General features: G+C 69.6%; 38 protein-coding genes and 1 rRNA gene. 14 read left to right on the plus strand and 25 right to left on the minus strand.

Annotated elements, in window-relative coordinates; genetic code table 11:
• A 16S ribosomal RNA gene (locus QSK35_RS40825) occupies positions 1 to 97 on the minus strand; the annotation flags it as partial.
• 566 nt (positions 98 to 663) lie between these two features.
• Positions 664 to 1,938, minus strand: a complete 1,275-nt coding sequence (gene tyrS / locus QSK35_RS40830; RefSeq protein ID WP_285753519.1) for a tyrosine--tRNA ligase — start codon at positions 1,936 to 1,938, stop codon at positions 664 to 666.
• Positions 1,939 to 2,029: 91 nt separating this feature from the next.
• Between tyrS and QSK35_RS40835 the strand changes: the two genes are divergently transcribed.
• On the plus strand, positions 2,030 to 2,491 hold the full coding sequence (locus tag QSK35_RS40835) for a hypothetical protein (protein ID WP_285753521.1): 462 nt from the start codon (positions 2,030 to 2,032) through the stop codon (positions 2,489 to 2,491).
• Here the strand turns inward: QSK35_RS40835 and QSK35_RS40840 are convergent.
• From QSK35_RS40840 to argC, 10 genes are all read right to left on the minus strand, one after another.
• On the minus strand, positions 2,451 to 5,609 hold the full coding sequence (locus QSK35_RS40840; protein WP_285753523.1) for an AfsR/SARP family transcriptional regulator: 3,159 nt from the start codon (positions 5,607 to 5,609) through the stop codon (positions 2,451 to 2,453). The two genes, QSK35_RS40835 and QSK35_RS40840, sit on opposite strands and share 41 nt — an antisense overlap.
• Positions 5,610 to 5,677: 68 nt before the next feature.
• Positions 5,678 to 6,502 (minus strand): hypothetical protein, encoded by an 825-nt coding sequence (locus QSK35_RS40845; protein ID WP_285753525.1) that lies wholly within the window; start codon positions 6,500 to 6,502, stop codon positions 5,678 to 5,680.
• Between the two features lie 14 nt (positions 6,503 to 6,516).
• The gene (locus tag QSK35_RS40850) at positions 6,517 to 7,719 is read right to left on the minus strand and encodes a calcium-binding protein (protein ID WP_285753527.1); all 1,203 of its coding nucleotides are present in this window, start codon (positions 7,717 to 7,719) and stop codon (positions 6,517 to 6,519) included.
• Between the two features lie 76 nt (positions 7,720 to 7,795).
• Positions 7,796 to 8,398, minus strand: a complete 603-nt coding sequence (locus QSK35_RS40855; protein ID WP_285753529.1) for a DNA-3-methyladenine glycosylase — start codon at positions 8,396 to 8,398, stop codon at positions 7,796 to 7,798.
• Complete coding sequence (gene argH / locus QSK35_RS40860; protein ID WP_285753530.1) at positions 8,388 to 9,779, minus strand: argininosuccinate lyase; 1,392 nt, start codon at positions 9,777 to 9,779, stop codon at positions 8,388 to 8,390. Before argH ends, QSK35_RS40855 begins: the two co-directional genes overlap by 11 nt.
• On the minus strand, positions 9,776 to 10,276 hold the full coding sequence (locus QSK35_RS40865) for an arginine repressor (protein WP_285753532.1): 501 nt from the start codon (positions 10,274 to 10,276) through the stop codon (positions 9,776 to 9,778). The genes argH and QSK35_RS40865 overlap by 4 nt, the downstream gene beginning before the upstream one ends.
• Positions 10,273 to 11,202, minus strand: a complete 930-nt coding sequence (gene argF / locus QSK35_RS40870) for an ornithine carbamoyltransferase (RefSeq protein ID WP_285753533.1) — start codon at positions 11,200 to 11,202, stop codon at positions 10,273 to 10,275. Before argF ends, QSK35_RS40865 begins: the two co-directional genes overlap by 4 nt.
• The gene (locus QSK35_RS40875) at positions 11,199 to 12,332 is read right to left on the minus strand and encodes an acetylornithine transaminase (protein WP_285753581.1); all 1,134 of its coding nucleotides are present in this window, start codon (positions 12,330 to 12,332) and stop codon (positions 11,199 to 11,201) included. The genes argF and QSK35_RS40875 overlap by 4 nt, the downstream gene beginning before the upstream one ends.
• Before the next feature lie 17 nt (positions 12,333 to 12,349).
• The gene (argB, locus tag QSK35_RS40880; RefSeq protein ID WP_285753534.1) at positions 12,350 to 13,222 is read right to left on the minus strand and encodes an acetylglutamate kinase; all 873 of its coding nucleotides are present in this window, start codon (positions 13,220 to 13,222) and stop codon (positions 12,350 to 12,352) included.
• On the minus strand, positions 13,219 to 14,232 hold the full coding sequence (gene argC, locus QSK35_RS40885) for an N-acetyl-gamma-glutamyl-phosphate reductase (protein WP_285753536.1): 1,014 nt from the start codon (positions 14,230 to 14,232) through the stop codon (positions 13,219 to 13,221). The genes argB and argC overlap by 4 nt, the downstream gene beginning before the upstream one ends.
• 237 nt (positions 14,233 to 14,469) lie before the next feature.
• Here argC and QSK35_RS40890 point away from each other — a divergent pair, with 237 nt between their 5' ends.
• Positions 14,470 to 15,972 (plus strand): sensor histidine kinase, encoded by a 1,503-nt coding sequence (locus QSK35_RS40890; RefSeq protein WP_285753538.1) that lies wholly within the window; start codon positions 14,470 to 14,472, stop codon positions 15,970 to 15,972.
• A gap of 10 nt (positions 15,973 to 15,982) precedes the next feature.
• Positions 15,983 to 16,627, plus strand: coding sequence for a response regulator (locus QSK35_RS40895; protein ID WP_285753540.1), 645 nt, complete (start codon positions 15,983 to 15,985; stop codon positions 16,625 to 16,627).
• Here QSK35_RS40895 and sthA read toward each other — a convergent pair.
• Positions 16,624 to 18,036 (minus strand): Si-specific NAD(P)(+) transhydrogenase, encoded by a 1,413-nt coding sequence (sthA, locus tag QSK35_RS40900; RefSeq protein ID WP_285753542.1) that lies wholly within the window; start codon positions 18,034 to 18,036, stop codon positions 16,624 to 16,626. The two genes, QSK35_RS40895 and sthA, sit on opposite strands and share 4 nt — an antisense overlap.
• Positions 18,037 to 18,119: 83 nt before the next feature.
• On the opposite strand from sthA, the gene QSK35_RS40905 reads away from it, so the two are divergent.
• Positions 18,120 to 19,163, plus strand: a complete 1,044-nt coding sequence (locus QSK35_RS40905) for a 2-oxoglutarate and iron-dependent oxygenase domain-containing protein (RefSeq protein ID WP_285753544.1) — start codon at positions 18,120 to 18,122, stop codon at positions 19,161 to 19,163.
• A gap of 4 nt (positions 19,164 to 19,167) precedes the next feature.
• Here QSK35_RS40905 and QSK35_RS40910 read toward each other — a convergent pair whose 3' ends face one another.
• Positions 19,168 to 20,547, minus strand: a complete 1,380-nt coding sequence (locus tag QSK35_RS40910; RefSeq protein WP_285753546.1) for a glycoside hydrolase family 28 protein — start codon at positions 20,545 to 20,547, stop codon at positions 19,168 to 19,170.
• Positions 20,548 to 20,605: 58 nt separating this feature from the next.
• Here QSK35_RS40910 and QSK35_RS40915 point away from each other — a divergent pair, with 58 nt between their 5' ends.
• Positions 20,606 to 21,292 carry a DNA alkylation repair protein gene (locus QSK35_RS40915; RefSeq protein ID WP_285753548.1) on the plus strand — a complete coding sequence of 229 codons (687 nt, stop codon included), beginning with the start codon at positions 20,606 to 20,608 and terminating at the stop codon, positions 21,290 to 21,292.
• A 16-nt stretch (positions 21,293 to 21,308) separates the two neighbouring features.
• The gene (gene cpt, locus QSK35_RS40920; RefSeq protein WP_285753550.1) at positions 21,309 to 21,836 is read left to right on the plus strand and encodes a chloramphenicol phosphotransferase CPT; all 528 of its coding nucleotides are present in this window, start codon (positions 21,309 to 21,311) and stop codon (positions 21,834 to 21,836) included.
• Here the strand turns inward: cpt and QSK35_RS40925 are convergent.
• The 3 genes from QSK35_RS40925 to pheS all read right to left on the minus strand — a co-directional run bounded on the left by QSK35_RS40925 (position 21,812) and on the right by pheS (position 26,265).
• Complete coding sequence (locus QSK35_RS40925; RefSeq protein WP_285753551.1) at positions 21,812 to 22,315, minus strand: hypothetical protein; 504 nt, start codon at positions 22,313 to 22,315, stop codon at positions 21,812 to 21,814. The two genes, cpt and QSK35_RS40925, sit on opposite strands and share 25 nt — an antisense overlap.
• 385 nt (positions 22,316 to 22,700) lie before the next feature.
• Positions 22,701 to 25,178 carry a phenylalanine--tRNA ligase subunit beta gene (pheT, locus tag QSK35_RS40930; protein WP_285753552.1) on the minus strand — a complete coding sequence of 826 codons (2,478 nt, stop codon included), beginning with the start codon at positions 25,176 to 25,178 and terminating at the stop codon, positions 22,701 to 22,703.
• A gap of 4 nt (positions 25,179 to 25,182) precedes the next feature.
• Positions 25,183 to 26,265, minus strand: coding sequence for a phenylalanine--tRNA ligase subunit alpha (pheS, locus tag QSK35_RS40935; protein WP_285753553.1), 1,083 nt, complete (start codon positions 26,263 to 26,265; stop codon positions 25,183 to 25,185).
• A 135-nt stretch (positions 26,266 to 26,400) separates the two neighbouring features.
• Between pheS and QSK35_RS40940 the strand changes: the two genes are divergently transcribed.
• From QSK35_RS40940 to QSK35_RS40950, 3 genes are all read left to right on the plus strand, one after another.
• Positions 26,401 to 28,134: an HSP90 family protein gene (locus tag QSK35_RS40940; protein ID WP_285753555.1), complete on the plus strand. Its 1,734-nt coding sequence runs from the start codon at positions 26,401 to 26,403 to the stop codon at positions 28,132 to 28,134.
• Between the two features lies 1 nt (position 28,135).
• On the plus strand, positions 28,136 to 30,832 hold the full coding sequence (locus QSK35_RS40945) for a tetratricopeptide repeat protein (protein WP_285753557.1): 2,697 nt from the start codon (positions 28,136 to 28,138) through the stop codon (positions 30,830 to 30,832).
• 116 nt (positions 30,833 to 30,948) lie between these two features.
• The gene (locus QSK35_RS40950; protein WP_285753559.1) at positions 30,949 to 32,691 is read left to right on the plus strand and encodes a carboxypeptidase regulatory-like domain-containing protein; all 1,743 of its coding nucleotides are present in this window, start codon (positions 30,949 to 30,951) and stop codon (positions 32,689 to 32,691) included.
• Here the strand turns inward: QSK35_RS40950 and QSK35_RS40955 are convergent.
• From QSK35_RS40955 to infC, 4 genes are all read right to left on the minus strand, one after another.
• Complete coding sequence (locus tag QSK35_RS40955; RefSeq protein ID WP_285753583.1) at positions 32,688 to 33,530, minus strand: TrmH family RNA methyltransferase; 843 nt, start codon at positions 33,528 to 33,530, stop codon at positions 32,688 to 32,690. The two genes, QSK35_RS40950 and QSK35_RS40955, sit on opposite strands and share 4 nt — an antisense overlap.
• Complete coding sequence (gene rplT, locus QSK35_RS40960) at positions 33,527 to 33,916, minus strand: 50S ribosomal protein L20 (protein WP_285753561.1); 390 nt, start codon at positions 33,914 to 33,916, stop codon at positions 33,527 to 33,529. Before rplT ends, QSK35_RS40955 begins: the two co-directional genes overlap by 4 nt.
• A gap of 63 nt (positions 33,917 to 33,979) precedes the next feature.
• Positions 33,980 to 34,174, minus strand: coding sequence for a 50S ribosomal protein L35 (gene rpmI / locus QSK35_RS40965; protein ID WP_109640906.1), 195 nt, complete (start codon positions 34,172 to 34,174; stop codon positions 33,980 to 33,982).
• A gap of 49 nt (positions 34,175 to 34,223) precedes the next feature.
• Positions 34,224 to 34,838, minus strand: coding sequence for a translation initiation factor IF-3 (gene infC, locus QSK35_RS40970; protein ID WP_285753566.1), 615 nt, complete (start codon positions 34,836 to 34,838; stop codon positions 34,224 to 34,226).
• Positions 34,839 to 35,104: 266 nt separating this feature from the next.
• Between infC and QSK35_RS40975 the strand changes: the two genes are divergently transcribed.
• A complete protein-coding gene (locus QSK35_RS40975) occupies positions 35,105 to 35,455 on the plus strand; it encodes a DUF1844 domain-containing protein (protein WP_285753568.1) in 351 nt (116 codons plus the stop codon).
• Here the strand turns inward: QSK35_RS40975 and QSK35_RS40980 are convergent.
• From QSK35_RS40980 to QSK35_RS40995, 4 genes are all read right to left on the minus strand, one after another.
• Positions 35,449 to 35,742 carry a hypothetical protein gene (locus QSK35_RS40980; protein WP_285753570.1) on the minus strand — a complete coding sequence of 98 codons (294 nt, stop codon included), beginning with the start codon at positions 35,740 to 35,742 and terminating at the stop codon, positions 35,449 to 35,451. The two genes, QSK35_RS40975 and QSK35_RS40980, sit on opposite strands and share 7 nt — an antisense overlap.
• 317 nt (positions 35,743 to 36,059) lie before the next feature.
• Entirely contained in the window at positions 36,060 to 36,446 is a 387-nt protein-coding gene (locus QSK35_RS40985) for a RidA family protein (protein ID WP_285753571.1), read from the minus strand.
• 15 nt (positions 36,447 to 36,461) lie between these two features.
• Positions 36,462 to 37,208, minus strand: a complete 747-nt coding sequence (locus QSK35_RS40990; protein WP_285753573.1) for an IclR family transcriptional regulator — start codon at positions 37,206 to 37,208, stop codon at positions 36,462 to 36,464.
• Entirely contained in the window at positions 37,205 to 38,173 is a 969-nt protein-coding gene (locus QSK35_RS40995; RefSeq protein ID WP_285753575.1) for a sugar kinase, read from the minus strand. The genes QSK35_RS40990 and QSK35_RS40995 overlap by 4 nt, the downstream gene beginning before the upstream one ends.
• A gap of 87 nt (positions 38,174 to 38,260) precedes the next feature.
• On the opposite strand from QSK35_RS40995, the gene QSK35_RS41000 reads away from it, so the two are divergent.
• From QSK35_RS41000 to QSK35_RS41015, 4 genes are all read left to right on the plus strand, one after another.
• Positions 38,261 to 39,550: an amino acid deaminase gene (locus QSK35_RS41000; RefSeq protein ID WP_285753577.1), complete on the plus strand. Its 1,290-nt coding sequence runs from the start codon at positions 38,261 to 38,263 to the stop codon at positions 39,548 to 39,550.
• A gap of 11 nt (positions 39,551 to 39,561) precedes the next feature.
• Complete coding sequence (locus tag QSK35_RS41005; RefSeq protein WP_285753578.1) at positions 39,562 to 41,142, plus strand: N-acyl-D-amino-acid deacylase family protein; 1,581 nt, start codon at positions 39,562 to 39,564, stop codon at positions 41,140 to 41,142.
• A 247-nt stretch (positions 41,143 to 41,389) separates the two neighbouring features.
• Positions 41,390 to 42,778 (plus strand): GntP family permease, encoded by a 1,389-nt coding sequence (locus QSK35_RS41010; RefSeq protein WP_285753579.1) that lies wholly within the window; start codon positions 41,390 to 41,392, stop codon positions 42,776 to 42,778.
• A gap of 93 nt (positions 42,779 to 42,871) precedes the next feature.
• A complete protein-coding gene (locus QSK35_RS41015) occupies positions 42,872 to 44,956 on the plus strand; it encodes an alpha-galactosidase (protein ID WP_285753580.1) in 2,085 nt (694 codons plus the stop codon).
• Positions 44,957 to 45,120: the final 164 nt, after the last annotated feature.

A 45,120-nucleotide genomic window follows, 5' to 3' on the forward strand; every position in this document is an offset into this window, starting at 1 on the left:
CGCCGCTCGTGTACCCCGAAGGGCCTTACCGCTCGACTTGCATGTGTTAAGCACGCCGCCAGCGTTCGTCCTGAGCCAGGATCAAACTCTCCAATAAGGATTATGTTTGATCGCACCGAGCGGAATAGGCTCGGTTCTAGCAATCATTACTCAAAGGAAACCCCTGACGAGGGGTTTCATATTACTGGCTGTGTTTCGGCACGCTGTTGAGTTCTCAAAGAACACGCGCTCATCATCACTCGTCGCGAACACGCGACTCGATCCGAGGCTTGTGCATTCACAAAAGTTTTGGGTTGAAACTACGACGCCCATGGCCTTTGAGCTCAGACGAGCTACCAGCTGGGTCTTCATCGTTTCGCGGTCACCCACTCTACCACACTGGGCGGGAGCTTGGTTCGTGACCTGCCGCACTCCGTTCCGGTTTTCCCGGCCCGTTCCGCGCTGGCAGAGAGAAAGTTACACGCATGCCAACACGGGGTCAAATCGGGGGCACCCCTAGGCCCTGCGGCTTTGAATCCGCAGGTCAGCAGCCCCATCCAGGACCTGCGAACAACGTATCCCAGCCCCATTCTCCTGCACAGTGTGACCGCCATCACACGAAGAAATATCAAGAGCCGCCGCCCCAGGACGGGGCGACGGCTCCAGGAACGAGAAAACCGCTGGTCAGAGCTCCACGCGCACGCCGGCGTTGTTCCGCTTGCCGCGACGCAGCACCAGCCACTTGCCGTGCAGGAGGTCGTCCTTGGCCGGCTTCCACTCCTCGTCGGCCACCTTGGCGTTGTTCACGTACGCGCCGCCCTCGTTGACCGTGCGCCGCGCAGCACCCCGGCTGTCCGCCAGGCCCGACGCCACGAGCAGGTCGACGATCGTCGGCTCGTCGTCCAGCCGCACGGTGCCGGTCGGCGCCTCCGCCAGTGCGGCGTCCAGCGTCGACTCGTCGAGCTCGCGCAGCTCGCCCCGGCCGAACAACGCCTGCGAAGCCAGGATCACCTGCTGGGTCGCGCGTTCGCCGTGCACCAGGTCCGTGAACTCCTGCGCCAGCCGCTTCTGCGCGGCCCGCAGGTGCGGCTTCTCTGCGGTCTCCTGCTCGAGAAGAGCGATCTCCTCCTGCGAGAGGAACGTGAAGAGCCGCAGGTAGCGCAGCACGTCGGCGTCACCGACGTTCACGAAGTACTGGTACCAGGCGTACGGCGAGGTCATCTCCGGGTCGAGCCACACATTGCCGCCGCCAGTGGACTTGCCGAACTTGCGCCCCTCGGCGTCCGTCACCAGCGGCGCGGTCAGCGCGTGCACCGACGCGCCCTCGACGCGCCGGATCAGGTCGACGCCGCCGATGATGTTGCCCCACTGGTCCGAGCCGCCGACCTGCAGCGCCGTGCCGTACTTCCGCCACAGCTGCAGGTAGTCGTGCGACTGCAGGAGCAGGTAGCTGAACTCGGTGTACGACATGCCGTCGCCTTCGAGGCGGCGCTTCACCGTCTCGCGCGACAGCATCACGTTGATCGAGAAGTGCTTGCCGACGTCGCGCAGGAACTCCAGCGCCGTGACCTGGCCGGTCCAGTTGAGGTTGTTCTCCACGATCGCGCCCGTCGACGACGAGTCGAAGTCGACGAACCGCTCCAGCTGACCGCGGATCCGGTCGGTCCACTCGGCGACGGTGTCCAGCGAGTTCAGCGTGCGCTCACCGGTGTCGCGTGGGTCGCCGATCATGCCGGTCGCGCCGCCCGCGAGGACGATCGGGCGGTGCCCGGCGCGCTGGAAGCGGGTCAGCATCAACAGCGGCACGAGGTTGCCGGCGTGCAGCGACGGCGCGGTCGGGTCGAAGCCCGCATAGAGGGTGAGCGGGCCGGAGTCCAGGTCCTTGCGCAGGGCCTCGAGGTCGGTGGACTGCGCGATCAGGCCGCGCCACGACAGTTCGTCAAGGATGTGCTCGCTCACGGCACCGATTCTCCCCTACCAGCTCAAACGGGATTCGACCCGGTCCCAGGCGGGTAGGCCTGAGACAGAGACTGGTGAGAGGACTTGAGCCATGACGTACCCGCGTGAATCTCGTCCCGCCGACCGGCACATCGAAGGCCGCCTGGAGGAGGAACGCCGGACCGAGATGATGCCCGCGCCGCCCGTCGAGCAGCGAGAAGAGGTCATCGAGCGCGTCGACACCAAGGTCCGCGTCGTGCGGACGGTGTGCGCCGTCATCGACGTGATCTGCTGGGTCTTCGCCGTCGTGCTGGCGATCCACATCTTCCTCGTGGTCGCGGGCGCCAACATGGGCAACGGCTTCGCCCAGTTCATCTCCGGCTTCGCCGGCGGGGTCAACCTCGGCCTCAGCGACCTGTTCACGCCGGCGAGCGAGAAGGTCGCCGTCCTGCTGAACGAGGGCCTCGCGGCCATCCTGTGGCTGGTCATCGGAGCCATCCTGACGAGCCTGATCACGCGCATCGCGTTGCCCGTCAACGAACGTCGCGCGTGGTACCGCCGCCGGATCGAGTGAGCAGGGCCAGGACGTCGGCGGCCTCCGGGGCGCCGAGGTCGGTGAAGATGTCGGCGGCCGAGCGCCACATGGCCTCGGCCGCCGCGGCGTCGGTGGCCCGCAGCGCGTGACCGAGCAGGAGCGCGGTGCGGGCCTCGCCGAGGCGGTGTCCCGTCGACCGATGCGCCGCGATGGCCCGGTTCCCGCACGTCAGCGCCTGCGGCAGGGAGCCGGTTCGCAGGTGGATGTCGAGCAGGACGGTGAGGGTCTGCGCCGCGGCGAGGTGGAGCCCGGCGCGTTCGGCCTCGGCGAGGGCGTGCTTCGCGAGGGTGCGGGCGTGGTCGGGCCGGCCCAGGTGAAGGTGGCAGGCGGCCAGACCCGTGAGGGCGACGACCTCGGCATAGCGGGTGCCGGCGTCACGGGCCAGCCGCAACGCCCGTTCGTGGTCGGTGCGGGCGGCGGAGGCCTGGCCGAGGCGCAGGCGCACGGTGCCGAGGGTGTTGAGGGCGTTGGTCTCCACCGGGAGATGACCGGTGTCGGCGGCCAGTGCGACCGCCTGCCGGGCGAGGTCGAGTGCGCGGTCGTGTTCCCCCTGGTCCAGCCGGACACCGGCGAGGATGCGCAGTGACTCGGCCTCGGCGCCGCGATCGCCGACCTCGCGGTGCAGTTCCAGCGCGCGGGTGAGGTGCTCGTCGGCGATGTCGAACCTGCCGAGCAGGTGATACGTCTCGCCGAGGTTCGCGAGGTTCACCGCCTCGTTGTGGCGGGCTCCGAGCATGCGGTGCAGTTCCAGCGCGCGGGCGTGGTGCTCGGCCGCGCGGGCGAGCTCGCCCTGGAGTTCGTAGACGAGGCCCAGGTTGCCGAGGGTGTTCGCCGCTCCCGCCGACCGGCCGGTTCGGATCGCGGTCCGCAACCCCTGCCGGTACCGCTCGGCCGCCTCGGGCAGCCGGCCCTGCCAGAAGTAGGCGGTGCCGAGGTTGCTCAACGAGGTGGTCGCGCCCTCCAGCCAGCCACCGGCCTGGGCGAGTTCGGACGCACGGGTGTAGTGCTCGATCGCGATCTCGTAGTGGCCGAGCAGGCGGTGCAGGTCGGCGAGCGAGAGCTCCGCCGCGGCCTGACCCGTGGGATCCCCCTCGGCCGTCGCGGCGTCGAGCGCGGCCGTCGCGATCGCCAGCCATTCCACCGTGCACATCCGCAGCCAGAAGTAGCCGCGCAGTGAGTCGCACAGCAGCCAGGCGACCCGCCGGGGACCGTGTTCGGCCGCGTGCCGGGCGGCGGCGGCGAGGTTCGCGCGTTCGGTGTCGAGCCAGGTCAGCGCTTCCGCTGACGCGGCAAGCGGTTGCGCCTCCGGGATCGGCAGCCGGGCCTTCTCGGGATAGAGCACCCGCGCGCACGCGTCGAGGCCGTGCAGGTACCAGTCGAACAGCGGGCCCGGCTCGCCGTCGGCCCGCTCGGCCGCGTACAGCCGGAGCAGGTCGTGGAACGCGTAGCGGCCGGGTGCGGGCCGCATCAGCAGGTTCGCGTCAGCGAGCAGTCGCAGGGCCGGCCCGGCGTCGGAACCGAGCAACGCGCCCGCCGCCTCGGCGCCGAAGTCGGGTCCGGGCACGAGACCGAGCAGCCGGAACAACCGCGCCGCCTCCGGTGGCAGGGCCGCGTAGGAGTGGTCGAACGCGACGCGAACCGCGGTCTCGTCGTCGCCGACGACCGCTAACCGGTCGAGCCGGTCGTCCGCGGCGAGCTCGGCGACGTGGGCCTCGACGGTCCGGCCGGACAGCGTCAGATTGGCGGCGGCGATCCGCAGTGCCAGCGGCAGGAACCCGCACAGCCGCGCCAGTTCGGCGAGCGTTTCGGGATCCGACGGACCCAGCGTCCGTTCGAGCAGCGCGATCGCCTCGGCCGGGCTGAGGACCTCCAGTGCGACGTGGGCGGCGCCGTCACGGGCGACCAGGCCGCCGAGCCCCTGCCGGCTGGTCACGACCACCATCGAGCCGGGACCGCCGGGCAGCAGCGGCCGGACCTGGCCGGCGCTGCGGGCGTCGTCGAGCACCACCAGCACCCGCCGGTCCGCCAGCAACGTGCGGTACAGGTCGACCGCGCGGTCGAGATAGAGCGGCACCTGACTGACGCCCAGGGCAGTGAGGAACCCGGACAGCGCCGCGACGGGCTGCATCGGTGCGGTCGAGGCGTGCCCGCGGAGGTTCACGAAGAGCTGGCCGTCGGGGAACCTGGCGCGCACGCTGTGCGCCCAATGCACCGCGATCGCGGTCTTGCCGACACCCGCCGCACCGGCGACCACGACGATCGATCCCGTTGTGGCGTCGAGTCTTTTCAGGTCGTCGGCCCGTCCGGTGAACGCCGGGATCGCCGCGGGCAGCTGCGCGGGCACCAGGGTCGCGGGCGCCGGTGGTGCGGGTTCACCGAGGTGCTGCCGGTAGGCGGCGAGCGCGTCGCCGCCCGCGAGCACCGCCTGTTCCACCTGCCGGGGCAACGCGCTCGGCTCGATGCCGAGCTGCTCGACCAGCGTGGCCCGCAGTTGCCGGAACGCCGCCAGCGCGTCCCCCTGCCGGCCGGCTCCGTACAACGCGAGCATCAGCTGCGCCCACAACCGTTCCCGCAACGGGTGTTCCCGCACCAGGACGGCGAGCTCGGCCGCGAGGTCGGCGAACCGGCCACGGCGCAGATCCAGGTCGACCCGCCGTTCCAGCACCGCCAGCCGGCGTTCGTCCAGCCTCGCCGCCGCGACCCGGCAGGCGTCCAGCGGGACGTCGTGCAACGCCGGTCCGCGCCACAGTTCCAGTGCGGCACAAAGGGATTCGTCCGACGCCGCCAGTTCCTCGAACCGGTGGGCGTCCAGCTCGCCGTCGGCCACCCGCACCAGGTAACCGGGCGACCGGGTGACGAGCCGGTCCGCCGGCAGGACCCGCCGCAGGCCGGCGACGCATCCGTGCAACAGACCCCGCGCTGTTGCCGGTGGGGCATCGCCCCACAGATCCATCACCAGCTGTTCCTGCGACACCACCCGGTTCGCCTCCAGCAGCAGCAACGCCAGCAGTCCTCGTTGCTGCGGCCCGCCGAGGGCGAGCGGCCGGCCGTCGTCCAGTACCTCGAGTGGTCCGAGGATCCTGAACTGGACGGGCACGGCGAGCCTCCACGTGGGGAAGAAGAACTCCCCTCTTGAAGAGTCGCCGTGCCGATCTCAGATACGTGTCAGCGCAGCACCGCGTACTTGACGCGATACCGCCAGTCGGCGGAGTCGGCGGGGTTGTCGTCGCCGTAGTTCACGAAGATGTTGAACTGGCCCGTGCTCACGCCCAGATCACGGATGTGGTTGTCCTTCCCCTGACCTCCGGTCGCCGAGTTGTCCACGAAGAACCCGCGGATCACCTTGTCACCCTGGATGGCGTCTCTCACGACGGATCCCTTGGCGTGCACCAATCCCCCCACTTCGTCGACCGCGGCCAGCCGGGTCGTGGGCACCCAGGCGTAGCCGACGTCGTAGGTGAAGGGGTCGTCGCCGTTCTCGTCCTTGTACACCGTGGTGAGGACACCGCCGGACTCCGTGATGCCGAGCTCGTCCAGATGGTGGTCGCCGTTCTCGAACGTGACCCGGAAACCGGTGAGCACGAACTCGAAGTTGCCCGGTGGCCGGGTGAACAGCTGCACGCTGCATCGACCGGCGCATCCACCGTGGAGCGAATGCTGTGTGATGCCGGTCGGGTCGACCCACTGGTGCGCCACGCCGTAGCTGTACCTGTCGTCGCCGTTCTCGTCGGCGAACGCGACCTCGACCGCGCTCTGTTGCGGCAACGGCACCGCCGCGATCTTGCGGATGTGGTGATCGCTGTCGATGAAGAAGTATCGGAAAGCCGTGAGCAGCGGTGCACCTGTCGCCGTGGTGGACGGGAACACCGTGCCGTTGGCGGTGCCGACCACGTTGTTCAGCGTCTGGATCTGGATCTGGGCGGCGGCCGGAGTCGCCGCGCTCATGAGCGTGGCCGTGGCGAACGCCAGCAGGAACTTGTTTCTGTGCATGGACTTTCTCCCCCTCAGAGCTCGCAGTCCTCGCTGTCGCCGACGTCGACGAAGCACCGGTCGATGCCGAAGCCGCCGATGATCGTGTCGTTGCCGGAGATGCCGTCGACCGAGCTGATGACGTCGTTGGACTGCCCGCCGCGCAACACGTTCGCGCTGCCGTTGCCGGTGATGATGTTGGGACCGACCGCGCCGTTGACGTTCTCGACGTCGGTCCCGTTGTTGTCGCCCTCGCCCGGCTCGCCGTCGTTCGCGACGCCGTCCAGGCTCACGTTGAACGTCCGGCCGGGGCCGAACTGGCGGGGGCTGTAGTTCGCCGTGTCGACGCCCGCGCCGCCGGAGAACGAGTCCGCGCCGTCCAGTGCCACCAAGGAATCGGACACGTCGTTGCCGTCGCCGCCGATCGCGAAGTCGGTGCCCAGGCCGCCGATGAGCTCGTCGTTGCCCTGTTCGCCGAAGAGGTCGTCGTTGCCCGCCTCGCCGGCCAGGAAGTCGTTGCCGGGTCCGCCGAACAGCTCGTCGTCGCCACCACCGGCGAAGATCTTGTCGTTGCCGTTGCCGCCGCCGAGGTTGTCCCGGACCGGGCCGCCGAAGATCGTGTCGTTGCCGTCGTTGCCGAACAGCGAGCCGCTGCCGCCGTTGATCAGCTTGACGGTGTCGTCACCGGCTTCGCCCGCGGCGTTGAAGTTCGTGGTCAGCGTGTCGTTGCCGGCACCGCCGAGCACGATCGTCTGGATCGTGCCCGCGCTCGCGTCGATCACGTCGGCGGCAGCCCCGCCGACGATCCGGGCGACGTCGTTGCCGATGTTGTCGTGCTCGCCGGCGGCGCCGTCGTTGCCGGTGCCGTCGAGGGTGACGGTGACGGCCGTGGTCCTGGCGGAGTAGAGGACCGTGTCGAGGCCGGAGTTTCCGACGAACGCGTCAGCGCCGTCGGGTGTCGCGTCGGAGACCATCGTGTCGTCGCCCGAGCCCCCGTCGAACAGGTCGTCTCCGGTGCCGAGGCACACGGTGTCGTTGCCGCCCAGTCCGAGGACGAGGTCGTTGCCCGCGCCGGCCGAGATGACGTCGTTGCCGTTGGTGCCGATGATCGAGTCGTTGCCCGCGGTGCCGGTGATGGTCACCGGCAGCCCGTTGCAGGTCGCGGCCGCCTGGGCCGGCAGCGCCGGGACGACGAGTGCGCCGACCACCGCTGCGGCGGTCAGGATCGCGTTTCGCATCAGGTTCCTCCCCTACCGTGAGTGCGTGGGGGAACCCTGCCTGCGCGTTGTGGGCAACTTCTGGGAATCGGCTGGGTCAGGCCGTGGTGCGCCGCTTGCCGCCGCGCTTGTACGTGGACACCGCGGGCGAGTCGATCCAGAACCGCCACGGCACGTCCATCGCGACGGCGACACCGACCCGTGGCCCGGAATGCACCTTGTCGACGGGGTCACCGGCGTAGAGGCGGACCGGTGACGCGACGGAGGTGAGGTCGGCGCCGTTGTGCCCGCGGTCCAGGCCGAGGGTGGTGCACAGCCGGGCCGGTCCTTTGGCCAGTTCTGCGTCATTCCGCGCGGACGGCCGGCGTTCGTGCGCGATGTCGTGCCCGGACACCACTTCCCCGGCCCGCAGCAGCACTGCGCCGGGCACGCCGTCGGTCAGCGCCACGACGTTGGCGCAGAAGTGCATGCCGTAGACGAAGTACACATAGAGGTGCCCGGCCGGGCCGAACATCACGTCGTTGCGCGGGGTGCGGCCGCGATAGCAGTGCGACGCGGGGTCGTCCCCGCCGCGGTACGCCTCGACCTCGACGATGCGCACGCGGACACCGTCGGACTCCAGGTACGAGCCGAGGAGGAGCCGTGCGGCGTCGACCGGGTCGACGGACAGCTCCTCCTCGGTCAGCAGCCTAGAAGTCACGTGCCGCCTGGGCTCGTTCGACGAGTCGCTGCAGCTGTTCGGTGACGCGTTCGGGCGCGGTGCCGCCATGGGCGTTGCGCGACGCGATGGAACCCTCCACGGTCAACACGGTACGCACCTCGGGCGTGAGCGCGGGTGAGATGGCCGCGAACTCGGAGTCCGTGAGGTCCTCCAGTCCCACGCCGCGTTCCTCCGCCGCCCGCACGCAGGCGCCCGCGGCCTCGTGCGCGACGCGGAACGGAACCCCTTGCCGGACAAGCCATTCCGCGATGTCCGTGGCCAGTGTGAAGCCCGCCGGGGCGAGCGAGGCCATGCGGTCCGTGTCGAACCGGAGCGTGGCGACCATGCCGGAGAACGCCGGGAGCAGCAGCTCCAGTTGCTCGACCGAGTCGAACAGGGGCTCCTTGTCCTCCTGCAGGTCCCGGTTGTACGCCAGCGGCTGCGCCTTCAACGTCGCGAGCAGCCCGGTCAGGTTGCCGATCAGCCGGCCGGACTTGCCGCGCGCGAGCTCGGCGACGTCCGGGTTCTTCTTCTGCGGCATGATCGAGCTGCCGGTCGCCCACGCGTCGTCCAGCACGGCGAAGCGGAACTCGGCGGTGGTCCAGATGATGACCTCTTCGGCGATGCGCGACAGGTTCACGCCGATCATCGCCAGCACGAACGCGATCTCCGCGGCGAAGTCGCGCGACGCCGTGCCGTCGATGGAGTTCTCGACGGGACCGTCGAAGCCGAGGTCCGCGGCGACCTTGCGGGGGTCGAGGCCGAGGGACGACCCGGCCAGCGCGCCGGAGCCGTACGGCGAGAGCGCCGCGCGCTTGTCCCAGTCGTGCAGGCGGTCCACGTCCCGCAGCAACGCGTGCGCGTGTGCGAGGAGGTGGTGCGAGAGCAGGACGGGTTGCGCGGACTGCAGGTGCGTGCGGCCCGGCATCACGGCGCCCATGTGCGTGCCGGCCTGCTGTGCCAACGCGTCGACGACGTCGAGCACCCCGGCGGAGACCCGGCGAGCCGCGTCGCGCAGCCACATCCGGAACAGCGTCGCCACCTGGTCGTTGCGCGAACGTCCGGCGCGCAGCTTGCCGCCCAGCTCGGCGCCCGCGCGGTCGATCAGGCCGCGTTCCAGTGCGGTGTGGACGTCCTCGTCCTCGAGCACAGGCGTGAACTCACCGGAGACGACGTCGGCCTCCAGCTCGTCCAGCGCCTTCAGCATCCCGGCGAGCTCCTCACCGGACAGCAGGCCGGCGTCGTGCAGCACCCGCGCGTGCGCGCGGGAACCCGCGATGTCGTACTTGGCCAGCCGCCAGTCGAAGTGCGTCGACAGCGACAGGCGGGCCATGGCCTCGGCCGGTCCGGAGGCGAACCGGCCTCCCCACAAAGAACTCACTCTTGACCGTTCTCCTTGAACTCGGTTCCCGCCGCCATCGCGGTGATCAGCTCGGCCAGCTCCGCGCCGGTCAGCGGCTCCCTGGCCACGACCAGGATGGTGTCGTCACCCGCGATCGTGCCGACGATGTCGTTGAGCGCGGCGCGGTCCAGCGCGCTCGCGAGGAACTGCGCGGCGCCCGGCGGGGTGCGCAACACGGCCATGTTGCCGGAGTAGTCGGTCGAGACCAGCAGCTCGTTGAGCAACCGAACGAGCCGGCTCGTGCCGCCCTGCACCCCGCGGACGGGGCTGCCGTCCTCGGGGATGACGTAGACCGGCGCGCCGCCGTCCGCACCCCGGAGCTTCACCGCGCCGAGCTCGTCCAGGTCGCGTGACAACGTGGCCTGCGTGACCTCGATCCCTTCCGCGGCAAGGAGTTTCGCCAGCTCCGACTGGCTGCGGATCGCTCGCTGGCTCACCATCTCGACGATGCGTCCCTGACGCGCGGTCCGGGTCATTTCGAGTTCTCCAGCAACCACACCAGCAACGCCTTCTGGGCGTGCAGCCGGTTCTCGGCCTCCTGCCACACCAGCGACTGCGGGCCGTCGATCACCTCGTCGGTGATCTCCCAGCCGCGGTGCGCGGGCAGGCAGTGCAGGACCGTGGTGTCCACTCCGGTCGCGTTCACCAGGTCGTTGTTGACCTGGTACGGGCGGAACGGGCCGATGCGGTCCTTGCCGTCGTTCTCCTGGCCCATCGACGTCCACGTGTCGGTGACCAGCACATCCGCGCCCTCGACGGCCTTGCGCGGGTCGGTGATCAGCTCGATCGAGCCGCCGGTCTCCGCGGCGCGCCGCTTGGCGTCGTCGAGGAACACCGGGTTCGGCACGAACCCGGCCGGGGCGCCGATGCGGACGTTCATGCCCGCGGTCGCGCCGCCGAGCAGCAGCGAGTGCGACATGTTGTTCGCGCCGTCACCGAGGTAGGTCAGGGTGATGCCGGCGAGCCTGCCGTAGCGGCGGCGGATCGTCTGCAGGTCGGCGAGCACCTGGCACGGGTGGAACTCGTCGGTCAGCGCGTTGATCACGGGAATGCGCGACACGCTGGCCATGGCATCGATGCGGGCCTGCGCGTACGTGCGCCACACGACGGCGTCGACGTAGCCGGACAGGATGCGCGAGGTGTCCTCGATGGTCTCCTCGCGGCCGAGCTGCATCGACCGGCCGTCGATGATCACCGGGTTGCCGCCGAGCTGGGCGATGCCGACCTCGAAGCTCAACCGGGTACGGGTCGAGTTCTTCTCGAAGATCACCGCGACGGCCTTGGGGCCCGCCAACGGTTTCGGGCCGAACCGGTCCGCCTTGTAGGTGTCCGCGAGATCGAGGACCGCGGCCTGCTCGTCCGGCGTCAGGTCGTCGTCCCGGAGGAAGTGCCTTGGGCTCATTTTTCCTCCAGGAAGGTCGGCAGATCCTGTACGAACCGGTGGGCGTCTTCTTCGTCCAGGATCAGCGGTGGCGCCAGGCGGATGACGTCGGGCTGGATGGGGTTGATCAGGTAACCGGCCTGCTGCGCGGCCGCCGCGGCCTTCGCCGAGACCGCCTCTCGCAACGTGATGCCGAGCAGCAGTCCGGCTCCCCGGACCCCGGAGATCCGCGGGTGGCCGAGCGCCTCCACGCCGGTGGCGATCTCCTTGCCGACCGCGGAGGCGTGTTCCAGCAGGCCTTCCGCGGCGATCGTGTCGAGCACGGCGAGCGCGGCGGCGCAGCAAACGGGGTTGCCGCCGAACGTGGTGCCGTGGTGGCCGGGCTCGAAGAGGGTGGCGGCGTTGCCGAAGCCGATCGTGGCGCCCAGCGGCAGGCCGCCGCCGATGCCCTTGGCGAGCGTCATGACGTCCGGCACGATGCCCGCCTGCTGGAAGGCGAACCACGTGCCGAGGCGGCCGATGCCGGTCTGCACCTCGTCCAGGACGAGGAGCGCGTTGTGTTCCTGGGTGATGCGGCGGGCCGCCTGCAGGTAGCCCTCGGGCGGGACGACCACGCCCTGCTCGCCCTGGATCGGTTCGACGAAGAACGCGGCCGTGTCGTCGTCGATCGCCTTTTCCAGTGCTTCGACGTCGCCGAACGGGATGTGTTGCACCCCAGGCACGAGCGGTTCGAACGGCGTCTTCTTGCCGGGCTGGCCGGTGAGGCTGAGCGCGCCCATCGTGCGGCCGTGGAACGCGCCCTCGGTCGCCACGATCTTCGCGCGGCCGGTGCGACGGCTCATCTTGAGCGCGGCCTCGTTGGCCTCCGCGCCGGAGTTGCAGAAGAAGACCTTGCCGATGTCCACACCGGACAGATCCAGCAGCCGTTCGGCCAGCTGCAGCGCCGGTTCGTTGATGTAGAGGTTCGAGGTGTGGCCGATCGTGGCGATCTGCTTGCTCACGGCCTCGACGATCGCCGGGTGCGCGTGGCCGAGGGCGTTGACCGCGATGCCGGTCAGCAGGTCCAGGTATCGGTTGCCGTCGGCGTCCCAGACGTATGCGCCCTCGCCGCGCTCGAGCGCGAGCGTGGGCGTGCCGTAGTTGTCCATCATGGACTTCTGCCACCGGGTCACGAGTACTCCCCCAACACCATCGTTCCAACGCCTTCGGACGTGAAGACTTCGAGCAGCACTGAATGGGCGAGGCGGCCGTCGATCACGTGCGCTCCCGGGACTCCGCCACGGACCGCACGGAGGCACGCCTCCATCTTCGGGATCATGCCGCTGTCCAGTTCCGGCAACAGCTTCTCCAGGTCGTCGGCCCGGATCTGGTGCAGCAGCGAGGACTTGTCGGGCCAGTTCGCGTACAGGCCCTCGACGTCGGTGAGCACGACGAGCTTCTCGGCGCCCAGCGCGACGGCCAGCGCACCGGCCGCGGTGTCGGCGTTCACGTTGTGCGGCACGCCGTCGACGTCCGGCGCGACCGTGGAGACGACCGGGATGCGGCCCGCGCGGACGATGTCGAGCACCGCGTCCGGGTTCACCTCGGTGATGTCGCCGACGAGGCCGAGGTCGACCTCCTCACCGTCGACCAGTGCTTTCCGGCGCGTTGCGGTGAACAGGTGCGCGTCCTCACCGGAGATGCCCACGGCGTAAGGACCGTGCTGGTTGATGAGACCAACGAGCTCCCGGCCGACCTGGCCGACGAGCACCATCCGCACGACGTCCATCGCCTCGGGCGTCGTGACGCGCAGGCCGGCGCGGAACTCGCTCTCGATGCCCAGCCGGTCCAGCATGGACTTGATCTGCGGACCGCCGCCGTGGACCACGACCGGATGCAGCCCGGCGAGCCGCAGGAACACCATGTCCTCGGCGAACGCCTTCTTCAGCTCGTCGTCGACCATGGCGTTGCCGCCGTACTTGATGACGACGAGCGCGCCGCGGAACCGTTGCAACCACGGCAGCGCCTCGATGAGAACGCCCGCCTTCTCCTGTGCGTTCACGGGGCGACACCGACCGTCGAGAGGCCGGTGGTCTCCGGCAGGCCGAGGGCGAGGTTCATGCACTGGACGGCGGCTCCCGCGGTGCCCTTCGTCAGGTTGTCGACGGCGGCCACCACGACCAGCCGGTTCAGGTCCTCGTCCACGGTGACCTGCAGCTGCACCGCGTTCGATCCGAGCACCGCGTTCGTCGTCGGCCACAGTCCCTCGGGCAGGACGTGCACGAACGGCTCGTCCGCGTAGGCCTTGCGGTAGACGTCCACGACATCGCGGTCGGTCTTCAGGGTCGCCGAGCAGGTGGCGAGGATGCCGCGGGACATCGGGGCGAGCACCGGCGTGAACGACACGTCGATCTTCCGGCCGGCGGCCGCGCTGAGGTTCTGGGCGATCTCCGGGGTGTGCCGATGCGCCCCGCCGACGCCGTACGCGCTGGCCGAGCCCATGACCTCCGAGCCCAGCAGGTGCGTCTTCGGCGACTTGCCCGCGCCGGACGTGCCGGAGACCGCTACCACCACGACCTCGTCCTCGATGAGGTCCACCGCGGGAGCGAGCGCGAGGCTCGACACCGTCGGGTAGCAGCCGGGCACGGCTACGCGCTTGGCGTTCTTGAGTTTGGCGCGTTGACCTGGGAGTTCCGGCAGACCGTAGGGCCAGCTGCCGGCGTGGTCGCCGCCGTACCAGCGTTGCCAGGCCTGTGGGTCGGTGAGGCGGTGGTCGGCGCCGCAGTCGATGACGACGGTGTCGTCGCCGAGTTGCGCGGCGATCTCGGCCGAGTGACCGTGGGGCAGCGCGAGGAACACGACGTCGTGGCCCTTGAGCTCCTGCGGGGTCGTCTCGGACAGGACCCGGTCCGCGAGCGGCAGCAGATGTGGCTGGTGCGCGAGCAGTGTGCTGCCCGCGTTCCCGCCGGCCGTGAGCGCGCCGATCTCCACTTCGGGGTGCGCGAGCAGCAGCCGGAGGAGCTCTCCGCCCGCATAACCGCTCGCGCCCGCGACCGCGATCCTCACCGTCATGCGGATGATTATGCACCAGCGTGCAAAATTACTCAATTCGATGGTTGGCAGGTCACAACGACGGGTAGGGGCGCGCGAGTCCCCAATTCAGCCCCTTCGAGTCCTCGATTCAGCCTGTGCACGGAACGAGGACTCGGGGGTGCGGAGTTGAGGACTCGCGGCATGGCCGGTCGGCGATGATGTCCCGGCCGGTCGGCGCTGTCGGGTGCCGGTCGTCCTGACGACGATGGGTGCGTGATGAGCGAGCGACGGGTCCGGCCGGGCGAGGTGGTGCTGGCACTGGCGGTGCTGGCCTTCGGACTGTTACCGCTGGTCGTGCCGCTGCCCCTGCCGACGCACCCGGCGACCGCCGTGCTGACCACGGTGTGGGCGGCCGCGCTCATCCCACTGGCCCGCCGCAAACCGGTGTGGGCGATGCTCGCGACCGCACCTCTGTATGTCACGACGAACTTCTGGGCGGTCGCGACCACGACGTTCGCGGTGTTCATCGCCGCGCGCCGGATCACGCCACGCCGCCGCCTGTGGCTGACCGTGCTCGGCACGGCGGTGGCGCAGGTGGCGTTCAGCGTCATCAACCCAACCCCGCCCGCCACCTCGATGGCCGGGATGGTCGCAGGAGCCGTGTTCGGCACCCTGTTCCTGCTCGTCTTCCCCGCGCTGGCGGGCATGCTGCTCGGGCAGCGCAAGCCGTTGATCCGCCTGCTGCAGGAACGCAACGACTACCTGGAGCGCGCGCAGGCGTTGACCGCGTCGAAGGCGCGGACCGAGGAGCGTTCACACATCGCCGGCGAGATGCACGACATGCTCGGTCACCGGCTGAGCCTGATCTCGATCCACGCCGGGGCGCTGGAGCTCGCGACCGCGTCCAAGGCACCGCAGGTGCAGGAGCAGGCCGAGTTGTTGCGCACCACCGCCGCGCTCGCGATGGCCGAGTTGCGCGAGATCCTGGGCGTGCTGCGCGCCAACCCGGAACCCGAGTCGCTGGACGAACACGTCGGCACGCGCTCGGACGTCACGCAGTTCGTCGCATCCTCGGTCGAGGCGGGGCTCGACGTGCGGCTGGACTGGTCCGGCGACGACGTCGCGGACGCCGACCCGCGCACCCGGCGCGCGATTCATCGCGTGGTGCGCGAGGGTCTGACGAACGTGCACAAGCACGCCCCCGACGCCCGCACACGCGTCTCGGTGACGGTTCTCAACGGACGCGCGCAGGTGCTGGTGGTCAACGCGACTTCGGGGGCCACTGCGGGTCCGGGCACCCGGCGCGGCCTGGTCGGCCTGGAGGAACGCGTGGGTCTGCTCGGCGGCCAGTTCGCCGCGGGACCCGCGGTCGAGGGCGGGTTCCGCGTCGCGGCCGACGTGCCGCTGCACCCGGTGCTGGTGTCCGACGCGGCGGCCGAGCACGTGGTCGAGGCGCCCGCCCCGATCGCCGCCGAGGTGCTCACGCTGCCGCGCGTCATGGCGTCCGGCTGCCTGGGCGCCCTGGTCGTCGTGCCGGTGTTCGGCATCATGATGATGCTCCTGCTGCTCAGCACGTTCGGGTTGACCGCGCAGCTCACCCCCGAGCAGTACGCGAGCCTCACCGTCGGCACCGAGGAGAGTGCGATCACCGAGGAGTTCGGCATCGGGCGGGGCGACGACACGTGCGTCAACTACCTGGCGGCCGACGCCTCCGCCTCCGAGTACCGGCTCTGCTTCACCGACGGCAAGCTCGTCAGCAAGGAAGAGATCGTTGGTTAGGCTCCGGAGAATGATCCGGGTTCTGATCGCGGACGACGAAACGCTCATGCGCGCCGGCATTCGGCTCATCCTGGACAACGCCGACGACATCTCCGTGGTCTCCGAGGTGTCCGACGGCCGCGCCGCCGTCGAAGCGTGCCAGTCCGGGGACGTCGACGTGGCGTTGCTCGACATCCGGATGCCCGGCGGCGACGGGCTTTCGGCGGTCGCGGAGATCGTCGAACGAGGCGTCAACGCCGTCATGCTCACGACGTTCGGCGAGGATTCCTATGTGGCCACGGCGATGCGCGCCGGCGCCACCGGGTTCCTGTTGAAGGACACGCCACCCCGGGACCTGATCCACGCCGTGCGCGTCGCCGCGTCCGGGGAGCTGATCCTCGCGCCGCAGATCACCCGGCGGCTCGTGGAGCGGCACCTCGCCGCTCCCAGCGGCAGCGCGGACGCGGGGGCGTTGGTGGAGCGGTTGACCGAGACCGAGCGCGCGGTGTTGAAGCTCGTCGGCGCCGGAATGTCGAACGCGGAGATCGGCGCCGAGCTGTACATGGGAACCGGAACGGTGAAGGCGCACATCAGCCGCATCCTGCCGAAGCTGGAGTGCGCGAACCGCGTGCAGGCCGCCATCATCGCGCACGACAGCGGCCTGCTCGCGCGCTAGAAACCGAAGCGGTCCAGCGCCCGGATCTTGTTCGTCGCGTCCAGCGCCGCCACCTTGTAGGCCTCGGAGAGCGTCGGGTAGTTGAACACCGTGTCGACGAGGTAGTCGACCGTGCCGCCACAGCCCATGACCGCCTGTCCGATGTGGACCAGGTCGGTGGCGCCGGTCCCGAACACGTGCACCCCGAGCAGCTTGCGGTCCACAGTGGACACAAGGAGCTTGAGCATTCCGTAGGCGTCACCGACGATCTGGCCGCGCGCGAGCTCCCGGTAGCGCGCGATGCCGACCTCGTACGGCACCGCGGAGGAGGTCAGCTCGGCCTCGGTCGCGCCGACGTAGGAGATCTCCGGGATCGTGTAGATCCCGATGGGCTGCAGGGCCGCCAGCTCGTTCGCGGGCTCACCGAACGCGTGGTACGCCGCGAGCCGCCCCTGATCCATCGAGGTGGCCGCCAGAGCGGGGAAGCCGATGACGTCACCGACGGCGTAGATGTGCTCGACCGACGTGCGGTAGTGCTCGTCGACGTGCAGCCGCCCGCGGTTGTCGGCCTCCAGCCCGGCGTTGGCCAGCTCGAGCTTGTCCGTGGTGCCCTGGCGGCCCGCGGAGTACATGACGGCCGCGGCGGGGATCCGCTTGCCCGACGCCAGGGTGGTGACGGTCTGCGACTCCCCCACCGCGACGTTCACGACCTTCTCGCCGAAGCGGAACGTGACCGCGAGGTCGCGCAGGTGGAACTTGAGCGACTCGACGACCTCCGGGTCGCAGAACTCCAGCATCTTCTCGCGCTGCTCGACCACCGTGACGCGGCTGCCCAGCGCGGCGAACATCGAGGCGTACTCGATGCCGATCACGCCGGCGCCGACGACCACCAGCGACGACGGGATCTCGGTGAGCGCGAAGACCTCGTCGGAGTCGAGGATCCGCTCCTCGTCGAAGTCGACCTGCGCCGGGCGCGCGGGCGTCGTACCCGTGGCGATGACGATGAACTCGCCGGTGATCTGCGTGCGGTCACCACGGTGCGAGCCCTCGACGGCAACGGTGTGCGGGTCGACGAAGCGGCCAAGACCGTTCAGCAGGTCGACGTGATTGCGGTGCAGCTGCGCGCGCACGACCTGAACCTCGCGGCCGACGACGTGCTGCGTGCGCGCCATCAGGTCGGAGATCGTGATGTCCTGCTTCACGCGGTAGCTCGCGCCGTACAACTCGCGCTGACTCATGCCGGTCAGATAAAGCACCGCTTCACGAAGGGTCTTGCTCGGAATGGTTCCCGTGTTCGCGCAGACGCCGCCGACCATGTCCTGCTTGTCGATGATGGCAACGCGTTTTCCCAGCTTGGCACCAGCGATTGCGGCCTTCTGGCCGCCTGGACCCGATCCGATCACGATCAGGTCGTAGTCGTACGACGTCATGGTCGTCAGCCTACTAAGACAGGGTGGATTCCACTCCGTAACGAATTTCGAACTGAGACGTGACGCTTTCCGTTACGGGAGCCATGACCGAACTACGCACCTTCCGTCTGCCCGAGCTCGTCACCGGCTCGGACAGCGACATCGAACTAGGTCGCCGGCTGATCGCCGCATGGCAGGCCGACGGCATTCTGCAGATCGCTACGGACGCGGTGCAGGATCGGAAGACCGAAGCGGCGATGGCCGCCAGCAGAGAGTTCTTCCACGGGTTATCACTCGAGGAGAAGGCGAAGCTCGTCAGCGACCTCACCTACGCCGGCTACATCGCGTCCGGCGAGGAGGTCACCGACGGCGTCGCCGACTTCTCGGAGATCTTCACGGTCTGCAAGGACGTTCCGCTCGACGACTCCCGCGTCCAGGACAAGTGGCCGTGTCACGGCCCGGTTCCGTGGCCGTCCGAGTCGTACCGGGTCGCCATGAACGACTTCATGGGCCTGCTCGGCGAAGCGGGCGAGAAGATCCTCCAACTGACGGCACTGGGCTTCGGTCTGGAGATCGACGCGTTCACCCGGCTGACGGTGGACGGATGGCACCACATGCGCGTACTGCGGTTCCCCGAGGTGAAGGAGGACTCCGACCGCGGCATCGGCGCGCACACCGACTACGGCATGCTCGTCCTGGCGGCGCAGGACGACGTCGGCGGGCTCTACGTCCGGCCGCCGATCGACGGCGAGGTCCGTCCGCGCAACTGGCTGCCCGACGAGAGCGCGGCGGGCTGCTTCCAGGACTCCGAGGGCTGGAACTTCGTCCAGCCCGTCCCGAACGTGCTCACCGTGTTCCCCGGCGACATCCTGCAGTTCCTGACCGACGGTGCCCTGCTCTCCACGCCGCACAAGGTCCTGCTGAACACGCGGGAACGCTTCACCATGGCGTACTTCCACGAGCCCAACTTCGAAGCCGTGGTGCGCCCAATCGACAACCCTGCCGGTGATGACGTGATCCACTACGGCACGCACTTCACCAACATGTTCATGCGGTGCTACCCGGACCGCGTGACCACGCAACGGATTCTCGCCGAGGACCGGCTGTCGATCCTCGACGAGCTCCGCACGGGAGTCCGGCACAGCTGACGCCTCAGACGGGCTTGCCGTTGATCCTGGTGTTCGGGAAAGTCACGTTCTCCGTGTTGGTCAGCTTGTTCCCACCGCGAGCCACCGACATGAACGTGCAGTTGGAAACCACGACATCCCGCACCTTCGACGCGGCAAGCCCGTCGATCTCCACCGCGTACTCCTTGGTGCCCGCCACGGTGACGCGGTCGATCGTGATGTTGCGGACCACCGGGTTCATCACCGGGCCGGGTCCGGACGACGAGTAGTTCATCGTGATGAACAACGGCGACTTGGTGAGCTTGTTGCCGGTGATGTTCCTGAGGTGCACCCCGTCGATGACGCCGCCGCGGTGGTTGCCGGTCTTGAGGAACAGTACGTACCAGAGCTGGTCCGCGGTGTTGGCCGGGTTGACCTTGCAGTTGCGCGCGAACACGTTGCGCGCGCCGCCGGAGGCCTCGGAGCCGACGCAGATCGCGCCGCGGTTGGAGAACACGAACGTGCAGTCCTCGATCACGATGTTCTGCGACGGCATGTTCACGCGGCGGCCGTCGACGTCGCGGCCGGACTTGATCGCGATGCAGTCGTCGCCGGTGTTGAACGTGCAGCCGACGATGTGCACGTCGGTGCAGCACTCCGGGTCGACGCCGTCGTTGTTGCCGCCACCGCCGCGCGAGTTGACGGTGATGCCGGAAACGGTGATGTTGCGCGACTTCACCGGGTGCACGCTCCACATCGGCGGCCGCTCGATGGTCACGCCGCTGATCAGGATGTTGGCGCACTCCACGAACTGGATCATGTTGGGCCGCAGCTTGTGGCCCTCCCCCAGCTTCCGCTGCGCGACGGGCGTGTTCCCGGCACCCCACTTCTGCAGCAACGTCCAGTCGGACCCGCCACCGCCCCAGGGTTTCCACGTCTGACCCTGGCCGTCGAGCGTGCCGCCACCGGTCAGCGCGATGTTGGTGGCACCGTTGGCGTAGAGCAACGACCGGTAGTTCAGGCACTCGATGCCCTGCCACCGGGTGGGCACGATCGGCAAGTACTTCTTCGGGTCGGTCTGGAACCTGATCGTCGCGCCCTTCTCCACGACCAGGTTCACGTTGCTGAGCAAGGTGATCCCGCCGGTGAGGAACACGCCGCCGCGCACGACGACCCGGCCGCCGCCCGCGGCGTTGCACGCCTCGATCGCCTTGCGGAAGGCCGCGGTGTTGTCGGTCGAGCCGTCGCCCTTGCCGCCGTACGCGGTGACCGCGAACTCCTTGTCGGGGAAGGTCGGCGGCTTGATCCGCTGCAGGATCTCCGCGACGCCGTCCCACGGGTCGGCCAGGGCCACGCCCGGTGTCGCGAACAGGCCGGCGGCGACCAGGCCCGACACCTTGAGGAAGTCACGACGTGAACCGGACATCACACCTCCACTGCAAACGTTTACAGCGGCGGCGTGCGTGAGCCTATACCGTGCTCGCGTGGCCCCCAAGCACTCGCTGATCGCCGCCGTCCGCACCGGGCTCAGGGAGCTTGCGAACCCGGACAAAGCGCCGGACATGCAGGCGTACATGAAGTCCGAGATGCCCTATCTCGGTGTGCAGAAGCCCGCTCGGAAGACCGTCGAGAAGGCCGTCTTCGCCGCGCACGTCATCGCCGAGCCGGCCGACTGGGTGGACACCGTTCTGACGCTCTGGCGCGACGCTACGTACCGGGAAGAGCGGTACATCGCGATCGACCTTTCCGGGGATCGCCGTTATGCGGCGTGGCAGAACTCCGGGCTGCTGCCGATGTACGACGAGCTGATCGTCACCGGGGCGTGGTGGGACTACGTCGACGAGATCGCGAACCGACGGATCGGGCCGCTGCTGCGCGCGGAGCCGCTCGTCCTGAAGCCGATCATGCTCAAGTGGTCGGTCGACGCCGACAGGTGGCGCCGCCGGACGTCGATCATCTGTCAGCTCGCGTCGAAGGCCGCGACGGACACGGACCTGCTCGCGTCGTGCATCGAGGCCAACGTGGACGATCCGGACTTCTTCCTGCGCAAGGGGATCGGCTGGGCGTTGCGCGAGTACGCGAAGACCGATCCCGCCTGGGTGCGGGGGTTCGTCGCCGCGCATCCGGGGCTGTCGGGGCTGTCGAAACGAGAGGCGATGAAGCACCTGTAGTCACTACGGTGACGCGGTGACCCAGGTGATCGTGTTGAACGGCGGCTCCAGTTCGGGCAAGTCCGGGATCGCCCGCTGCCTGCAGGCGGTGCTGCCGGACCCGTGGCTCGTCTTCGGCATCGACGGCCTGATCGACGCGATGCCCGCCAAGGGCGCGGGCATCGCGTTCGCTCCCGACGGCGACGTGCGGATCGAGGCCGGGTTCCGGGAGCTCGAGAAAGCCTGGATGGCCGGTGTCGCCGCGACCGTCCACGCCGGCGCCAGAGTGATCATCGACGACGTCTTCCTCGGTGGCGCCGCCTCACAGCAACGCTGGCGGGACGCGTTGGGCGACCTGGACGTGCTCTGGGTCGGCGTCCGCTGCGACCCCAGGACCGCGGCCGGGCGGGAGATCGCCCGCGGCGACCGCGTCACGGGCATGGCCGAGTCACAGGCCGAGATCGTCCACAACGGAGTCCACTACGACATCGAGGTCGACACGACGCGCACCGAGTCGATTGACTGTGCGCGAGAGATAGCTCAGTTCTCGCCGCGGACGGCCTGACCGGAGTAGGTCAGCGGGAACACGAGGTCAGTGCACTCGAGAGGCACGTCGTTCGACACCCTGACGACCATCTTGACCTCGACCGACTCGCCCTTGGGGATGATCAGGGGCTCGGTCACGGTCTCGACGGACAGCACGCCGGACGGGCACTCGGGCACCCGGTTCTGCGCCGCGTCGACCGGCTGGCCGGGCACGGCCGAGAGCTGCTTGACGATGATGTCGACGCTGTTCGGGTTGCTCAGCCGCACCAGGCGGGCGCCTTCCTTGCCGGGCCGCAGCTCGACCGCCGCGCCGGAGATGTCGTTGATCTCGAACGGCTTGAGGTCGCTCAGCCCCGACTCACCGCTGCTGACCGAGTACGCCATCGCGGGCAGCTTGGGCTCGGGCCACGTCAGGTGCATCGCGGCGACGACGGCCGCCCCAACCATGAGGATCGTCAGAGAGACGGCGATCTCCAGCCGGGGACCCAGACTACGCATGGCGCAACTCCATACTTTGTTGCTCCAGGCGGTGGGTTCGCCTCTAGCTCCCCGCCGGACCGGCGACCAGACTCGCCCGGCGGTTCATCGCTTCGCCCCTCGGCCCAGCGGGCCGCGTCGCCAATCTTGGAGAACGTTCAAACGCCGCGCAAGCGTCTCATGCGCGCCGACATGCCCGTGCATTTCGGGACCTTCGGCACCTTGACAGCTACTCAGCGCCACCACCTGCGCGTTTGAGCCCAAACCCAGCGGTAACCTGTTGATCCGTTCGAGCGAACTTGTCTCAACAGATTTTCTGGGCTGTGACCGTCTCGGGACCCAGCCACCCATGACGCGAAAAAGGCCCGCGGTTCCGAAGAACCGCGGGCCCAACACTCGAGACCGGCTAGGCGCGAAGCGCCGCTCCGAACGCCTCGGTCGCCGCGGCAACGGCGCTGTCGCGAGCGCTCGTCGCCTCTTCCACCGTCAAGGTGCGGTCGGGTGCGCGGAAACGCAAGGAGTACGCGAGCGACTTCTTGCCCTCGCCGACCTGCTCACCGGTGTAGACGTCGAACAGCCGGATGTCCTCCAGCAGCTCGCCGGCACCTGAGGTCAGCACCTCCGAGACGGACTGCACCGGCACCGACGCGTCGACCACCAGCGCCACGTCGAGCAGCACCGGCGGGTACGCCGAGACCATCGGCGCCGGGCGGTGGTCTTCGAGCGGCAGCGCGTCGAGGTCCAGCTCGAACGCCACCGTGCGCTTGGGCAGGCCCAGCGCCTCGACGACCTTCGGGTGCAGCTCGCCGGCGTGGCCGACGGGCCAGTCGCCGACGCGCAGTTCGGCGCAACGGCCGGGGTGCCACGGCAGCAGGTCCGAGGCCACCACCCGAAGAGAAACCCCGTAGGCCTTGGCCGCGAGGCGGGCGGCCTCGACCGCGTCCGCCCAGTCGGCCTGCCGGCCCTTGCCCCACCAGCCCGCGTGCTCGCGGTGCCCGGTGAGCACACCGGCCACGTGCAGCGGCTGCTGCGGCAGCGCGGCGAGCATCGAGGCGACTTCCTCGTCCGAGGGCCGACCGGCGACGCCCAGCGACGGCACCGGAACCGGCTGCGCCTTGGGCAGCGTCACCTGCGCGATGTTGTACAACGCCACGTCGCGGGCGCCGCGCGCCAGGTTGCGTTGGAGGGTCTCCAACAGGGCGGGCAGCAGAGTGGTCGCGAGGACGTTCTTGTCCGCCTCCAACGGGTTCAGCACGCTCACGGTGTTGCGGCGCACGTCGTCCGCGGCCAGTCCGAACGCGTCGAAGACCGAAGGCGAGATGAACGGGAACGGCTTCACCTCGGTGAACCCGTGCTCCGCCAGGGCACGCCACACCGTGCGGCGGCGGCGCTGCTGCTCGGTCAGGCCGCGGCCGGGCGGGGCGGGCGGCAGCACGGACGGGATCGTGTCGTACCCCTCCAGCCGCAGCACCTCCTCGACCAGGTCGGCGGGCTGTGTGAGGTCCGCGCGCCACGTCGGCGGCACGGCCGTGACGATCGTCTGCGCGTCGTCGGACGTGGTCACCTGGACCTGGCAGCCGATCTGGCCGAGGCGCCGCGCGGTGACGCCACGGGCGTAGCGCACGCCCGCGACGCGGTCCGGCAGGTCGATCGGCATGGACACCGGCTCGGGCAGCGCGGGCGCGCCCACGTCGGTGCGGCCGGGCTTGATGCTGCCGTCGCCGTAGTGCATCAGCAGCTTCGCGGCCCGCTCCAGCGCGACCGGCGCCAGCGCCGGGTCGACCGTGCGCTCGAAGCGCTTGGACGCCTCGGACGGCAGCTTGTGCCTGCGGACCGTGCGCGCGATCGACGCGGGCTCCCAGTTCGCCGCCTCCAGCAGGATGTCCGAGCTGTTGTCGCGAACCTCGGTCGACGCACCGCCCATGACGCCGGCGAGCGAGATCACGCCGCTGTCGTCGGCGATCACGATGTCGTCCGGGTCGAGCTCGCGGACCTGGTCGTCCAGCGTCGTGAGCTTCTCCCCCGCCGTGGCACGGCGGACGACGAAGCCGCCCTGCAGCGCGGCGGCGTCGAACGCGTGCAGCGGCTGGCCCAGCTCGAGCATCACGTAGTTGGTGATGTCGACCGACAGCGAGATCGAGCGGATGCCCGCGAGCATCAGCCTGCGCCGCATCCACCACGGCGTCGGCGCGGTCGGGTCCACGCCCGTCACGCGGCGCGCCACGAACCGCGGGCAGCCGGTGCGGTCCTCGATGTGGACCGGCCACACCTCGCCCTCGGCCTCCGGGATCTCCACCGTGCCGGGGTCGCCGAACGGCACGTCCATCGCGCAGGCGATCTCACGGGCCAGGCCGCGCACCGAGAACGCGTAGCCGCGGTCCGGCGTCGGGGCGACCTCGATGACCGTGTCGCTCAGGCCGAGCAGCTCGATCGCGTCGTCACCCGGCTGCGCGGTCCCGCTGGGCAGCACGAGGATGCCGGAGTGGTCGTCGCCGATGCCGAGCTCGTCGGCGGCGCAGATCATGCCCTCGCTGGTGCGGCCGTACGTCTTGCGCGCGGTGATGGTGAAGTCGCCGGGCAGCGTCGCGCCGGGCAGCGCGACGACGACCGAGTCGCCCTCGACGAAGTTCGTCGCACCGCAGATCACGTTGTTGACCTGGTCCGGACCGACCTCGACCTTGACGTACCGGATGGGCTTCTTGAACTCGCTGAGCTCTTCGATCTCCATCACGCGACCGGCGACGATCGGGCCGGAGACGGGTCCGAGCGGCCGGACCTCCTCGACCTCGATGCCGATCCGGGTAAAGGCCTCGGCGAGCTGGTCGGGCGTCGGCTTCTCGTCGAACTCCAGGTGCTCGACCAGCCAGGTAACCGGGATGCGCATCCGGTTATGCCTCCGTTCCGAATGGCTGGGTGAAGCGGACGTCGCCCTCGACCATGTCGCGCATGTCGGGGAGCCCGTTGCGGAACTGCAGGGTGCGTTCGAGGCCCATGCCGAACGCGAAACCCGAGTACACGTCCGGGTCGACGCCGCACGCGCGCAGGACGTTGGGGTTGACCATGCCGCAGCCGCCCCACTCGACCCAGCCCGCGCCGCCCTTCTTCTCCGGGAACCACACGTCCACCTCGGCGGACGGCTCGGTGAACGGGAAGAAGCTCGGCCGCAGCCGCGTCTTGGAGTGCTCGCCGAACATCGCGCGGGCGAACGCGTCGAGCGTGCCCTTCAGGTGCGCCATCGTCAGGCCCTTGTCGACCGCGAGGCCCTCGACCTGGTGGAACACCGGGGTGTGCGTCGCGTCGAGCTCGTCGGTGCGGAACGTGCGGCCGGGGCACACGATGTAGACCGGCGGCTCGCGGTCCAACAGCGTGCGCGCCTGCACCGGCGACGTGTGCGTGCGCAGAACCAGGCTCGAGTCCCCCTCGGATCCATCCAGGGGGGCGATGTAGAACGTGTCCTGCATCGTGCGCGCCGGGTGGTCCTTGCCGAAGTTCAGCGCGTCGAAGTTGAACCACTCGGTCTCGAGCTCGGGGCCCTCGGCGATCTCGTAGCCCATGGCCACGAAGACGTCACCGATGCGCTCCGCGAGCGTGGTGATCGGGTGGCGCGCGCCACGTGGAATGCGGTCCCACGGCAGCGTGACGTCGACGGTCTCCTCGCGCAGCACCCGCTCGTCGCGTTCGACCTGCAGCACGGCGTGCCGCTCCTCGAACGCGGCCTTGACCGCGGACTGCGCCTCGTTGACCCGCTTGCCCGCCTCGGCCTTGGCCTTGGGGGGCAGCGCGCCGATCTCGCGGCGGGCGAGCAGCACGGGCGAGCGGTCACCGAGGTGCGCCGGCTTCACGGCGGCCAGCGCGTCCAGGTCGATCGCGGCGGAGAACGCTTCCCGCGCCTTCTGCACGGCCGCGTCGAGGTTCTCCGGCGAGAGCGCCGCGACCTCTTTCGGGTCGTACGGGTCGTTGGCTCCGGACATGGTTGGTGGACAGCTCCCGTCACGGACTCTTCGAGTAAACGGACTGATCCTAGAGGAGAGGTCTTGACCGTCCCCCGCCCCTTCCTCTAAAAGCGGTGATCGACGGCCCGTCGGCTCCGTAGACTGGTCGGCACCATGGGGCACACCTTCCGCGTCGATCTTCGCGGCATCATCGACCTGCTCAGCCAGCACCTGTACAGCAGCCCGCGCGTCTACGTGCGCGAGCTGCTGCAGAACGCCGTGGACGCGATCACCGCACGGCGCGAGCTGGACCCGTCCGCGCCCGCCGACATCGAGATCACCTTCGGCGAACGGCTGAAGGTCGTCGATACCGGGATAGGACTGACGGAAGAGGACGTACACGAGCTTCTCTCGGTTCTGGGCCGGACCTCGAAGCGAGACGAGCTCGGGTTCGCGCGCGAGGGGTTCCTCGGCCAGTTCGGCGTCGGGATGCTGTCGTGCTTCCTCGTCGCGTCGGAGATCACGCTCGTGACGCGGTCGGCGCGCGGTGGCCCCGCGGTGCGCTGGATCGCCGACTCCGCGGGCAACTACACGGTTTCCGTGCTCTCCGAGGACGTTCCCGTCGGCACATCGGTCGAGCTGACGCCCGCGCGCGGCGCGGAACACTGGCTGGAAGAGGAGATCGTGCGGCCGCTGGTCACCGAGTACGGCGACCTGTTGCCCGCTTCGGTGAGCGTGGGCGGAGAGGTGGTCACGACCGGCCTGCTGCCGTGGGAGGACCCCGAGGCGGACCTGATCGCCTACGGCGAACGCGTGCTGGGGTTCACGGCGTTCGAGGCGATCCCGGTCGAGGTGGCCGCGGTCGGGCTGACCGGCGTCGCGTTCGTGCTGCCGTCCGGGGTGCATCCGGGGACGCGGCAGACGCATCGCGTGTACCTCAAGCGGATGCTGGTCGGTGACAACGTCGAAGGCCTGCTGCCGGACTGGGCCTATTTCGCGCGCTGCGTCGTCGACACGTCCGCGCTGCGGCCGACCGCGTCGCGCGAGTCGCTGTACCAGGACGAGATGCTGCTGGCCGTGCGTGAGGAGCTGGGCGACCAGATCCGCGACTGGCTGATCCGGCTGGACGCCACCGAACCCCGCCGCGCGGGTCAGTTGCTGGAGGCGCACCACCTCGGGATCAAGTCGCTGGCGCGGTCCGACGACGAGATGCTCCGGCTGGTCGAGCACTGGCTGCCGTTTGAGACGACGGACGGGCCGATGCCGCTGAAGCAGTTCCGCCGCAAGCACGGCGCCGTGCTGTACATCCCGGACGTCGACGAGTACCACCAGCTCGCCCCGGTCGCGCAGGCGCAGGGCCTGGGGCTGGTGAACGCGGGTTACGCCTACGACGTGGAGCTGCTGGACCGGCTCGGTCCCGGCGCCGCCCGGCGGGCCGCGCCGTCCGAACTCCTTGCCGCGCTGGGAGATCCCTCGCCCGCGTTCCTCGCGGAGCTGCAGCAGCGGCTGAAGCAGGGCGCGGCGGCGTTGGAGCGGCACGACTGCGACGCGGTGCCGCGCGACTTCGACCCGGTGTCGCTGCCCGCGTTGCTGATCACCAACGCCGAGCGGCAGCGTGATCGCGACACCGCCGAGGTGGGCTCCGACGCCGACCCGTTGTGGGCGGAACTGTTGTCGCAGCTGGTGTCCGACTCGCCGGGGCGCGCCGAGCAGCTGGTGCTGAACTGCCGCAACCCGCTGGTGCAGCGGCTGGCCATGCTGACCGATCCGGCGCTGATCGAGCTGACGCTGGAGTCTCTTTACGTGCACGCGGTGTTGCAGGCGCGTCGGCCGATGCGCCCCAAGGACACCGCCGCCTTGAACCGCTCTTTCCTGGAACTGCTGGACCGGGCCGTGGGGGAACGCTGACGTGGACGACAAGAAGGAAGCGGAGAGACTTTTCCTCGAGGCGTACGAGATGCCCTCGGGCATGGCGCGCCACGAGGCCCTGGAACACGCCGCGCGCGCCGCCGACGCCGCGGACCACCTGCCGCTCGCGGTGTCGTGCCGCGTGGTGCTCATCCGGTCCTGCTACGACCTGGACCGCTACGACCTGATGCTGGCGCCGTTCGCCTGGTGCATGTCCGCCGAGCAGCGCGACCCCACGGCGTTCGACGAGTACGAGCGGCACACGTTCGACTGGGCGCACAAGTGGATCCCCGGCGGGCTGCGCCGCGATCCACGGTTCAGCCTGGCGCAGATCGAGTCGGTGATCGAACAGCTGGCGTCGCGCTACCAGCGGCACGGGTACTCGATGCAGCCCGTGCACGGCGCGCGGGCCGAGCTGTCGTTCCACATCGGCGACTCGGCCGCGTTCATCGAGCACTTCGGCCGTTACATGGCAACGGAATCCGGCCCGATGAGCGACTGCTCGGCGTGCGTCGTCGAGGAACAGGTGACGCACCTGGTGAACCTCGGCCGGCACGCCGAGGCCGTCGCGCACGCGCAGCCGATCCTGCGGTCGGAGACCGGTTGTGCCACGCAGCCGCAGGGTGTGCTGACCGCGGTTCTGCCCGCGCTGCTGGAGACCGGCGACGTGTCCGCCGCCGCGTCCGCGCACCTGACCGCGTACCGGATGATCAAGGACGACGCGACCACCGGGTACCTCAACGAGCACCTGGAGTTCTGCGCGGTCACGGGCAACGCCGACCGCGGCCTGGAGATCCTGCGGCGCAACCTGCACCGGATCACCTCGCCCGTGTCGCCGTCCGCCGAGATGCACTTCGCGATCTCCGCTTCCGTGCTGCTGTCACGGGTTTCCCCGGATGTGATGTTCTCGTTGGACGACTCCGAGATGTCGGCCGCCTCGCTGCTGGACCGGTTGCGGGCGCGGGCGCTGGAGCTGGCGGCCGCGTTCGACGCGCGCAACTCCAGCACCGCGTGCACGGACCGGACGCTGGAGTCGTTGGAGCGCAAGGACTCCATCGCCGTACCGCTGGCCGTGCCCGTCGCGGTGCCCGTGGTTCAGGAGCCGGTGCCGTCCGGTGACCCGGTCGAGATCGCGGCCGGCATGGTCGAGGCCTACGACGCGGGCGACTTCGTCACCGGACGCCGGCTGCTCGACTCGCTGCCGCCGGACATGGACGCGCTGCTGCCCGACGACCTGGCCGCGCACGCCGCGATCCGCCGGATGATCTCGGGTGACGCGGAGTTCCTGCTGGACCGGTTCGACTCGGCGCTGGAACGGCTGCCGGCCGACATCGCGTGCCGGTACCGCGCCAAGGTGTCCGTGTGGCTGCCGGACGGCCTGGAGATCGCCCGCGCGGCCCTGTCGTCGGCCACGTCCGACTACACGCGCGTGATCGCCGCCCTCGCGTTGGTCGAACTGCTCGACGATCGGCACGAGCACGCCGAGGCGGACACGATGATGGCCTTCGCGGCCGGGCTGGACGTGCCGTCGCTGCGCGCCCGCGTTCTGGTCGACTCGGCGGAACACGTTGCCCGCAAACAGGATCTGCCGCTGGCGACCGCGCTGATCGGCGAGGTGCTGGAGCTCGATCCGCTGTCGCCGAGCGTGTACTTCGACGCGCTGCGCATCAAACTGCGGCTGGAGACCGTGACCGGTCAGGTGACGTCCGCGCTGTCGACGGGCCAGGCGTTCGCGTCGGCGTTCACCGGTGGCGCCGGCGCGGAGGCGCAGTTCCTGTACGCGATGGCGATCGAGGAGCTCGACCAGGAAGCGTCGTGCCTCGGTGCGCTGCGCGACGCCGTGGCGTTGTCCAGGGTGCACCTCTCCCCCGGCCACACCGCGAAGGCGTGCTTCGCCCTCGGCGGCGGCTACCTGCGCAACGACCGGTTCGTCGAGGCCGCGGAGACGCTGGAGGAGGCGCTGCGCCTGGTGCAGCCGGGCCAGGACGACCTGGCGCTGCAGGTGACGTTCCGGCTCGGCCAGGTATGCCGCAGGCTGGGCGAGTTCCCGGCCGCCGAACGCCATCTGCGCGCCGCGGTCGACCTCGTTCCGTCCGATGATCACGCCCGGCTCGCGTTCACGCGCGACGCGCTCGGGGGCGTGTTGCACCGCGCCGGCAAGGGATCCGAGGCCGCCTCGGTGTACGGGGAAGCGGCTCGGTCGTGGGAGATCGCGGGCGAGGTCGGTGAGGCCGTCGGGTCGTGGATCGAGGTCGCGGGCGCGCTGCCGGCCGAGGAGGATCTCGCCACGTTGTCGGCGCTGGCCGAGGCCGCGCGGTTGCTGCCCGCGGTCGAGGATGCCGACGCGCGCACCCGTCACACGGCCGAGATCGCCGCGATCCGGGCGTTCCTGCACGGCCGCGCGGGCGAGTTCGCCCTGGCGATGCGGGAGAACCAGACCGCCGAGTCGCTGGCCGCCTCGCTGGAAGACCTGCCCTGGCACCTGTTCCTCGTGACCCGAGGTGCCCGGCTGCTGCTGGATGCCTCGGATCCTGCCGGGGCCGAGACCGAGGCTCGCCGGGCGGCCGCGCTGCTGACGCCGGACTCGCCGCAGACCGGTGACGTGGTGTCCGTGCTGACGGAGGCGTTGAAGCGGCAGAACAAACCGTCGGGCACGGACCCGCTGGTCCGCGAGCTGACGGCCCGCCTGGAGGCCTGACGCCCGCGCGCGTCAACAAATCGCTCCTCACACGCGTTGCAGTGCCGTGCCGTGAACAAGGGGGGATCCACATGAGATGGAGATCAGTCGGCGCTACCGCGGTTTTAGCCGCGTCGTTGCTGACAGTCGGAGTGCCGGCCGCACAGGCGGCTTCGCAGATCGTCGGCAAGGTGACGTCGTCGCAGACCGGTGAGCCGGTGCCGAACGCGTGCGTGACCGTGGTCGATTACTTCTATGAGGACAAGGAGATCGCGAAGGGGTGCGCCGACGCGACCGGCGCGTTCGCGATCGACGTGCCCGGTGGCACGTATGTGTTGCGCGGCAGCGCCGAGGGCTACTCCGACACCTGGTCGGGCAGCAGGCGCAGGCACCGGGACGCCGTGTTCGTGTATCCGGGCACCCAGCCGTACGAGCTGAAGCTGCGGCCGCCCGGCATCGGTGTGCTGCGGGGCAAGTTGCTCGACGGCGACAAGCCGGTGCCGTGGGTGGGTGTCAGCCTCGTCGACGTCGACGGATCGATCTGGGCGGGCGACACCTCGACCAACGCGGCGGGCGAGTACGCGTTCCGCGACGTCTTCCCGGGCCGTCACAAGATCGAGTTCAAGGCGTACCCGACGCAGTACTACCACCAGAAGGAGACGCTGGCCGAAGCCGACGTCGTGAACGTGCTGAGCGGCCCGGACGTGGTGATCGACGAGCAGCTGATCCCGCCCGGTTTCGCGGAGGTCACCCTGACCGACGAGGTGAGCGGTGCGCCGGTGAAGGAGTTCTGCGCCTTCGCACCCGGCACCGGCGGCGACCGGCCGTGCACCACCGACGGCGTGGTGCGCCTGCGCCTGCCACGCGGCACGTACGACCTCGCGATCACTCCGGACAAGGCGCACTTCGGTTCGACGATCGAGAAGGTCGTCATCCGTTCCGGGGAGGTCACGAAGGCGCCTGGGAAGGTCAAGCCGGCGGTGGCCATCCGCAGCGTCGTGCGGAACGCGCGCACCGGTGCCCTCGTGAAGAACACCTGTGTGCAGGCCGTCGAGTCGAACTCGCCGGGCCTCTCGACGTGGGACAACAACTGGCGGGGCACGTGCAGCGACGACGCGGGCGTGGTGGTCGTCGGGCCGCTGCCCATCGCCGACTACCGGCTGCTCGCCCGGCCGCAGGACGAGACGCACGGCCTGCAGTGGGTCGGCTGGTGGGGCGGCACCGGAGAGCAGACGGCGGCGCGGACCTACAAGGCCCAGCCCGGCAGGATCGTTCAGGGCTCCCCGATCCTGCTCGACGGGGCGGGCACGGTGACGGGCACCGTCCGCGACGAGGCCACCGGCCAGCCCATCCCCCACGTCTGCGTGTTCCCGTACGCCACCAACTGGGCGTACGGCGATCACTGCACCGACCTGCAGGGCAACTACCGGTTCCCGGGACTCGGCCCGTACCACTGGCCGCTCGAGTTCACCGCGACCTCCGGTAACCACGGGTGGCGTTGGTCCGGCAATGCCGTGGACCGCAAGGCGGCCAAGCGGATCAAGGTCGAAGCGGGTCGCGAAACTACGTCCGACGAGACGCTGCAGGCGGCGGCGAAGGTGACCGGCGTCGGGCTCGTCGAAGGCAGCGAGGACAGCTGGATCACCGTCATCCCGTACAACGCGCGGACCGGTGACTACGCCGGGCCGTCGGGGAACGGCTACTTCGGTGATCCGTACGAGGTGACCGGTCTCGGCACGCAGCAGGTGCGGCTGCGGTTCATCGACGACATCGGCCGCAAGGAGATCTGGTACCTGGACGCCCCGTCGTTCGACAAGGCGACCCCGGTGCAGGTGACGTCCGGCGCGACCACGCCGGACATCAACCAGACGATTCGCTAACCCACCGCGCGCTGCGCGCGGGCTGAAGCGTAGAGGCACACGGCTGCGGCGGTGGCGAGGTTGAGCGACTCGGCACCGCCGTAGATCGGCACCTTCAGTGAAGTGTCCAAAGCGGACACGACGGCGTCGGGCAGCCCATGTGCCTCACTGCCGAACACCCACGCGGTGGGCTGTTCGAGGTCGCCACGCAAGCTCGCCGTGTCGAGGTCGTCCTTGGCGTAGCCGTCGGCGGCGACCAGGCGCAGGCCGGCGGCACCGCACGCGGCGAAGACCTCGTCGGCGTCGCGGGAGCGGGCGATGGGCAGGTGGAAGAGCGAGCCGGTGGAGGCGCGCACGCACTTGCCGTTGTGCGGGTCGACGGTGTCGCCCGCGAAGATCACCGCATCGGCGCCCGCGGCGTCCGCGACGCGCACGACGGTGCCCGCGTTGCCGGGGTCCGTGACGCCGAACAGCACCGCGACGAGTCGCGGGGTGCCGCGCAGGACCGTGGCCAACGGCTGGTCGACCGTGTCGCACACGGCCACGAGGCCTTGGGGCGTCACGGTTTCCGAGAGCGCCGCCGCGGCCTTCTCGGTGACCTCGGACACGCGCACGCCCGCGTCGATGGCGGCGTGCACGAGTTCCGAACTGCGCTCGGCGGCCTGGGACGTGACGAAGAGTTCGTGCACGGTTCCGGGCCACGCCAAGGCTTCCCGCACGGCCTGTGCGCCTTCGGCGAGGAAACGGTCCGCGCGGTCACGGCCCTGCCGCCGCGTCAGGTGCCGAGCAGCAACGACCCGAGGGGTCCGTTCGGTGAACGGAGCCGCCTCGGGTCGTCGTGCGCGGGAGTTCCCGCTCAGGCCTTGTCCTCGACCGGCGCGTTGACGTCGGTCGGGAGGGCGCCGCGCGCGATCTCGACGAGCGCGGTGAACGCGGTGGCGTCGGTGACGGCCAGGTCCGCGAGGATCTTGCGGTCGACCTCGACACCCGCGAGCTTCAGGCCCTGGATGAAGCGGTTGTAGGTGATGCCGTTCTGGCGCGCACCGGCGTTGATGCGCTGGATCCAGAGCTTGCGGAAGTCACCCTTACGCGCACGACGGTCGCGGTACGCGTAGTTGAGCGAGTGGAGCACCTGCTCCTTGGCCTTGCGGTACAGCCTCGAGCGCTGGCCGCGGTAACCGCTCGCCAGCTCAAGGGTGGTACGACGCTTCTTCTGGGCGTTCACAGCCCGCTTGACGCGTGCCACGGGTCCATCCTGTCGATCTCAAGGGGGCGGTCGGGGCGCCCCGGATTGCTAAGGGGGAGGCGGTCAGAGACCGAGCAGCTTCTTGATGCGCGGCGCGTCGTTCTCCGACACCACCGCCGTGCCGCTCATGCGGCGCGTCACACGGCTGGACTTCTTCTCCAGGATGTGGCGCTTGCCCGCCTTCTCGCGGACGATCTTGCCGCTGCCGGTGACCTTGAACCGCTTCGAGGTCCCGCTGTGCGTCTTGTTCTTGGGCATTTCCGTCCTCGTCTCGTGCTGCCACCGGGTCGGGGGCGGCCATGCGTCCTTACTGGTCGGAACCGGCCTCGGCCTCAGTGGCCTCGGTCTGCTCCTGGTCGTGCTTGATGGGACGCGTCTTCGTGTTCTTGTGCGGGGCCAGCACCATGATCATGTTGCGGCCGTCCTGCTTGGGGTTGGACTCGACGAAGCCCAGCTCCGCGACATCCTCCGCCAGCCTCTGCAACAACCGGTAGCCCAGCTCGGGGCGCGACTGCTCACGACCACGGAACATGATGGTCACCTTGACCTTGTTCCCGTGCGACAGGAATCGGGCCACGTGGCCCTTCTTCGTCTGGTAGTCGTGCGGGTCGATCTTCGGCCGGAGCTTCTGCTCCTTGATGACCGTCAGCTGCTGGTTACGGCGTGACTCGCGCGCCTTCTGCGCGGTCTCGTACTTGAACTTGCCGTAGTCCATGAGCTTGCAGACCGGCGGTCGCGCCTGCGCGGCGACCTCGACGAGGTCGAGATCCGCTTCCTGGGCGAGTCGGAGCGCGTCCTCGATGCGAACGATCCCGACCTGCTCGCCGTTCGGTCCGACCAGACGGACCTCCGGCACCCGAATGCGGTCGTTGATGCGCGGCTCGGAGCTGGCGGGGGCTCCTCGGTTCGAGGGACTTGTCATTCACGTCCTTTGCGACTCGTTTGCGCCAAAAGACAAGAGCCCCACGTCACCACTGACGAGGGGCCCGCTTCCGACCGATCGCACCACGACAAGGACAATTGTCCCGTTGAGGGATGACCGGACCCGGCCACCTGAGGCGGTGGACGCGGGTGGGAGCGGGGCTCCACTTGCCGCCCCCGCACTAACGGGGGCTGGTCGCGCCAGAAATAGTAGCAGACCCGGTTGTCAACCCCCGAATCGTGGGGTCACCACCCCACCTTGCTTGAATGGCTCCCGTGACCGAGCCGTTTGAAGACACCGTCCGCGACCTGGGCGACGTGCCCAGCATCGAGGTGATCAGCCGAGCAGCGGTGATGCTGCTCTCCGCCTCAGCCGAACGCCTCGGACTGGCCGATCCGGACCCCGACACCTCCCCGCGCCGCGACCTGGACGAGGCCCGCCGCCTGATCACCGCGCTGGCCGGCCTGGTCACCGCGTCGTCGGAGTACCTGGGCCCGCACGCCGCTCCCCTGAAGGACGGCCTGCAGTCAGTGCAACGCGCGTTCCGCGAGGCCAGCGTCGTGCCGGACGAGCCGGGCCAGGGCCCAGGCGAGAAGTTCACCGGCCCCGTCTACTGACGGAGGCCGAGGGTCGCGAGTTGGCGGCGGGCCAGTTCGTCGACGACCTGGTCGTCGCCGGCCCGCCACGCCGCCGCCGGATCCGAGGAGAACCGGGCAAGCTCCCGACCTGACAACGAGGTCAGCGCCCGTAGCGCCAGCAGGTCCGTGCTGCCCCCGGCACGCAGGCGCAGCGCGGCCCCGGCACGCAAGGCGAACCGCAGCCGGAACGGCAGCCAGACGATCAGCAGGAACATCACCGGCACGGCGATCAACGCCACCTGAAGCCAGAACGCAGTGGTCTCCACAGCGGAGATCTGAGCGTGCCCAGCCCCGGCCAACGTGTCACCAGCGCGGGTCCCACCTCCAAGCGCCGAAGAGAGATCGTCCCCAACGAGAGGCACCCGCCGAGCCTTGTCGGCGGCGTTGGTGAACGCGTCCCGAATCCCCGAGCCCGCGTTCACCAACCCGTCGCCGGGAGCCCGAAGCGACAACACCGCATCGTGGGCAGACGACGCCACCCACACCCAGAGCACGGCCCACAGAAAAGCCAAGAAATCAGCGATCACCTGACGGGCGAATCGAACCGGCCGGTCCGCATACCACTTCATGCGACCGCATGGTGTCAGTCCAGGACCGCCAGCGCATCGATCTCAACGAGCAGACCCGCGGGCAGCCCGACGTACACGGTGGTCCGAGCAGGCGGCGCCTCCACGCCGGCGAAAACCGAGTCCCACACCCCGTTCATCTCGGCGAAGTGCGACACGTCGGTGAGGAACACGCGCAGCATCACAACATCCGCGAGCGACGCTCCGCCCGCCTTGAGCACGGCCTCGACGTTCGAGAACGTCTGCCGCGTCTGCTCGGCAACCGTGGTACCGACCACCGAACCGGTAGCGGCATCGAACGCCACCTGACCGGCGACCTGCAGGATGTTGCCCTTACGCACCCCCTGCGAGAACCGAGCGGGCGGCGCAGGCGCGTCGTCGGTGCGAATCTCAACCTTGGACAAAACGAACTCCCCTGATCAGCGTGGTGCGTAACCGCACTCGATGGACGCCGCCTCTGCCGTGGCCAGCAGGTCGGGCAGGTGGCCGAGCAGTCCCTCGAAGTCGAGCAGGACCTTCGGCACCGACATGGAGACCGCGGCGAGCACCTCGCCGCGCGCACCGCGGATCGGCGCCGCGATGCAGTGGATGAAGTCCTCGTGTTCGGCGTTGTCGACGGCATAACCCCGCTGGCGCACCAGCAAGAGCTCAGCCATGTAAGCGTCGGGCGACGTCAGGGTGTTGGCGGTCAGCGGCGTGAACTCCATGCTCGCCAGCACCTTCTGCAGCTCCACCGGTGACAGGTCCGCCAGCAGGATCTTCGCCACGGCCGTGCAGTGCAGCGGTGCCCGGCGGCCGATGCGCGAGTACATGCGCATCGGGTGGGTGCTGTCGTACTTGTCGATGTAGATCACCTCACCGTCCTCATAGGACGCCAGGTGCACGGTGTAACCCAGGCGGGAGTTCAGTTCCCGCAACGCGGGTTCGGCGGCTCGCCGTACGTCGCGTTCCTCCAGCGCGCGGTGGGCGAGGTCGAACAGCGCGGTGCCGAGCCGGTAGTGGTGCACGCCGTCGCGCTGCACGAACCGGTGCGTCTCCAGGGTGCGCAGCAACCGCAACGTGGTCGACTTGTGCACCCCGATGACCGCGGACAGCTCGTCGAGCGTCTTCGGCCCCGTGGCGAGCTGACCGACCAGCGTCAACGCGCGGTCGAGGCTTTGGCTCATGAACCCTCCAGGCGGGCGGCGGCCCAGACTTCCGGTTCCGCGGCAAGGAGCGGATCCGTGATGTGGGCGGGCAGCGGTGGGCCCACATCTTCCTTGGTCAGCAGGGCGGACGCCGCCTGGAGGTGCCCGGCGCGCAACCGCGTCCGCACGTCGCACCCGGACAGCGTCGCGGCGAGGAACCCGGCGGCGAACGCGTCGCCGGCTCCGACCGGCTCGACGACGTCCACGCGCAGCGCGGGTTCGAAGTGGACGCAGCCGTCCTCGACCAGGCTCGCGCCCTCGGAGCCGTGCTTGACGACGATCACCCGCGGGCCGGGGAGCAACGCGCGCAACCGCAGCGGATCGCCGGTCCCCCACACGACGGACGCCTCGTCGGACCCGGCGAGCACGATGTCGGCCATGTCGGCGAGCTCGCGCAGCACGGATGGGTCGCGGTCGGCCCACAGGGCGGGCCGCCAGTTCAGGTCGAACGACACCTGGAACCCGTGCCGTGGCCGTCGCATCAGCTCGCGGAGCAACGCCAGGCAGGTGTCGGACAGAGCGGGCGTGATGCCACTGACGTGCACCAGCCGCACGGAGTCGAGGCCGAGCCGGTCGATCATCTCCAGGCCCATGCCGGAGGCCGCGGAGCCGCGCCGGTAGTACCGGACCGCGCTGCCCTCGGCGGACGCCTCCTTGATGTACAGGCCGGTCGGTCTGACCGGGTCGACCCGCACGCGCGACACGTCCACGCCGGCGGCCGCCACGGTGTCGAGCACGGCCAGGCCGAACGCGTCGTCACCGACCGCGCTGACCCAGCTCGACGGCACGCCGAGGCGGGCGAGGTGGCACGCCACGTTCGACTCCGCTCCTCCGATCGCGCGATGCCACGTGCGCACCTCGTGCACGGGACCCGGTTCGGCCGGGACCATGACGACCATGGTCTCGCCGAGACATACGACGCCGCCAACCTGATCGAACCGCATGCGCTCTCCAAGCTCTGCTCCGTTGACGGCGGCGCACCCGAATGCTACACACTCCAGCATCACATCGCGCAATGGGAGTTGCAACATATGCAACGTGCCGAACTGAGCCTCACCGCCGTGTCCGCCATCGGTGACGAACGCATCGACTGGCGCTTCAAGGGACTACCTGCCGAAACGTTCGGCCAGACCATCCGCGAGACCGCGGCGCAGCGGCTCGACCTGTTCGCCGACGAGTTCGTCGGACCGCTGGTCGTGCTCGACGCGGACGCGCTGGAGCACAACCTGACGACGATGGCGAAGTGGTGCGAGGCGCACGGCGTCGCACTCGCGCCGCACGGCAAGACCACGATGGCGCCGCAGCTGTTCCGGCGGCAGCTGGAGCTGGGCTCGTGGGCGATCACCGCGGCGAACGCGAGCCAGCTGCGGGTGTACCGGGCGTTCGGCGTGAGCCGCGTGCTGCTGGCCAACCAGCTGCTCGACCCGGCCGCCCTGCGCTGGGTGGCCGCTGAGCTCGACCACGACCCGCTCTTCGAGTTCTCCTGCTGGGCGGACTCCGAGGCGGGCATCGCACTGATGAGCGAGACGCTGCAGGAGATCAGCCCCGGCCGCCGGATCGACGTGCTCGTCGAACTGGGCGCGCCCGGCGGCCGGACCGGCGCGCGCGACGTCGAGACCGGCCTGGCCGTCGCCCGTGCCGTGGCGCAGAGCCCGGTGCTGCGTCTCGCGGGTGTCGCGGGTTACGAGGGCGCGCTGGCGCACGACGCGACCGAGTCGTCGAAGTCCATTGTGGACCGGTATCTGCGGGACCTGCGCTCGCTGGTGCTGCGCATGGCCGACCACGGCCTGCTGGACGACCTGGACCAGGTGATCGTCACGGCCGGCGGCAGCGCGTACTTCGATCAGGTCGCCTCGGCGATCACGCAGCCGTGGCCGGTGCCGGTGCTGCCGGTGCTGCGCAGCGGCGCGTACGTCACCCACGACGACGGGTTCTACCGCGGCATCTCGCCGTTCGGCCGGATCCGGGGCGTCGAGCCGTTCCGGCCCGCCCTGCACGCGTGGGCGCAGGTCACCTCACGGCCGCAGCGCGACCTGGCGCTGTTGACGCTCGGCAAGCGCGACGCGTCGTTCGACGAGGGGCTGCCGGAACCGCAGCGCCTGCGCCGCCGGGACGGCGCGACCGTGCCGCTGGGCGACGCGCGGATCACCGCGCTCAACGACCAGCACGCGTTCATGGCGCTCGGCGTGGAGGCGCCGGTCCGGGTCGGCGACTGGGTCGGGCTCGGGTTGTCGCACCCCTGCACGGTGTTCGACAAGTGGCAGCTGATCCCGGTGGTGTCCGGGACGACCGTGGTGGACCTGATCCGCACCTACTTCTAGAGGAGCGAAGAGTGGACATCGTCATCCGTGGGGCGCAGATAGCCGACGGCACCGGCTCGCCTTCCTACCGGGCGGATGTCGGTGTCCACGAAGGGAAGATCGCGTCGATCGGCTCGGGCCTGTCGGGTACCCGCACCATCGACGCCACCGGCCTCGTGCTCGCGCCGGGGTTCATCGACATGCACTCGCACTCGGACCTCCAGGTGCTCGCGAAGCCGGACCACCTGGCGAAGGTGTCGCAGGGCGTCACGACCGAGGTGCTCGGCCAGGACGGCCTGTCGTACGCGCCGGTGAACGACGAGGTGCTGGCGACGTTGCGCGGCCAGCTCGCGGGCTGGAACGACGACCCGCCCGGTTTCGACTGGAACTGGCGGTCCGTCGGCGAGTACCTCGACCGGCTGGACCGGGGTATCGCGGTCAACGCCGCCTACCTGGTGCCGCAGGGCACCCTGCGGTTGCTGTGCGTCGGCTACGACGACCGGCCGCCCACACCGTCCGAAATGGACGAGATGAAAACCGTGCTGGCGCAGTCACTGCGAGAAGGCGCGGTCGGTCTGTCATCGGGTCTGACGTACACGCCCGGCATGTACGCGGACACCGGCGAACTCGTCGAACTGTGTCGCGTGACGGGTGAGCTGGGCGGCTACTACAGCCCGCACCACCGCAGCTACGGCGCCGGTGCGCTGGAGGCGTACGCGGAGATGGTCGACGTGTCCGTCCGGTCCGGCTGCCCGCTGCACCTCGCCCACGCGACGATGAACTTCCCGGTCAACGAGGGCCGCGCGCCGGAGTTGCTCACCCTGCTCGACAACGCGATCGCCTCGGGCGCCGACATCACCCTCGACACCTACCCGTACCTGCCCGGCGCCACCTACCTGTCGGCGTTGCTGCCGAGCTGGGCTTCGGAAGGCGGACCCGAGGCCACCCTGGGACGGTTGTCCGATGTGGACACCCGTGAACGCATCCGGGTGGAGATCGAGGAGACCGGGTCGGACGGCTGCCACGGCGTGCCGGTCGACTGGGACTCCATCGAGATCAACGGTGTGCGCCACGCCTCGAACTCCGCGCTGGTCGGGCACAGCGTGCTCGCCTCGGCGTCCGCGCGCGGTGTGCGACCGTCCGATCTGTACTTCGACGTGCTGGTCGACGAACGGCTGGGTACGTCCTGCCTCATGCACGTCGGGCACGAGGGCAACGTGCAGGCGATCATGCGGCACCCGGCGCACACCGGCGGCTCCGACGGCCTGCTCGTCGGCGACCGGCCGCATCCGCGCGCGTGGGGCACGTTTCCGCGTTATCTGGCGCGCTATGTCCGCGAGCTGGGCGTGCTCGGGCTGGAGGAGTGCGTCGCGCACCTCACCGGCCGGGCGGCCCGGCGGTTGCGGCTCGCCGACCGAGGTCTGGTTCGCGAGGGGTTCGCGGCGGACCTGGTGCTGTTCGACCCGGAGACCGTCGCGGACACCGCGACGTTCGACGAACCCCGCCAGCGGGCCATCGGCATCCCGCACGTGTTCGTCAACGGGGTGCCGGTGATCGACGACGGAACCGCCACCGGCGCCCTGCCGGGCCACTCGCTGCGGAACCGCGCATGACCCCGGAACTGTCAGACCCCTCTGGGAGAATGGAATTCGGGGGCCCCCTGGAGCCGGGGACGCCCGCGCGAGCGCGGCCTGGACCGGCGCCCCCTGCCTGACCCGCCGAAGACCGGCCACCATCTGACCGGCCACAAAGCCGGCCCCATTCATCACGCCTTCGTCACCCGCGAGCCGTCGTGCTCGCGCACAGTCCCCTGCCCCGGCGACGGGAGCCAGGTCCGCCACGCACCACCGGGAGTCGCCCGTGATCCAATGGCTGCAACACTCCACCGGGGGTCTGCTGACCCTCGCGGCGCTCAGCATCGCGGTGCTGTTGTTGCTGATCATCAAGTTCAAGGTCGAGCCGTTCATCGCGCTCCTCGTCGTCGGCCTGCTCGTGGCACTCGCCGCGGGCCTGCCGACCGAGACGCTGGTCGGGTCGGCGCAGAAGGCCTCGGACTCCTTGCTGGAGAAGGGCTTCGGCGGCATCCTCGGGCACATCGCCGCGATCATCGGGCTCGGCACGCTGCTCGGCGCGATCCTCGAGGCGTCCGGCGGCGCGCAGGTGCTGACAGAGAAGCTGCTGCGGCTGTTCGGTGAAAAGCGGGCACCGCTCGCCATGGGCCTGGCCGGGTTGATCTTCGGTGTGCCGGTCTTCTTCGACATCGGCATCTTCGTGCTGGCACCGCTTGTGTACGTCGCCGCGAAGCAGAGCGGCCGGTCGATCGTGTTGTACGCCATGCCGTTGCTGGCCGGTTTGTCCGTGATGCACGCCTACATGCCGCCGCACCCCGGCCCCGTGGCCGCGGCCGGTCTGCTGAAGGTGTCGCTCGGCTGGATCATCATCATGGGACTCGCGGTCGCGATCCCCGCGTGGCTGATCGGTGGTGTCATCTACTCGGCGTGGGTCGGCAAGCGGATCGTCGTGCCGGTGCCCGAGGAGATGCTCGAGGCGGCCGAAAAGGTGCACACGGAGAAAGAGCCGCCGTCCCTGGGACTCGTGCTGGGCATCATCGGTCTGCCGCTGGTGCTGATCCTCGCGGGCACGTTCGGTTCCATCCTGCTGCCGAAGGGATCGCGCTGGCTCGGTGTCACGACGTTCTTCGGCACGCCGGCCATCGCGCTGACGATCGCCGTGCTGGTGGCGTTCTGGCTGCTCGGCTTCCGGCGTGGCATGACCCGCGACAAGGTCGCCGAGCTGTCCGCCGCGTCGTTGCGGCCGGTGGCGATGATCCTGCTCGTCGTGGGCGCGGGCGCGTTCTTCGGCGCGGTGCTGTCCGCGACGGGCATCGGCAAGATCCTCGCGACCGAACTGAAGGACCTCGGCCTGCCGGTGATCGCACTGTCCTACGTGATCAGTTGCGTCATCCGGGTCGCCCAGGGCTCCGCGACCGTCGCGATCGTGACGACCGCGGGCATCGTGGCGCCCGTGGTGGCGGACCTGCACTACTCGCAGCCGCAGCTGGCGCTGGTGGTGATGGCGATCGCGTCCGGTTCGATCATCGCCTCGCACGTCAACGACGGCGGATTCTGGATCGTCTCGCGGTACTTCGGCCTGTCCGTGAAGGAGACGCTGCAGACGTGGACGGTGCTGGAGACGATCTTGTCGATCGTCGGTTTCGCCGTCGCGGCCCTGCTCAGTCTGGTCATCTAGAAGTACACACAACTCAACAATTGACAACGGAACCTTCCGCGACCGACGATCGCACCTGTTTCATTTGTGTTTGATCTGTAGACGAGGGACTACATGGCCAACACAGAGGTCGTCCACCTGCAAGACGGGCTCACCAGCGTCGTCGTGTCCATCCGGGGGTTGCCGGCAATCGCACATTGGGGCAAGGCGCTGGGCGCGCTCGACCAGAGCGCGCTCACCGCTCTGGTCGACGCGGTCGAGCCCCCGATCCCGCACAACTCGCCGGACGTACCGGTGCCGCTCACGGTCCTGCCCGCCGCGGTGGCCGGACACTCCGGACGTCCGGCGTTGCGCGGCCACCGGTCCGGCACGCACTTCGCGCCTGCGCTGACCGTCACGGACTACACCGCATCCGACCGCTCCTTGCGTTACACCGCAACGGATCCAGCGGCCGAGCTGACGGTGAACGGTGTGCTGGAGCTGACGCCGTCCGGGCTGCTGCGAGTGCAGCACACCCTCCGCAACGACGGGGACAGCCCGTACCACCTGGACGGTCTCGAGGCCGCGCTGCCCGTGCCCGCGCGGGCGGGTGAACTGCTCGACTTCACCGGCCGATGGAGCCGGGAACGCCAGCCACAGCGGCGTTCGCTCGACTACGGCACCTGGCTGCGTGAGAGCCGGCGCGGCCGCACCGGGCACGACGCCACGATCGGCCTGCTCGCCGGCACACCCGGATTCGGGTTCCGCACCGGCGAGGTCTGGGCGTTGCACGTCGCGTGGAGCGGCAACCACGTCACTTACGCCGAGCGGTTCCCGGACTCCACCCCGGTCCTCGGCGGCGGCGAGTTGCTGCTGCCCGGCGAGGTCGTGCTCGCGCGCGGCGAGGAGTACGCGACGCCGTCGTTGTACGCGGCGTACTCGGGCAACGGCATCGACGGGCTGAGCGCGGCGTTCCACCGCAAGCTGCGCGAGGGACGTCCGGCCAAGCCGCGGCCGGTCGTGCTGAACACGTGGGAGGCCGTGTACTTCGACCACGACCTGGAGCGCCTGGCGTCGCTGGCGGACACCGCGGCCGCTGCCGGGGTCGAGCGGTTCGTGCTCGACGACGGGTGGTTCCGGCACCGGCGCGCCGACACCGCCGGCCTCGGCGACTGGTACGTCGACGAGACGGTGTGGCCGGACGGGCTGAACCCGTTGATCAAGCACGTCCGTTCGCTGGGGATGGAGTTCGGGCTCTGGTTCGAACCGGAGATGATCAACCCGGACTCGGACCTGTTCCGCGCGCACCCGGACTGGGCGCTGGGGCCGCGGCCGGGAGTGCTGCCGCCGTCGTGGCGCAACCAGCAGGTGCTGAACCTCGGGAACCCCGATGCGTTCGCGTACATCCTCTCGCGGCTCGACACCCTGCTGTCCGAGCACGACATCGCGTTCGTGAAGTGGGACCACAACCGCGACCTGATCGCGTCGGGCACGCACGCGCAGACCCTGGCGTACTACCGCCTGCTGGACGAACTGCGGGAACGTCATCCCAACGTGGAGATCGAGAGCTGCTCGTCCGGCGGCGCGCGGATCGACCTCGGTGTGCTGGAGCGGACCGACCGCGTGTGGACGTCGGACTGCAACGACGCCCTGGAACGGCAGCAGATCCAGCGCTGGACCGGGGTGTTCCTGCCGCCCGAGCTGATGGGCGCGCACGTCGGACCGACGCACTCGCACACGACCGGGCGCACGCACGACCTGTCGTTCCGCGTGGCGACCGCGATGTTCGGGCACTTCGGCATCGAGTGGGACATCAGCTCGGCCACCGCGGAGGAACGCGCCGGTCTCGTCGCGGCGATCGAGTACTACAAGTCCGTGCGTTCGTTGGTGCACAACGGAAACGTGGTGCGGGTCGACCACCCGGACCCGGCCGCGTGGGTGCACGGCGTGGTGGCGCCCGATCGTTCGGAGGCATTGTTCTGCTACGCCCAGCTGACCACCTCGGTCGGCACCAAACCGGCTCGGGTGCTGTTGCCGGGCCTGGATCCGGACCGCACGTACACCGTGTCGTTCGACGGTCCGGCCGGTTATCCCGCGCTCACCCAACGCGAAACGCCGACGTGGGAGTCGTTGCGGCTACCCGGTTCGGCGTTGTCGGAGGTCGGCCTCCAGCTCCCGGTGTTCAACCCGGAGCAGGCCCTCCTCATACGCCTGTCCTGAAACGCTATGAAGGGAGCTTTCCAAGCGCTGACCGCTTGCTGGTGTTTTAACCAGGGGTGAGTTCCCTAGCGGGCCGTCGCGTGAGCGGCGGCCCGTTTGTTGTTTGCTGTCTTGGGTTTGCTGGGCCTGCGTTGTTTGCGGATGACGGGGTGTCGGGGGGCGGG

The sequence above is a fragment of the Lentzea sp. NBRC 105346 genome, assembly GCF_030269605.1.
In the GTDB taxonomy this organism is placed as follows: Bacteria; Actinomycetota; Actinomycetes; order Mycobacteriales; family Pseudonocardiaceae; genus Lentzea.

Coding starts and splice junctions, on each gene's coding strand:
- pheS (WP_285753553.1), bottom strand. CDS start 26,265: ATGTCCGGAGCCAACGACCCGTACGACCCGAAAGAGGTCGCGGCGCTC.
- rpmI (WP_109640906.1), bottom strand. CDS start 34,174: ATGCCCAAGAACAAGACGCACAGCGGGACCTCGAAGCGGTTCAAGGTC.
- QSK35_RS40865 (WP_285753532.1), bottom strand. CDS start 10,276: ATGACCCGGACCGCGCGTCAGGGACGCATCGTCGAGATGGTGAGCCAG.
- pheT (WP_285753552.1), bottom strand. CDS start 25,178: ATGCGCATCCCGGTTACCTGGCTGGTCGAGCACCTGGAGTTCGACGAG.
- QSK35_RS40845 (WP_285753525.1), bottom strand. CDS start 6,502: ATGCACAGAAACAAGTTCCTGCTGGCGTTCGCCACGGCCACGCTCATG.
- QSK35_RS40895 (WP_285753540.1), top strand. CDS start 15,983: ATGATCCGGGTTCTGATCGCGGACGACGAAACGCTCATGCGCGCCGGC.
- QSK35_RS40910 (WP_285753546.1), bottom strand. CDS start 20,547: ATGTCCGGTTCACGTCGTGACTTCCTCAAGGTGTCGGGCCTGGTCGCC.
- argC (WP_285753536.1), bottom strand. CDS start 14,232: ATGACGGTGAGGATCGCGGTCGCGGGCGCGAGCGGTTATGCGGGCGGA.
- QSK35_RS40890 (WP_285753538.1), top strand. CDS start 14,470: ATGAGCGAGCGACGGGTCCGGCCGGGCGAGGTGGTGCTGGCACTGGCG.
- argF (WP_285753533.1), bottom strand. CDS start 11,202: ATGAGCCCAAGGCACTTCCTCCGGGACGACGACCTGACGCCGGACGAG.
- QSK35_RS40835 (WP_285753521.1), top strand. CDS start 2,030: ATGACGTACCCGCGTGAATCTCGTCCCGCCGACCGGCACATCGAAGGC.
- QSK35_RS40925 (WP_285753551.1), bottom strand. CDS start 22,315: ATGCGTAGTCTGGGTCCCCGGCTGGAGATCGCCGTCTCTCTGACGATC.
- infC (WP_285753566.1), bottom strand. CDS start 34,838: ATGACAAGTCCCTCGAACCGAGGAGCCCCCGCCAGCTCCGAGCCGCGC.
- QSK35_RS40905 (WP_285753544.1), top strand. CDS start 18,120: ATGACCGAACTACGCACCTTCCGTCTGCCCGAGCTCGTCACCGGCTCG.
- QSK35_RS40995 (WP_285753575.1), bottom strand. CDS start 38,173: ATGCGGTTCGATCAGGTTGGCGGCGTCGTATGTCTCGGCGAGACCATG.
- QSK35_RS40975 (WP_285753568.1), top strand. CDS start 35,105: ATGGCTCCCGTGACCGAGCCGTTTGAAGACACCGTCCGCGACCTGGGC.
- QSK35_RS40940 (WP_285753555.1), top strand. CDS start 26,401: ATGGGGCACACCTTCCGCGTCGATCTTCGCGGCATCATCGACCTGCTC.
- QSK35_RS40875 (WP_285753581.1), bottom strand. CDS start 12,332: ATGATGGACAACTACGGCACGCCCACGCTCGCGCTCGAGCGCGGCGAG.
- QSK35_RS41000 (WP_285753577.1), top strand. CDS start 38,261: ATGCAACGTGCCGAACTGAGCCTCACCGCCGTGTCCGCCATCGGTGAC.
- QSK35_RS40990 (WP_285753573.1), bottom strand. CDS start 37,208: ATGAGCCAAAGCCTCGACCGCGCGTTGACGCTGGTCGGTCAGCTCGCC.
- QSK35_RS41015 (WP_285753580.1), top strand. CDS start 42,872: ATGGCCAACACAGAGGTCGTCCACCTGCAAGACGGGCTCACCAGCGTC.
- QSK35_RS40850 (WP_285753527.1), bottom strand. CDS start 7,719: ATGCGAAACGCGATCCTGACCGCCGCAGCGGTGGTCGGCGCACTCGTC.
- sthA (WP_285753542.1), bottom strand. CDS start 18,036: ATGACGTCGTACGACTACGACCTGATCGTGATCGGATCGGGTCCAGGC.